This is a genomic window from Acidovorax sp. 56 (assembly GCF_002749705.1).
Lineage (GTDB): Bacteria > Pseudomonadota > Gammaproteobacteria > Burkholderiales > Burkholderiaceae_C > Acidovorax.
This window is the reverse complement of record NZ_PEEV01000001.1, coordinates 56,749-114,419: the sequence shown is the minus strand read 5'-3', so window position 1 is coordinate 114,419 and position 57,671 is coordinate 56,749. Positions and strand designations below refer to the sequence as shown.

The 57,671-nt window shown below is 64.6% G+C and carries 42 protein-coding genes and 1 pseudogene (2 of these 43 only partly in view); 17 read left to right on the top strand and 26 right to left on the bottom strand.

What is annotated here, in order from left to right; genetic code table 11:
- The 9 genes from guaD to CLU88_RS00425 all read right to left on the bottom strand — a co-directional run.
- On the bottom strand, positions 1-1,269 hold the 5' portion of the coding sequence (guaD, locus tag CLU88_RS00465) for a guanine deaminase (RefSeq protein ID WP_099654907.1). Its footprint begins 33 nt before the window's first position; 1,269 of the gene's 1,302 nt are visible here — the first part of the coding sequence; the start codon lies at positions 1,267-1,269; its stop codon lies off the left edge, out of view.
- Between the two features lie 69 nt (positions 1,270-1,338).
- Positions 1,339-2,466, bottom strand: coding sequence for a BMP family ABC transporter substrate-binding protein (locus CLU88_RS00460; protein ID WP_099654906.1), 1,128 nt, complete (start codon positions 2,464-2,466; stop codon positions 1,339-1,341).
- Positions 2,467-2,550: 84 nt separating this feature from the next.
- Positions 2,551-4,131 carry a methyl-accepting chemotaxis protein gene (locus tag CLU88_RS00455; protein ID WP_099654905.1) on the bottom strand — a complete coding sequence of 527 codons (1,581 nt, stop codon included), beginning with the start codon at positions 4,129-4,131 and terminating at the stop codon, positions 2,551-2,553.
- Between the two features lie 444 nt (positions 4,132-4,575).
- Positions 4,576-5,628, bottom strand: a complete 1,053-nt coding sequence (locus CLU88_RS00450) for an adenosine deaminase (protein WP_099654904.1) — start codon at positions 5,626-5,628, stop codon at positions 4,576-4,578.
- Between the two features lie 126 nt (positions 5,629-5,754).
- Entirely contained in the window at positions 5,755-6,921 is a 1,167-nt protein-coding gene (locus tag CLU88_RS00445; RefSeq protein WP_099654903.1) for a BMP family ABC transporter substrate-binding protein, read from the bottom strand.
- A 55-nt stretch (positions 6,922-6,976) separates the two neighbouring features.
- Complete coding sequence (locus CLU88_RS00440; RefSeq protein ID WP_099654902.1) at positions 6,977-7,897, bottom strand: ABC transporter permease; 921 nt, start codon at positions 7,895-7,897, stop codon at positions 6,977-6,979.
- Positions 7,897-8,967 (bottom strand): ABC transporter permease, encoded by a 1,071-nt coding sequence (locus tag CLU88_RS00435; protein ID WP_099654901.1) that lies wholly within the window; start codon positions 8,965-8,967, stop codon positions 7,897-7,899. Before CLU88_RS00435 ends, CLU88_RS00440 begins: the two co-directional genes overlap by 1 nt.
- Positions 8,960-10,555 carry an ABC transporter ATP-binding protein gene (locus CLU88_RS00430; RefSeq protein ID WP_099654900.1) on the bottom strand — a complete coding sequence of 532 codons (1,596 nt, stop codon included), beginning with the start codon at positions 10,553-10,555 and terminating at the stop codon, positions 8,960-8,962. Before CLU88_RS00430 ends, CLU88_RS00435 begins: the two co-directional genes overlap by 8 nt.
- Before the next feature lie 90 nt (positions 10,556-10,645).
- On the bottom strand, positions 10,646-11,578 hold the full coding sequence (locus tag CLU88_RS00425; protein WP_099654899.1) for a LysR family transcriptional regulator: 933 nt from the start codon (positions 11,576-11,578) through the stop codon (positions 10,646-10,648).
- A 99-nt stretch (positions 11,579-11,677) separates the two neighbouring features.
- Here CLU88_RS00425 and CLU88_RS00420 point away from each other — a divergent pair, with 99 nt between their 5' ends.
- Positions 11,678-13,285 carry a xanthine dehydrogenase small subunit gene (locus CLU88_RS00420; protein WP_099654898.1) on the top strand — a complete coding sequence of 536 codons (1,608 nt, stop codon included), beginning with the start codon at positions 11,678-11,680 and terminating at the stop codon, positions 13,283-13,285.
- Positions 13,286-13,344: 59 nt separating this feature from the next.
- On the top strand, positions 13,345-15,633 hold the full coding sequence (gene xdhB / locus CLU88_RS00415; protein WP_099658532.1) for a xanthine dehydrogenase molybdopterin binding subunit: 2,289 nt from the start codon (positions 13,345-13,347) through the stop codon (positions 15,631-15,633).
- Positions 15,634-15,778: 145 nt separating this feature from the next.
- Here the strand turns inward: xdhB and CLU88_RS00410 are convergent, their stop codons facing one another.
- Positions 15,779-17,875 carry a diguanylate cyclase domain-containing protein gene (locus tag CLU88_RS00410; protein WP_099654897.1) on the bottom strand — a complete coding sequence of 699 codons (2,097 nt, stop codon included), beginning with the start codon at positions 17,873-17,875 and terminating at the stop codon, positions 15,779-15,781.
- A 319-nt stretch (positions 17,876-18,194) separates the two neighbouring features.
- The gene (locus tag CLU88_RS00405; RefSeq protein ID WP_099654896.1) at positions 18,195-18,818 is read right to left on the bottom strand and encodes a Crp/Fnr family transcriptional regulator; all 624 of its coding nucleotides are present in this window, start codon (positions 18,816-18,818) and stop codon (positions 18,195-18,197) included.
- A 355-nt stretch (positions 18,819-19,173) separates the two neighbouring features.
- Between CLU88_RS00405 and CLU88_RS00400 the strand changes: the two genes are divergently transcribed.
- A complete protein-coding gene (locus tag CLU88_RS00400; protein ID WP_099654895.1) occupies positions 19,174-20,211 on the top strand; it encodes a porin in 1,038 nt (345 codons plus the stop codon).
- A gap of 198 nt (positions 20,212-20,409) precedes the next feature.
- On the opposite strand, the gene CLU88_RS00395 is transcribed toward CLU88_RS00400, so the two are convergent.
- Positions 20,410-20,964, bottom strand: a complete 555-nt coding sequence (locus tag CLU88_RS00395) for a hypothetical protein (protein ID WP_199173392.1) — start codon at positions 20,962-20,964, stop codon at positions 20,410-20,412.
- A 198-nt stretch (positions 20,965-21,162) separates the two neighbouring features.
- On the opposite strand from CLU88_RS00395, the gene CLU88_RS00390 reads away from it, so the two are divergent.
- Complete coding sequence (locus tag CLU88_RS00390; protein WP_233205329.1) at positions 21,163-23,010, top strand: phosphodiesterase; 1,848 nt, start codon at positions 21,163-21,165, stop codon at positions 23,008-23,010.
- Between the two features lie 21 nt (positions 23,011-23,031).
- Here CLU88_RS00390 and CLU88_RS00385 read toward each other — a convergent pair whose 3' ends face one another.
- Both CLU88_RS00385 and xdhC read right to left on the bottom strand, forming a co-directional pair.
- Positions 23,032-24,297: a urate hydroxylase PuuD gene (locus CLU88_RS00385; protein WP_099654893.1), complete on the bottom strand. Its 1,266-nt coding sequence runs from the start codon at positions 24,295-24,297 to the stop codon at positions 23,032-23,034.
- A 221-nt stretch (positions 24,298-24,518) separates the two neighbouring features.
- Positions 24,519-25,325, bottom strand: coding sequence for a xanthine dehydrogenase accessory protein XdhC (gene xdhC / locus CLU88_RS00380; RefSeq protein ID WP_233205558.1), 807 nt, complete (start codon positions 25,323-25,325; stop codon positions 24,519-24,521).
- A gap of 85 nt (positions 25,326-25,410) precedes the next feature.
- On the opposite strand from xdhC, the gene CLU88_RS00375 reads away from it, so the two are divergent.
- Positions 25,411-25,962, top strand: coding sequence for a hypothetical protein (locus CLU88_RS00375; RefSeq protein WP_099658531.1), 552 nt, complete (start codon positions 25,411-25,413; stop codon positions 25,960-25,962).
- Positions 25,963-26,110: 148 nt separating this feature from the next.
- Here the strand turns inward: CLU88_RS00375 and uraH are convergent, their stop codons facing one another.
- Positions 26,111-26,461, bottom strand: a complete 351-nt coding sequence (gene uraH, locus CLU88_RS00370; protein WP_099654891.1) for a hydroxyisourate hydrolase — start codon at positions 26,459-26,461, stop codon at positions 26,111-26,113.
- Positions 26,462-26,683: 222 nt separating this feature from the next.
- Here uraH and CLU88_RS00365 point away from each other — a divergent pair, with 222 nt between their 5' ends.
- Both CLU88_RS00365 and CLU88_RS00360 read left to right on the top strand, forming a co-directional pair.
- Positions 26,684-27,010, top strand: coding sequence for a hypothetical protein (locus tag CLU88_RS00365; protein ID WP_143225917.1), 327 nt, complete (start codon positions 26,684-26,686; stop codon positions 27,008-27,010).
- Positions 27,011-27,013: 3 nt separating this feature from the next.
- Complete coding sequence (locus CLU88_RS00360; protein WP_099654889.1) at positions 27,014-27,970, top strand: IS110 family transposase; 957 nt, start codon at positions 27,014-27,016, stop codon at positions 27,968-27,970.
- A gap of 65 nt (positions 27,971-28,035) precedes the next feature.
- Here the strand turns inward: CLU88_RS00360 and CLU88_RS00355 are convergent, their stop codons facing one another.
- On the bottom strand, positions 28,036-29,583 hold the full coding sequence (locus CLU88_RS00355; protein WP_099654888.1) for a PLP-dependent aminotransferase family protein: 1,548 nt from the start codon (positions 29,581-29,583) through the stop codon (positions 28,036-28,038).
- 166 nt (positions 29,584-29,749) lie between these two features.
- Here CLU88_RS00355 and CLU88_RS00350 point away from each other — a divergent pair.
- Positions 29,750-30,457, top strand: a pseudogene (locus CLU88_RS00350) (GNAT family N-acetyltransferase); the annotation flags it as partial.
- A gap of 101 nt (positions 30,458-30,558) precedes the next feature.
- The gene (gene ggt, locus CLU88_RS00345) at positions 30,559-32,352 is read left to right on the top strand and encodes a gamma-glutamyltransferase (protein WP_099654886.1); all 1,794 of its coding nucleotides are present in this window, start codon (positions 30,559-30,561) and stop codon (positions 32,350-32,352) included.
- Positions 32,353-32,713: 361 nt separating this feature from the next.
- On the opposite strand, the gene CLU88_RS00340 is transcribed toward ggt, so the two are convergent.
- The 6 genes from CLU88_RS00340 to CLU88_RS22630 all read right to left on the bottom strand — a co-directional run bounded on the left by CLU88_RS00340 (position 32,714) and on the right by CLU88_RS22630 (position 42,963).
- Positions 32,714-34,261 carry a response regulator gene (locus tag CLU88_RS00340; RefSeq protein ID WP_233205328.1) on the bottom strand — a complete coding sequence of 516 codons (1,548 nt, stop codon included), beginning with the start codon at positions 34,259-34,261 and terminating at the stop codon, positions 32,714-32,716.
- A complete protein-coding gene (locus CLU88_RS00335) occupies positions 34,258-35,793 on the bottom strand; it encodes a transporter substrate-binding domain-containing protein (protein ID WP_082522307.1) in 1,536 nt (511 codons plus the stop codon). The genes CLU88_RS00340 and CLU88_RS00335 overlap by 4 nt, the downstream gene beginning before the upstream one ends.
- Positions 35,794-35,802: 9 nt before the next feature.
- Positions 35,803-40,617, bottom strand: coding sequence for a PAS domain S-box protein (locus CLU88_RS00330; protein WP_082522306.1), 4,815 nt, complete (start codon positions 40,615-40,617; stop codon positions 35,803-35,805).
- An 88-nt stretch (positions 40,618-40,705) separates the two neighbouring features.
- Positions 40,706-41,875, bottom strand: a complete 1,170-nt coding sequence (locus CLU88_RS00325) for an HD-GYP domain-containing protein (RefSeq protein WP_056057405.1) — start codon at positions 41,873-41,875, stop codon at positions 40,706-40,708.
- Between the two features lie 179 nt (positions 41,876-42,054).
- Positions 42,055-42,678: a tyrosine-type recombinase/integrase gene (locus tag CLU88_RS00320; RefSeq protein WP_099654885.1), complete on the bottom strand. Its 624-nt coding sequence runs from the start codon at positions 42,676-42,678 to the stop codon at positions 42,055-42,057.
- Between the two features lie 81 nt (positions 42,679-42,759).
- Complete coding sequence (locus tag CLU88_RS22630; RefSeq protein WP_143225916.1) at positions 42,760-42,963, bottom strand: hypothetical protein; 204 nt, start codon at positions 42,961-42,963, stop codon at positions 42,760-42,762.
- A 106-nt stretch (positions 42,964-43,069) separates the two neighbouring features.
- Here CLU88_RS22630 and CLU88_RS00315 point away from each other — a divergent pair, with 106 nt between their 5' ends.
- Positions 43,070-43,303, top strand: coding sequence for a hypothetical protein (locus tag CLU88_RS00315; protein ID WP_099654884.1), 234 nt, complete (start codon positions 43,070-43,072; stop codon positions 43,301-43,303).
- 63 nt (positions 43,304-43,366) lie between these two features.
- On the opposite strand, the gene CLU88_RS00310 is transcribed toward CLU88_RS00315, so the two are convergent.
- The 3 genes from CLU88_RS00310 to CLU88_RS00300 form a co-directional block, all read right to left on the bottom strand.
- Positions 43,367-44,683 (bottom strand): glycerate kinase, encoded by a 1,317-nt coding sequence (locus CLU88_RS00310; protein ID WP_099654883.1) that lies wholly within the window; start codon positions 44,681-44,683, stop codon positions 43,367-43,369.
- A 170-nt stretch (positions 44,684-44,853) separates the two neighbouring features.
- Positions 44,854-45,849, bottom strand: coding sequence for a tripartite tricarboxylate transporter substrate binding protein (locus tag CLU88_RS00305; RefSeq protein WP_099654882.1), 996 nt, complete (start codon positions 45,847-45,849; stop codon positions 44,854-44,856).
- Between the two features lie 92 nt (positions 45,850-45,941).
- Positions 45,942-47,030 (bottom strand): tartrate dehydrogenase, encoded by a 1,089-nt coding sequence (locus tag CLU88_RS00300; protein ID WP_099654881.1) that lies wholly within the window; start codon positions 47,028-47,030, stop codon positions 45,942-45,944.
- A gap of 169 nt (positions 47,031-47,199) precedes the next feature.
- Here CLU88_RS00300 and CLU88_RS00295 point away from each other — a divergent pair, with 169 nt between their 5' ends.
- The 6 genes from CLU88_RS00295 (at position 47,200) to CLU88_RS00270 (ending at position 55,699) form a co-directional block, all read left to right on the top strand.
- Positions 47,200-48,123: a LysR family transcriptional regulator gene (locus CLU88_RS00295; RefSeq protein WP_099654880.1), complete on the top strand. Its 924-nt coding sequence runs from the start codon at positions 47,200-47,202 to the stop codon at positions 48,121-48,123.
- 68 nt (positions 48,124-48,191) lie between these two features.
- Positions 48,192-48,857, top strand: coding sequence for a GntR family transcriptional regulator (locus CLU88_RS00290; protein ID WP_099658530.1), 666 nt, complete (start codon positions 48,192-48,194; stop codon positions 48,855-48,857).
- 50 nt (positions 48,858-48,907) lie between these two features.
- On the top strand, positions 48,908-49,858 hold the full coding sequence (gene puuE / locus CLU88_RS00285; protein ID WP_099654879.1) for an allantoinase PuuE: 951 nt from the start codon (positions 48,908-48,910) through the stop codon (positions 49,856-49,858).
- 77 nt (positions 49,859-49,935) lie between these two features.
- A complete protein-coding gene (uraD, locus tag CLU88_RS00280; RefSeq protein WP_099654878.1) occupies positions 49,936-51,714 on the top strand; it encodes a 2-oxo-4-hydroxy-4-carboxy-5-ureidoimidazoline decarboxylase in 1,779 nt (592 codons plus the stop codon).
- The gene (locus CLU88_RS00275; RefSeq protein ID WP_099654877.1) at positions 51,711-52,955 is read left to right on the top strand and encodes an ArgE/DapE family deacylase; all 1,245 of its coding nucleotides are present in this window, start codon (positions 51,711-51,713) and stop codon (positions 52,953-52,955) included. Before uraD ends, CLU88_RS00275 begins: the two co-directional genes overlap by 4 nt.
- Positions 52,956-53,386: 431 nt before the next feature.
- Positions 53,387-55,699: an NADP-dependent malic enzyme gene (locus CLU88_RS00270; RefSeq protein WP_099654876.1), complete on the top strand. Its 2,313-nt coding sequence runs from the start codon at positions 53,387-53,389 to the stop codon at positions 55,697-55,699.
- An 85-nt stretch (positions 55,700-55,784) separates the two neighbouring features.
- Here the strand turns inward: CLU88_RS00270 and CLU88_RS00265 are convergent, their stop codons facing one another.
- A complete protein-coding gene (locus CLU88_RS00265) occupies positions 55,785-56,603 on the bottom strand; it encodes an HDOD domain-containing protein (RefSeq protein WP_099654875.1) in 819 nt (272 codons plus the stop codon).
- 395 nt (positions 56,604-56,998) lie between these two features.
- On the opposite strand from CLU88_RS00265, the gene CLU88_RS00260 reads away from it, so the two are divergent.
- On the top strand, positions 56,999-57,671 hold the 5' portion of the coding sequence (locus CLU88_RS00260) for an ABC transporter substrate-binding protein (RefSeq protein WP_099654874.1). It continues 356 nt past the right edge of the window; the window shows 673 of its 1,029 coding nt (coding positions 1-673); its start codon is at positions 56,999-57,001; its stop codon lies beyond the right edge, outside the window.

Below are 57,671 nucleotides of genomic sequence, written 5' to 3'. Positions count from 1 at the left end.
CACGGTTTGCTCGATGACCCGGTCGTCGCCCAGTACGATCAGCGCAAACAATAGCTCATCCAGGCTCTGTGCCTGCTGCGTCTTGCGCGCCAGCAGCGGCGTGGCCTGGGGGTTGAGCACCAGAAAGTCTGCCTCGCAGCCGGGCTGCAGGTTGCCCACCACCCCGGCCAGCCCCATAGCCTGCGCCGCGCCAGCGGTGTGCTGCCACCACAGCTGGGCTGGGCTCAAGCTCAAGCCGGTTTTGGTCTGCCCTTCGCGCGCCACGTAGTAGGCCGCCAGCATGGTGTGAAACGGGCTGAAGCTGGTGCCCCCGCCCACATCGCTGGCCAGCCCGTAGCGAAACCCGGCGCGGTCAGCGCCCGCGTAGTCAAAGAAGCCGCTGCCCAGAAACAGATTGCTGGTGGGGCTGATGGCCGCCGCCGTCTTGCGCTCGCGCATCAGGGCGCGGTCGGCATCGTCGAAGTGGATGCAGTGGGCGTACACGGCCCGCTCGCGCATCAGGCCAAAGTCGTCGTACACCGCCAGGTAGCTGCGCGAACGCGGGAACAGCTCACGCGCCCAGCGGATTTCATCCAGGTTCTCGGCCACATGCGACTGGATCCACACGTCGCCGTAGCGGGCCGCCAGTTCGCCCGCGCCGCGCAGTTGCTCGGGCGTGCTGGTGGGGGCAAAGCGCGGGGTGATGGCATAGCCCAGCCGGTCCACACCATGCCAGCGCTGGATCAGGGCTTCGGTGTCGAGCAGGCTTTGCTCAGTCTGGTCACGCACGCCGTCGGGCGAATGGCGGTCTTGCAGCACCTTGCCCGTGACGAGCCGCAGGCAGCGGCGCTGGGCCTCACCAAAGAGAGCGTTAACCGAGGCTGGGTGCGATGTGGCAAACGCCAGGGCCGTGGTCACGCCGTTGCGCAGCAGCTCGTCAACAAAGAACGCTGCCACATCGTCGGCATACTCCGGCGCGCAAAAACGCGATTCGTGGGGAAAGGTGTAGTTCTCCAGCCAGGGCAGCAGGCCATCGGCAGGCGAGCCAATCACGTCGGTCTGCGGAAAGTGCACATGCAAATCCACAAAACCCGGCGCCAAAATGCGGCCCGGCCAGTGCGTGACGGCGCCCTGCCCCGCCCACTGCGCGGCCAGCGCCTGCCAAGGGCCTGCGGCCACCACACGCTGGCGGCCCTGGGCATCGGGGGCCACGGCCAGCAGGCCGTCTTCGTCGTACAGGGCTTGGCCATCCTCGGCAAAGCGCAACAGGGCAGATCGAAATACTTGCATGGCTGGAGCTTAATAGGCCTGCGCACTGGGCCTATACCCGTGCGCGGATAGTCAATAGAAGCAGATGGGTCAGCGCGGCAGCGAGCCTTTGACGCCCTCGACCAGAAAGTTCATTTGCAGAATCTGGGCATCGCTCAACGTCTGCCCGGGCGCAATCACCTCACGGCCTTCGGTGTCGCGCACCGCCACCTTGCCTGCACGGAAGGGATGCAGCTTGCCAGCGCCCACGGCCTTCTGCGCGGCCAGCACTTCTTGCTGCACGGCCAGCGGCACCTTGGAGCCAAAGTCGCCCACGCGGATCATGCCCTCACGCACGCCACCCCACAGGTTGCCAGGCTTCCACTGGCCGTTTTGCAAGGCGCGCACCCGCTCGGTGTAGTACGCGCCCCACTGGTGCGTGACGGCAATGATCTGTGCGTCGGGCCCGGTCTTGCGCATGTCGGAGTGGTAGGCCACGGCCATCTTGCCGCGCTCTTGCGCGGCTGCCATCACGGCGGTAGAGCCCGTGTGGAAGGCGATCACGTCCACGTCCTGGTTGAACAACGCCATGGCGGCATCGCGCTCCTTGGGCGGGTCAAACCACACGTTGAGCCACACGACCTTCACGCTGGCCTGGGGGTTGACCGAACGCATGCCCAGCGTGAAGGCGTTGATGCCCTGCAGCACTTCGGGGATGGGGAAGCCCGCCACATAGCCCGCCACACCGGTCTTGCTCATGCGACCCGCCGCCATGCCGGCCAGGTAGCGGCCTTCGTAGTAGCGCGCATTGGCCGTGGCCACATTGGGTGCCTGCTTGTAGCCGGTGATGGACTCGAACTTCACATGGGGAAAGTCCTGCGCCACCTTGAGCGTGGGCTCCATGTAGCCAAAGCTGGGGGTGAAGATGATCTGGTGCCCGGTGGCGGCCAGGTCGCGAATCACGCGCTCGGCATCGGCCCCCTCGGCCACGTTCTCCACAAACGTGGTTTTTACCTGGCTGCCCAGAGCCGCCTCGACGGCCTTGCGGCCCTCTTCGTGCTGGCGCGTCCAGCCGGCTTCGGTGATGGGCGAGACGTAGACAAATCCAGCCTTGATGGGCTCGGACTTGGCGGGCGCTGCCACCGTGGCCGTCTGTGCAAAGGTGGGGGAAAGGGTTGCGGCGCCGAAAAGCGCACTCACGCAAGCCGCACGCAGTGCGGTGGCGAGGTTTTTGTACATGGTGTTCCTCTACATGGCCCGAAGTTCAGAAACAAGAAAACCGCCGGGCAGCGGTTTTCAAGAGCTGCGGATTCTACCGCTTGCTCAGGCCAGGCGCTTGAGTGTGGAATCCCCCTGGTAGCCCAGGCGGAACTGCCCAACCACTTCGCTCAGGCGCAAAGCCTGGTCGTTCAGACTCTGGGCCGCAGCGGTGGATTCTTCCACCAGCGCCGCGTTCTGTTGCGTCATCTGGTCCAGCTGGGTCACCGCAATGTTGACCTGGCCAATGCCATGGCTTTGCTCTTTGGTGGCGGCGCTGATCTCGCCCATCATGTCGGTCACGCGTTTGACGCTGGCCACGATCTCGTCCATGGTCGAGCCCGCATCGCTCACCAGGCGGGCACCGGCATCCACACTCTCCACGCTGGCGCCAATCAGGCCCTTGATCTCGCGAGCGGCATTGGCAGAGCGCTGTGCCAGGCTGCGCACTTCGCTGGCCACCACGGCAAAGCCACGGCCTTGCTCGCCTGCGCGGGCCGCTTCCACAGCGGCATTCAGCGCCAGGATGTTGGTCTGGAAGGCAATGCTGTCGATCACGCCGATGATGTCGGAGATCTTCTTGGAGCTGTTGTTGATCTGGTCCATGGTGCTGACCACCTGGGCCACCACATCGCCCCCACGCTGCGCGACTTGCGCAGCCGAGTTGGCCAGCACGCTGGCCTGGGTGGCCGCATCGGCGCTGTGCTGCACGGTGCTGGTCAGCTCTTCCATGGAGCTGGCCGTTTCTTGCAGGCTGCTGGCGGCGTTTTCGGTGCGGGCGCTCAAGTCCTGGTTACCCGAGGCGATCTGGTGGCTGGCGGTGGAGATGTTGTCCACCACACCCCGTACTTGTTGCAGCGATGTTTGCAACACCGTGCGCATCTGGTCAATGGCGCGCAGCAAGTGCCCGGTTTCATCGTTGGAGTACGACACCTGGGGTTGCCCGGTCAGGTCGAGGTTGGCAATGTCCTGGGCGCTGGCCTCGGCACGTTTGAGCGGGCGTGTGATGCTCAGCGACAGGTACCACGACAGCACCAGCCCCAGCAGCAGCGAAACCAGGCCACACACCACCAGCAGCACGCTGGTTTGCGAACGCAGCTCGTCGTTGCGCTTGGCGGCGGCATCCAGCTGGGCGCGCTGGCCTGTGGCCACTTCCTGCACGCCTGCCACATAGGTGCGGGCCATGGGCTCAAAGCGCTCGGCAAAGGCCTTGGCCGCACCCTCGGTGTCACCTGCTTTTTTCAGCTTGCTGACTTCTTCACGCGCCGCCAGGTACGCCTTGCGCATGTCCGAGATTTTGTCGTTCAGCGCCTTTTGTTCAGGCGTCACCATCTGCGATTCGACGTACTTCTGCAGCTCGTTGGTCTCAGAAATGGCCGCCGCCGTGGCGGGGGCAAAGTACTCGATCAGGCTGGCGTCGCTGCTCTTGGCAATGGCAGCTGCGCGTTGCACGCCTGCGGTGGTGTTGCGCAGCCAGTCTGCAGCAGCGCGCTCGGTCTTCAGGTTCACCGCCAGCATGGCATCGGTGACCTCGCCCATTTGCCGCAGCTTGAACACGGCAAACAGGCTGGTCAGCAGCGACAGCGAAAGAATGAGGCCGAGCACACAGGCCAGGCGCTTGGCAATGGATAGCTGATTGAGAAACATAGGTGATGAGGGTGTGGGTTACGGAACTGGCCGAACAGCGCCCGCGTGTGGGGGCCTGGCAGCAAGCAGCACGACCTCCGTCCGAAACCGCTCATGGGAGTCGTCGCGCCACAGTCCGAGCGTCGGGCGCACAGGGCCAAACGCAACAAAGTGCAACATGATACCCCGCACACCTGACAAAACACAAATGGTGAACGGATTGTCAAACTTATCCGCCATACCCAAAGCAAGAGGATGCAGCCAGGGCCGCGGGTTACGGCCCTGGTGTCCCGCTTTGGAAGCTCGTTGATGAAAAAGAAGTCGAAATCGTCGCCTGGCAAGGCGCCAACCGCAGCGAAAGCCGTAGATCCGTAGCTATCGCGAGGACTTGCAACCCAGCGTGGCAGCGACTCTCGGCGTCTTCGTGCAACGCATCGCCAACTCGGGGCACCAGACCCCGGCACCTCAATAGTCGTGCTCGACAAACGTCTCAAAGGTCTCTTTGAGCTTGTGCTCCCAAGCCCGCTTTTGGGGGTTGGACACAAAGCTGGCCTCGAAGCTGTTGAAAGCCAACTGGTAAGCATGCTTGGCCGTGAGACCCGTGGCCGCGAAGAGCTGGGTGAAGTTCTCGTTGATGTAGCCACCAAAGTAGGCCGGGTCGTCAGAGTTGACCGTCGCAGCAAGGCCTGCATCCAGCAGCTTGCCCAGGTTGTGGTCGGCCAGGTTGGGGAAGACGCACAGCTTCTGGTTCGACAACGGGCACACCGTGAGCGGGATGCGGTCTTGCGCCAGGCGCTGCATCAGCGCCGCGTCGTGCACCGCCTGCACGCCATGGTCAATGCGCTCGACCTTGAGCACATCGAGCGCGCTCCAGATGTAAGCAGGCGGCCCCTCTTCGCCCGCATGGGCCACCAGGTGCAGGCCCAACTCCTTGCAGCGGGCAAACACGCGCGCAAACTTCTCGGGCGGGTGGCCCACTTCGCTGCTGTCCAGCCCCACGCCAATGAATTGCTCGCGAAACGGCAGGGCTTGCTCCAGCGTTTCAAAGGCAGACTCTTCGCTCAGGTGGCGCAAGAAGCACAGGATCAGCGAGGCGTTCACGCCCAGCTTCTGGCCTGCGTCCACGCAGGCCCGGTGCAGGCCCTGCACCACCGTGGCCATCGGCACGCCGCGCTCGGTGTGCGTTTGCGGGTCAAAGAACAACTCGGCGTGCACCACGTTGTCGGCCGCAGCCCGCTCAAAGTAGGCCCAGGCCATGTCGTAAAAGTCCTGCTCGTGCAGCAGCACGCTGGCACCTGCGTAGTAGATATCGAGAAAGCTCTGCAGGTTGGTAAAGGCGTAGGCCTTGCGCAGGCTCTCCACATCGGCATACGGCAGCGTGACGCCATTGCGCTGGGCCAGTGCAAAGATCAATTCAGGCTCCAGCGAGCCTTCGATGTGAATGTGCAGCTCGGCCTTGGGCATCTGGCGCAGCAGATCGGGCAAGCGCTCGGCGGAAATGGGAGGGACTTTGAACATCGGCAAGCTCCGTGGGTAGGGTTGAAAACATCATGCCCTTTTGGTGCCCGGATGCAAACCGTTCAAACCAAGGACAGAATGAAAAAGGCCGCCCGAAGGCGGCCCGGTGAAGTAAAAAGCGGTGGCTTATTTCTTGTCAGCACCAGGGATCTTGCCTTCCACGCCCTTGACGTAGAAGTTGATACCGCCCAAGAACTTGTCGTCGGCCACGGCGTCTTTTTCCAGTACGGGCTTGCCGTCCTGGCCCACGATGGGGCCCTTCCAGATCACGAAGCTGCCGTCGGCCAAGCCCTTCTTCACTTCTTCGACCTTGGCCTTGGTTTCGGCAGGCACGTCTTCAGCGATGGAGACGATGTCAATCGCGCCTTCCTTCACGCCCCACCAGCTTTGGCCGGTGCTCCACTTGCCTTCCAGCGCATCACGCGTGGCCTTCACGTAGTAAGGGCCCCAGTTGATGACGGCCGATGCCAAGTGGGCCTTGGGGCCGTAGGCGGTCATGTCGCTGTCCCAGCCAAAGGCGCGCTTGCCCTTTTCTTGCGCGGTCTTGAGCACAGCGGGGGAGTCGGTGTTCTGGAACAGCACGTCAGCGCCGCCGTTGATCAGGCTGGTGGCGGCTTCGGTTTCCTTGGGCGGGCTGAACCATTCGTTTACCCACACCACCTTGGTCTTGACTTTGGGGTTGACCGATTGCGCACCCAGCGTGAAGCTGTTGATGTTGCGGATCACCTCAGGGATTGGCACCGAACCCACCACACCCAGCGTGTTGGACTTGGTCATGGCGCCAGCGATCACGCCAGCCATGTAAGCGCCTTCGTAGGTGCGGCTGTCGTAGGTGCGCACGTTCTCGGCCGTCTTGTAGCCGGTGGCGTGCTCAAACTTCACATCCTTGAGGTCGCCAGCGATCTTCTGGATGGACTCCATGTAGCCGAAGGTGGTGCCAAAGATCAGCTTGTTGCCTTGGCCAGCCAGATCACGCAGCACGCGCTCGGCGTCCGCAGATTCAGGAACGCTTTCCACAAAGCTGGTCACCACCTTGTCGCCAAACTCTTTTTCGATGGCTTTGCGGCCGTTGTCGTGCGCAAAAGACCAGCCGCCGTCACCCACAGGGCCGACGTAGGCAAAAGCGATCTTCAGTGGCTCAGGCTTGGGGGCTGGAGCAGAGGCAGCCGGCGCAGGTGCTGAGGCCGGTGCGGGCGCAGGGGCCTCGGTCTTGCCGCAGCCCACGACGGCAGCGGCAGCCAGGGCAGACAGCGCCGCCACTTTGAACAACGAACGCTTTTGCAAATCGGTCATGTCGATTCCTTGAGAGAAAACAGTGAAAACGGAGGGGAAAAACGGAAAACAACCATTATGAGCCGGGGTAAAACGGCTTGCCGAGGGACGCAGGCATGTTGACGCGAATCCATGCAGGGTTGCGCGAGATCAGGGCCAGCACCACGATGGTGGCGAGGTAGGGCAACATGCTCAGCAACTGGCTGGCCACCTGCACGCCCGTGGCCTGCAAATGAAACTGCAGCATCGTCACCCCGCCAAACAGGTAGGCACCAAGCAACACCCGTGCCGGGCGCCAGGTGGCAAAGGTGGTGAGCGCCAGCGCAATCCAGCCGCGCCCGGCCACCATGCCCTCCACCCACAGCGGGGTGTAGACGGTGGAGATGTAAGCCCCCGCCAACCCACACAGCGCCCCGCCCGCCACCACGGCCAGCAGCCGGATGCGACGCACGGGGTAGCCCAGGGCATGGGCAGATTCGGGCGACTCGCCCACCGAGCGGAGCACCAAACCGGCGCGCGACCGATACAGGAACCACACCAGCGCCACCACCAGCACCATGGTGATGTACACCAGCGGATGCTGCTGGAACAGCGCAGGCCCCACCAGCGGAATATCGCCGAGCACGGGAACAGCGTACTTGGGCGATTCGGGGAGCTTGGCCTGTACGTAACTGATGCCCGCAAATGCCGAAAAACCCACGCCAAACAGGCTCAGCGCCAACCCCGTGGCGTATTGGTTGGTGTTGAGCCAGATCACCAGCACACCAAAGATGGCGGCCAGCAACGCGCCTGCGGCCATGCCTGCGGCAAAGCCCAGCCAGGTGTTGCCGGTGTGCACCACGGTGGCAAAGCCCGCAATGGCGGCGCAAAGCATCATGCCCTCGGCCCCCAGGTTGACGATGCCTGCCTTTTCGTTGATGAGCAGGCCCAGGGCTGCAATGGCCAGCACGGTGCCCGCGCTGAGCGTGGCGCCGATAAGCAGTGCGTACGATTCCATCACTTGCCCCCCTTCGAGGCCGCCCAGCGGATGCGGTAGGCAATCAAGGTGTCACACGCCAGCAGCGTGAACAACAGCAGCCCCTGGAACACGCCCGTGAGCGATTTGGGCAGACCCATGCGCGATTGCGCCAGCTCGCCGCCGATGTAGAACATGCTCATCAAAATGGCCGAGAGGATCATGCCCACGGGGTGCAAGCGCCCCACAAAGGCCACGATGATGGCGGCAAAGCCGTAGCCTGCCGGCACATAGGGTGTGAGCTGGCCAATGGGCCCGGCCACTTCCAACGCACCCGCCAGGCCCGCTGCGCCGCCCGAAATTAGCAGTGCCGTCCACAGCGCGCGGCGCGATGAAAAGCCCGCATAGCGCGCTGCCGCAGGCGCCAGCCCACCCACCTGCTGGGCAAAGCCCGCCCGGGTGCGGAACAGAAACACCCACAGTGCCCCCGCCCCGGCCAGCGCCAGCAGAAGGCCAATGGACACGCGCGAGCCCTGCATCAGCCGCGGGATCTGCGTGACCTTCTCGAACGTCTTGGTCTGCGGAAAGTTGTAGCCCATGGGGTCCTTCCACGGACCATAGACCAGGTAACCCAGCACCAGCGTGGCCACATACACGAGCATCAGGCTCACCAGGATTTCGTTCGCATTGAACTTGTCGCGCAGCAGCGCCGTGAGCCCCGCCCACGCCATGCCGCCCAGCACCCCGGCCAGCAAGATGGCGGGCACGATCCACGGCCCGGTGGTCTTGTCGGCCAGCAGCGCCACGCCCCCCGCCACCACGGCGCCGATCACAAACTGCCCCTCGGCGCCAATGTTCCAGACATTGGAGCGAAAGCACACCGCCAGCCCCAGCGCAATGAGCAGCAGCGGCGTGGCCTTGACCATGAGTTCGCCCAGGGCGTACTGCGACTTGATCGGCTCCCAGAAGAACACTTGCAAGCCCCGCACCGGGTCTTTGCCCAGCGCCATGAACAGGGCCACACCAATCAGCACCGTCACGGCCAGCGCCAGCAGCGGCGAGCCGTAGGTCCACAGGCGCGAAGCCTGGGGGCGCGGTTCCAGCTTAAACATGCTGAGCCTCCCCGGCGGTGGCCTGCTGCGCAGCATGGGCCAGATGGGCCTGCACATCGGCGTGCCACAGGCCGCTCATCCACTCGCCAATGCGCTGCACCGTCGCTTCGGCACGCGGCACCGAGGGCGACAAATGCCCCTTGGCCACCACATGCAGCCGATCGCAAATTTCAAACAATTCGTCCAGCTCCTCACTCACCACCAGCACCGCGCAGCCCGCGTCACGCAGCGCCAGAATCGAGCCGCGAATCTGCGCGGCCGCGCCCACGTCCACGCCCCAGGTGGGTTGCGAGACGATAAGCAGCTTCGGCGCGGCATCGATCTCACGCCCCACGATGAACTTTTGCAGGTTGCCGCCCGACAGCGACTTGGCGGGCGCGTTGGGCCCACCGGCCTTGACGTTGAAGCGCTGGATCAGCGCCTCGGCATGCTTTTGCAAAGCCCCCACCTTGATCCAGCCACTGCCGCTGACCGAGTTGGTGCGCGTGAGCAGCAGGTTGTGCGCCAGGCCCATGGTGGGCACGGCGCCACGGCCCAGGCGCTCTTCGGGCACAAAGTGCAGACCCAGGGCACGGCGCTGGCTGGGGCCCATGCGGCCTGCGCTCTGGCCTGCCACCTGGATGCTAGCGGGCTCGGCGCGCTGGTCTTCGCCCGACAAGGCATACAGCAACTCTTTTTGGCCATTGCCCGACACGCCCGCAATACCCACCACCTCGCCCGCCTTGACCTCAAACTCCAGGTCGATCAAGTCCACGCCAAACTGGTCAGCGCGCGGCAGCGACAGGCCCTGCACGCGCAGCACCGTGGCGCCGGTCTGCACCGCACGGTGCTCCAGCGCAGGCGGCTCGGCGCCGATCATCAGGCGCGACAGGGAGGCGTTGGTCTCTTCGGCCGGGTTGCACACCCCGGTGACCTTACCGCCCCGCAGCACGGTGCACGCGGTGCACAGCGCGCGAATTTCGTGCAGCTTGTGGCTGATGTAGAGAATGCTGCAACCCTCAGACGCCAGCTTGCGCAACACCACAAAGAGCTTTTCGACCGCCTGGGGCGTGAGCACCGAGGTGGGCTCGTCCAGGATCAGCACCTTGGGGTTGGTGAGCAAGGCGCGGATGATCTCCACGCGCTGCATCTCGCCCACGCTCAGGGTGTGCACAGGGCGCAGGGGGTCAATATCGAGGCCGTATTCGGCGGCCTTGGCGGTGATGCGGCTGGTGACTAAGGCCAGCGTCAGGCTCTTGTCCAGGCCCAGCCACACGTTCTCGGCCACTGTGAGGGTGTCGAACAGGCTGAAGTGCTGGAACACCATGGCAATGCCCAAGGCCCGTGCCTCTTGCGGGTTGCGCACCTGCACGGCCTGGCCGTTGAAGTGCACGCTGCCTTCGTCGGGCTTGACCGAGCCGTAGATGATTTTCATCAGCGTGGACTTGCCTGCGCCGTTTTCACCCAGCACAGCGTGGATCTCGCCGGGCTGCACCGTCAGCGACACGCCGCTGTTGGCCACCACGGCCGGGTAGCGCTTGGTGATGCCCGCCAGCTGCAGCCGTGGCGGCGCCGCACCAGGCGCTGAAGGAATGGGGGGAGAACTCATGCGGGGATTGTCTCTCAGAATTACAACTTGTTATCTTTGGTCGTATAGGGGCAAATCATGCCTTGCGGCTTATTCAGCATACGCAAGCAGCTATTCTTTTCGTAGCGATGCAGCGACGGACTTGACGCTGTCGCGCAGCCACATGGCCGCTGCCGAATGGTGGGTGCGCGCATGCCACAGCTGGTAGTACAGCAGGCGCGGAAACGATACCGGGCTGGGCAAAATGGCCACCGGCAGCTGCGCCGTGAACCGCTCGCAAAACTGGCGCCCCGTGGTCAACACCAGCAGGCTGGAGGCCACGATGTGCGGAATGGCGCTGAAATGCGCACACCGCGCGGTGATGTTGCGCGAAAGGCCCAGGCTGTCCAGGTGCGCATCGATCACGCCACGCGCACCGGGGTGGGTGGGCGTGGGGGCAATGTGCTCAGCCGCCAGCCAGTCAGCCTCGGTCCAGCCCCGGCGCACGGCCGGGTGGTCTTGGCTCACCAGGCACACCACCTCGTCGCCAAACAGGCGGCCCATGTGCAGGTCTTCCGGGGGCTGGGGCCAGTTGCCGATCACCACGTCCACATCGCCCTGGGCCAGGTGGGCGTGGTAGTGCGCATCGGCCGACAGGGGCAGGATTTCAATGGGGCACAGCGGTGCCTGTGCCTTGATGCGGGCCACCAGTTGGGGCAAAAAAAGCGGGTCCAGGTAGTCGCTGGCCGCCACGCGAAAGGTGCGGGTGGCCGTGCGGGGGTCAAACCCCCTTGCGTCGGAGAACAGCGCCTCGGCCGAGCGCAGGATCAGCGCAGCGGGCTCCACCATGCGCAGCGCAGCATCGGTGGGCATCATGCTGGCGCCCGATCGCACCAGCAGCGGATCGCCCGCCAAGTCGCGCAGGCGCTTGAGCGCGGCCGATACCGCTGGCTGGTGCATGCCCAGGCGGACGGCGGCCCTCGATACGCTGCGTTCAGTGAGCACGGTGTGCAAGACCCTTATGAGATGGAGGTCTATCTTGTCGAAAAGGGCTTGGTCTCTCATAGCGGGGCTTGCATGGGTGTCATAAGCTTGTGCTTATGCTGGCAGCGGCGCGGCGCCCTACCCTCTGATGAACAAATAGAAATTGAAGCGGTATCTTTCATGACGACCCGACCCTTGCAATTCTTGCGCCGAGGCCAGCCCGTGGCGCTGGGCAATGTACCACCCGACCGCACCTTGCTGGAGGTGCTGCGCGAGGACATGGGCTGCACCGGCACCAAGGAAGGCTGCGGCGAAGGCGACTGCGGCGCCTGCACCGTGGTGCTGGGCGAGGCCGATGGCCACGGCAAGGTGCGTTACAGCGCCGTCAACAGCTGCATCCGCCTGGCCCATTCGATTGACGGGATGGCACTGTGGACGGCGGAGGACCTGGCCGAAGACCCGCTGATCCAGCCGGTGGCCACCTCAACGCAGCCGAGGGACAGCAGCGCACTGCATCCGGTGCAGGAAGCCATGGTGCAGTGCCACGGCTCCCAATGCGGCTTCTGCACCCCCGGCTTTGTGATGAGCCTGTTCGGCATGTACCAAAACCAGGTGTGCCAGGGCCGCAGCATCTCGCGCGCCCAGGCCGCGCAGGATTTGTCGGGCAACCTGTGCCGCTGCACGGGCTACCGCCCCATTCTGGACGCCGCGCAGCACATGGCCCAGCTGCCAGCCATGGCCGTGAACGAAGCCGATTTGCTACAAAAATTAGAGCTTCTTGCGCTTACCCCACAAGCGCCAGAGGCCAATTTGGCTTACATCACCCCCACCACCCAAGCCGAACTGCTGGCCGCCCGCGCTGCCCACCCCCAGGCACAGGTGGTGGCAGGCGCCACCGACGTGGGCCTGTGGGTGACCAAGCAACACCGCCAGTTTCCCCAGGTGCTGGATGTGACGCGCGCCGCCGAGCTGCGCCGCATCGACGAAACGCCAGAGCACATCGCCATCGGCGCCGCCGTGACGTTGACCGAAGCGTTTGCCCGGCTCACCGCCCAGTGGCCCAGCCTGGCCGAGTTTGCCCACCGCTTTGCGGGCCTGCCCGTGCGCAACTCGGGCACGCTGGGCGGCAATGTGGCCAACGGCTCGCCCATTGGCGACTCCATGCCGCTGCTGATCGCGCTGCGTGCCCAGGTGGTTCTGGCCAGCCAGGCGCGGGGCGAGCGCGCGCTGCCGCTGGAAGCCCTGTACACCGGCTACCGCCAGAACGTGATGGCGCCCGACGAGCTGCTGGTGCGCATCGTGGTGCCGAAGCCATCGGCCACCGAGTCCGAGCCGCCGCCGGGCCGCCCCAAGGCGGCGAGCGCCCCCACGGGGGGCAGCGACGACACGCCAGTGCAGAGCGTGGGGGTCAACATCTTGCAGGCCTACAAAATCTCCAAGCGCTTTGACGACGACATCTCCGCCGTCTGCCTGGTGTTGAACCTCGACATTGCAGGCGGCACGGTGCAGCGCGCCAGCATCGGCGCCGGTGGCGTGGCCGCTACTCCGGTGCGCGCACGGCAAACCGAGGCCGCACTGCAAGGCCAGCCGTGGACCGAGGCCACTGTGCAGCAAGCCATGCGCGTGCTGCAGGCCGAGTTCAGCCCCATCTCCGACATGCGCGCCAGTGGCGACTACCGCCGCACAGTGCTGGGCAACCTGCTGCAGCGGTTTTGGCTGGAAAGCCAGGGCGGCGCCCCGGCCAGCATTGCGCAACTGCATGCAACCCACCTGGAGGGCGTGCTGTGAAACCTTCCACCGACCACACCGTGCCCGACACCGCCCTGCCCGCCCCTGCACGCACCGCCATGGGGCAATCGCACTTCCACGAAAGCGCACGCGCCCAGGTCGCTGGCGCCGCACATTACATCGACGACCTGCCCGAGGTGAAGGGCACGCTGTATGCAGCGCCCATCCTTTCCACCGTGGCGCACGGCACGCTCAATGGCGTGGATGCCAGCGCCGCCTTGGCACTGCCCGGCGTGCGCGGCGTGGTGCTGGCGCAGGACGTGCCCGGCGACAAGCTGCTGGCCGCCTTTGCGCACGACGAGCCCGTGTTTGCCCACAGCACCGTGCAGCACATGGGCCAAGTCATTGGGCTGGTGGTGGCCGACTCGGTCATGCAGGCGCGCCGCGCCGTGCGCGCCGTCAAGCTGGACATCACGCCCCTGCCTGCCGTGCTGACGGTGCAGGACGCGCTGCAGGCCGAAAGCTATGTGCTGCCGCCGGTGTTTGTGCGCCGGGGCGACGCAGCGGCAGGCCTGGCCCAAGCCGCACACCGCCTCAGCGGCGCCTTTGAAGTGGGCGGGCAAGAGCACTTTTACCTGGAAGGCCAGATCGCCTACGCCCTGCCGCTGGAGCAAAAGCAATGGTGGATCTACTCCAGCACCCAACACCCTGGCGAAGTGCAGCACTGGGTGTCACACGCCTTGGGCATTGACAACCACGCCGTGCGCGTGGAGTGCCGCCGCATGGGCGGTGGCTTTGGCGGCAAAGAGACGCAAGCCGGCCACCTGGCCGTGTGGGCCGCCGTAGCCGCGAACAAGCTGGGCCGCCCCGTCAAGCTGCGGCTGGACCGGGACGAGGACTTCATGGTCACCGGCAAGCGCCACCCGTTTGCCTACGAGTACGACGTGGGCTTTGACGACACCGGCCGCATCACGGGCCTGAAGCTGCAGATGGCCGTCAACTGCGGCTTCAGCGCCGACCTGTCCGGCCCCGTGGCCGACCGCGCCGTGTTCCACGCCGACAACGCGTACTACCTGAGCGATGTGGAGATTGCTTCATACCGCTGCAAGACAAACACCCAGAGCCACACGGCGTTCCGAGGCTTTGGCGGCCCGCAGGGCGTCATCGTCATCGAAGCCATCCTGGGCGACATTGCCCGGGCGTTAGGCCACGACGCGCAGGATGTGCGTTTGGCCAACCTGTACGGGCGCGATGCCAGCGAGGGCCGCAATGTCACCCACTACCAAATGGCGGTGGAAGACAACATCCTGCATGCGCTGCTGCCGCAGCTGGAGCAGACCGCCAGCTACCGCCAGCGCCAGGCCGAGATTGCCGCATGGAACGCGCAAAGCCCGGTGCTCAAGCGCGGCCTCGCCATCACGCCGGTCAAGTTCGGCATCAGCTTCACGGCCACGCTGTTCAACCAGGCGGGGGCTCTGGTGCATGTGTACACCGATGGCAGCGTACAGGTGAACCACGGCGGCACCGAAATGGGCCAGGGCCTGCACACCAAAGTGGCGCAGATCGTGGCCGATGAGTTGGGTGTGCCGCTGCACCGCGTGCTGGTCACGGCCAGCGACACCAGCAAGGTGCCCAACGCCAGCGCCACGGCGGCCAGCAGCGGCACCGACCTGAACGGCCGCGCCGCCCAATACGCCGCGCGCCATGTGCGCGACAACTTGGCATCGTTCGTGTGCGGGCTCGACGGCTGTGGCGCCGGGGCCATCCGCTTTGCGGGGGGGCAGGTCATCTCGCCCCAGGCCACGCGCAGCTTTGAAGCCGTGGTCAAAGAAGCCTACGCCAACCGCATCCAGCTGTGGAGCGACGGCTTTTATCGCACGCCCAAAATCCACTACGACAAAGCCACCCTCACCGGCCGGCCGTTCTACTACTTCAGCTACGGCGCGGCCTGCTCTGAGGTGGTGATCGACACCCTGACGGGCGAGAGCCGCGTGCTGAAAGTGGACATCCTCCACGACGTGGGCCACAGCATCAACCCGGCCATCGACGTGGGGCAGATCGAGGGCGGCTTTGTGCAAGGCATGGGCTGGCTCACCACCGAGCAACTGGTGTGGAACGACAAGGGCCTGCTCACCACCCACGCGCCCAGCACCTACAAAATTCCGGCCACGGGCGACATCCCGGCCCACTTCAAAGTGGATTTGTGGCCCGAGGCGAACCGCGAAGACAACGTGGGCGGCAGCAAGGCCGTGGGCGAGCCGCCCTTCATGCTGGCCATCAGCGTGTACGAGGCGCTGCGCAACGCGGTGGCTGCGGGGCGTGGCGATAAAGCAGCCAGCACACCCGTGGTGCTGACTGCGCCAGCCACGGCAGAGAACGTGCTCCGGGCCTTGGGACGGCTGGGCTGAAGCCCGGTTATTGAGTCGGAATGGACCCCATTGAACCGTTCACGCTGAGCCTGTCGAAGCGCCGCGCAAGGCTCTAGCAGGCTCAGCCCGAACGGATTTTTCAAGTTCAAAGAGGCCGACCCACTCAACAATGCGCGGGCAGCCCTCAAGCAGAGCCCAGCGCCATGCGCCCAGACGCGGGCATCTCGCGCGCGCGGCCGGTTTCCACTCGGTTGCGGCCTGCGCGCTTGGCGTCATAGCAGGCCATGTCGGCGGCATACAGCACGGCAGCCACATCGGGCATGGAAGCGTCCAGCGCCACCAACCCGATGCTCATGCTCAAGGTAAAACTGCTGCCCTGGTAGGACGGCGCCCAAGCCTGCACCGCCTGGCGCAGTTGCTCGGCCACGGCTTGGCCCCGTGCCAGCGCACAGCCCGGCAGCACCACGGCAAACTGGTCGCCCCCCACGCGTGCGGCCCAGCCCATCTGGCGCACTTGCGACTCCAGCAGCCGCGCCACATGGCGCAGCGCATCGTCGCCTGCATCGTGCCCGGCCAGGTCGTTCACCACGGTGAAATGGTCCAGGTCCATGAACAGCACCACGCCCTCAGCCAGTGCACCGGCCTGCGTGAGTGCACCGTCATCGCGCACGCGGGTGCTGCGCTCGGCCAGCAAGGCGCCCAGGCGCTGGTCAAAGGCGGCGCGGTTGTAGAGCTGGGTCAGTGCGTCGTGCGATGCCTCCCAGGTCTGCTGCTGCTGCGCCTGGCGGACGGCGGTGATGTCTTCCAGAATCCACACCGTTCCGCCATCCATCGCATCGGCCCGCACGCCACGGCCCTGCACACGCGCCCACACCGGGCTACCGTCCTTGCGCATGAAGCACACGTCGCCATCAAACGCGCCGTGCACCGCAAACTCGGCCTGCACCCGGGCGCCGGTGCGCGCGTAGTCTTCGGCCGATGCGTAAATGGTGCGCGCGGGCTTGCCCTGCAGCTCTTTGGGGGTGTAGCCCAGCATCAGGCAGGTCTGGCGCCCCACCACCTCCAGCATGCCGTGGCGGGTGATGACAATGCCCACCGAGGCATGGTCCAGAATTGCCTGAAACTGCCCACCCAGCGTGGTTTGCAACGCTGCATGGTGGCTGCCCTGGCGGGCCAGACGCTCCAGCACCTGCACCACATCGCCCACCTCGCCACCCGCCTGGGGCCACAGCCTGGGCGCCTTGGTGTCATGGCGCAGCAGCTGCTGTGCAGCCAGCCGCAGGTGGGCCAGTGGCTGGGCCATCCAGCCCAGCAAGCCCAGCAGGGCCAACACGCCTGCACCAATGGCGCCCGCCAGCACCCACCACGCATCGCGCTGGGCACCGGCCAGGGGCGCCAGCAGCGCCCGTGAGTGGCTCACCCGCGCCACCATCCACTGCGGCAGCGGCATGCCCGCCATGCTCACAATGTGCTCAGGCAACACCTGTGTCGCACCACGGCCCACCAGCGGCTGCGCCTGTTGCAGCCACCGGGCATAGACATCCGACAGGCCCGCTTCGTCGCGCACATTGCCCAGCACCCGGGTGGGGTCTGAATGCGCAAGGATGGTGCCGTCGCGCGAGAAGACCACCAGGCGCGATTCATCGCGCTCGGGCAGCGCCATCGACGGTGGCAGCAAGCCTTGTGACTGCAGCTTGAGCGCCCCGGCCAAAGCCCCCAGCACCGCACCATCCTCTTGGTGCAGCGGCATGGTGAAGGCAATGCGCGCATCGCCCGTGCCCCCGGCAATCAGCTCTGACACCTGGGGTTTGCCATCCGCCAGCGTGCGGCGCAGCACATCGCGCTCGGCAGGCTCCAGCGAGGCCGGTGGCACTGCGTGCCCGCCGCGCAGGTTCAGCCGCAGCTCGCCATCGCTGCCTGCAATCTGCACGGCGTCAAAAAAACCCAGCGCAGGCAGGCTCTGGTACGGCAGGGCTTCAGGGGCATTGGCGGGCTCCAGCATGCGCGGGGCAATGCCTGCAGCCACGGTGCGCAGCACCTTCTGGCTTTGCTCTATCTTGCTGGCCAGCAGGCGGGCAATCACCTCCACCTCGTCGGTCTGCTGCGCCACCACCCGGCGCACGGCCTCTTGGCTGGACACCTGCGACACATGCCATGCCGCGCCCACACCGGCCAACAGCACGGCACACACCGCCACCGCCATCATCCGCAGCACCAGCGGCCCCGGCAGATGCCAGCTGGGCGCTTCGGGCGGATGCACGGCAGACGGCGGCGCGGTCATGGCGCACCCAAGCAGTGGCGCAACCCCGCCCCGGGGGCAACAGCGGCGTGGGCAGTGGAGATTGCAGGCATGGGGGCTGGATGAACCGTGGTGGGTTCCAGCAAATATACGCAGCCCCCCTGCCCCCCGGGTTGGGTGGAACCCTCATCAAATCACACGGAGAAACCCTAAGAACCTGTTCTAAGCCCCGTCGACGATCTCGCCAGATCGCCTTCACACGTAGCCCCCAACAAAAACGCCGTCCGTGCAACCCACTGCACGAACGCGCTCAGCCCCTGCGGGCGATTCGTCGAATGAACGGACGGCTAACCGCTGAAGATCAGCTGCCCGCCATGGTCTGCAAGGCCAGCGGCTGCGGCAGGTTCAACACATTGCCGGTGCCGTGGATGAGCCCCATCTCACGCAGGTGGCGCAGCACGCGCGAGAAGGTCTCAGGGGCGATGCCCAATTGCGCCGCAATCAGGCGCTTGCGTTGGTGCAGCGTGACGCGCATGGTGCCCGAGGGGTCTTGCTGCGCGTGGTTGAGCAGCCACTGCGCGCAGCGGGTTTCAGCATCATGCGCCAGGCGGCTCACGGCCAGCTCAGACTGCTGGCGATAGCCCATGGCCATGTCCAGCAGCAGGCCGCGCGCGCCCTCGGGCATGGCGGCCAGGCTGCTGCGAAAGTCGGCAATCGGGACGCGGCGCACCTGCACGCGGGTCTCGGCCACCATGTCCACCGGCAGCGGCAGGCCCAGCAGGGCCGAGGCGGCGTCCAGCCAGAAGGGGCCTTCTACCGCACCCAACTGGTGCCGCAGATAGCCTTCTTCATAAAAGCCCCGCAGCACCCTGCCGCTCTCCAGGTGCAACACCGAGGTCAACACCTCGTGGCGCCTGCGCAGCACTTCGCCGGCGGCAAATACTTCCGTCTGGACGGGCAAGGAAAATAAGTTGGATGGCAGCATGCGATTGAATGTGCCGCCCCCACGCGCTTCAGGCTTTGAGCAAGATCAAAAGCCGCGCTGAACCTACCCCGATTAGCTCAAAGCCCGCAGCCATGCCCCTTTGGCAGCCGTCGGCCTGTTGCCAATCCGGCGCATGCAGCGCCCTGCATCCGCGTACATCGCAGGTGCTTGGGGCCAAAAGTGACAACATGCAACCGCCGGGGCACAGAACTTGCTCAGCCTTCTGGCATGCAGGCGAAGTGCACCACTTGGCGGCAATCGGCAGCGCCACCGCAGCCGAATGCGCAGCGGTGCCACTGCAGCGGCATTCTTTGTTTTTGCCTTGTTTACAACCCTTCCAACCCCAGGAGAACCCATGAAAAAAAACCTGTTGGCACTGTCCCTTTCGGTGGGCGGCGTGCTGCTGTGCGCTGGCGGCGCCCATGCGCAAAGCTCGGTCGAAGTGTCCGGTCTGGCCGATGCGTTTGCCGGCTCCATCAAAAACTCAGGCGACGCGGGCCGCAAGTCGGTGGTCGATAGCGGTGGCCTGACCACCTCGTGGTTTGGTTTCAAGGGCACAGAAGACCTGGGCGGCGGGCTCAAGGCCAACTTCTTGCTGACCTCGTTCATCAAGGTGGACGCAGGCAGCCAAGGCCGCTTCACCAACGACACCTTCTTCTCGCGCGATGCCAACGTCAGCCTGTCGGGCGGCTTTGGCTCGGTGATGCTGGGCCGCTGGATGGCCCCCAACTTCCTGCCCTCCGTGGTGGGCAACCCGCTGGGCGACTCGTTCACCTTCTCGCCCCTGATCCTGCACATGAACGTGCCTCTGTTCAACGGCACAGGCTGGGGTTCCACCACCCCGTCTGACACGGGCTGGAGCAACCAGCTGGTGTACAGCACGCCCGACATCGGCGGCTTCAAGGCCAACTTGCAGTACCAGTTTGGCGAGCAGGCTGGCAACAACGGCAAGAAGAACGTGGGCGCCAATTTCTTCTACTTTGGCGGCCCGCTGACGCTGACCGGCTTCTATGAACGCGACCAGATCAGCAACCCCGGCGCAGGCACCTACCTGGGCACCACCAAGAAGGACTGGATGCTGCTGGGCGCCTACGACTTCGGCGTGGTGAAGCCCTTTGTGAGCTATGGCCAGGCCAAGGCCGACAACAGCCTGAACAAGGCCAAGACCGTGCAACTGGGCGCCTCGGTGCCCGTGGGCCCCTCGGGCAAGGTGCTGGTCGAATGGGTGAAGACCGACCTGTCGCAAACCAAGGTGGACCGCAAGACCTACACCGTGGGCTACGACCACTTCCTGTCCAAGCGCACCGACGTGTACGCCATGTTCATGGGCGACAAGATCACCAACCAAACCTCGGGCACCAGCTTTGGCGTGGGCATTCGCCACCGCTTCTAACGCGGCATGAGGTGGATGGGCAGGCCCGCAGCGCCGCGCTGCGGGTGCTTGCCCGGCACATCACGGTTTGCCAAGGGGCCTGTTTCAGGCCCCTTTTTCTTGGGCGGCTTTGCGCTGGGGCAAATCTGCACAATACAAGGCAAATTGGCACCTAGCGCTCAATCCATAAGCGCTAGCAGCTATAAAATAAATAGCAAATCAGGGACTACAGCGCACCGGTGCAACGCCCCCAGCGCCCTGCCCGCCTCCCTGGCACTGCAAGCTGGGGTTGGTGGCGCGGTATGCATCCTCCTGGGCGCTCACATCGGCGGCCTCGGCCTGCGTCAAGCCCCGGTAGCCCCGCCCATACGGCCAGCCATAGCCCCAGCGGAACGGGGTGCGCACCAGCGGCCCGCCGCCCGCCCGCACGCCCAGAAACATGGTCTGGGCCAGGCCCGGGTTGCCGGTCCTTTGCTCCACACAGGTCTTCAAGGCCAGGTCTGCCTGCAGGCGCGCCTCCTCAGGCCCGCCGCGCCAATAGGCCAGGTCATGGGCCAGGCAGCAGTCGCACCAATCCGCCGGCATGGCGGGTGATCGGTCTGGAAACAGGCTGCACCCATCGGTGCTGAAGGGCGCAATCGAGGTGGGGGCCGCCACCGAGGCACAGCCCGCCAAAACCAGCGGAGCCACCAGCGCCAGAAGCTGGCCGCGCAAACGGGCAGCGGTGCCTGGCCTTTGTGCGGCGTGGAGGGGGTGGTGTTTAGAAAGGCGCATGGCAGCGTGGTGGTGTGAGGTCTGGTGGGGTTTGTCAGAAGACACCGCCCCTGGGGACGGACTGGAAGTATCCGCTGCAGCAGCGGGCATATGAGCGCAGAGGGGCTGCGGCCATCTCCCCTTCTTTTCTCCATTTGTAACCACATTGTCACAAGTCGCCGCTATCGTCAGCCCCTGCTCAGGGATCCAACACACGCGATGCAAAACATTCAGTGCAGCCGACGAGAGGCGATGGTGGCGCAGCTGTCGCCCGCTGCACGCCATGGCACGGGCGCGCTGGCCCGGTTGATGCGCGAGGGCGGGCTGCACTGCGTCTACCAGCCCCTGGCAGACCTGCGCGAGGGCAGCATCTACGCACACGAAGCGCTGATCCGTGGCCCGCAGGGCACGCCCCTGCATACACCCGATGCCTTGCTGGCCCAGGCCAGCAGCGAGGGCATTCTCCAGGACTTTGAGCTGTTTTGCGCCTTCACGGCCCTGGCGCAGTGGAGCGAGCAGGCCGCGCCCGGGCGGCTGTTTGTGAACATCAGCGCCGACGCCCTGGTGCACGGCGTGGGCCTGATCGGTGCCCAGCGGCTGGGCGAGGCCGTGCGCAGCTTGGGCCTGAGCGCCCGCATGCTGGTGCTGGAAATCACCGAGCACGAGCGCGTGACCGACATGCCCTTGCTGCGCCAGGCGATTGACGCGGTGCACGCCTGCGGCGCGCGCATGGCGCTGGACGACTTTGGCGATGGCCGCTCCAGCCTGCGGCTGTGGTCCGAGGTCAAGCCCGACTTCGTGAAGATCGACAAGTACTTCATCCGCGAGATCAGCGACCGGCCCGACAACCTGCAGATGCTGCAGGCCATCAAAGGCATTGCCGATGTGTTTGGCACCACGCTGATTGCCGAAGGCATTGAAACCCGCGACGACCTGCGGGCGCTGCGCGACCTGGACATTCCTTTTGGCCAAGGCTGGCTGCTGGGCCGCCCCGCGCTGGCCCCGCGCGATGCCGTGGACGGCCCGGCGCTGGAAGTGCTGCACGACCGGCGCGTGGCCGTGCTGCCGCACCTGGGGCAGATGGCGCGGCCCAGCATTTTGCGCAGCCTGCTGGTGGTACAAGCGCCGCCCGTGGCCCCCACCACCAGCAACGATGCGGTGGCCGCCATGTTCCATGAGCGCACCGAGCTGCACGCGCTGGCGGTGGTGGACGGCACACGGCCCGTGGCCCTCATCAACCGCCAGCAGTTCATGAACCACTACGCCACGCTGTACTTTCGCGAGGTGCATGGCCGCAAGCCCTGCCTGGCGTTTGCCAACACCGCCCCCCGCGTGGTGGAGCTGGACTGCGATGTGGAGCAGCTGGTGGGCATCCTCACATCGCAAGACCAGCGCTACCTGAGCGACGGTTACATCGTCACCGACAACGGCCGCTACCTGGGCCTGGGCACGGGCGACCAGCTGGTGCGCGCAGTGACCGAAACACGCATCGAGGCCGCCCGCCATGCCAACCCGCTCACGTTCTTGCCGGGCAACATCCCCATCAGCCTGCACATGCAGCGGCTGCTGGACAACGGCACCGAGTTCGTCGCCTGCTACGCCGACCTGAACCACTTCAAGCCCTTCAACGACCACTACGGCTACTGGCGCGGCGACCAGATGATCCGGCTGGTGGCGCGCCTGGCCACCACGCACTGCGATGCGCGGCGCGACTTTGTGGGCCATGTGGGTGGAGACGATTTCATGCTGATCTTTCAGAGCAGCAACTGGCGCCAGCGCTGCAAGAACATCGTGCAGGACTTTGCCCGCGAAGCCCTGGCCCTGTTTGACGAGGCAGCGCAGCGGGCGGGCGGCATCCAGGCCGAAGACCGGCACGGCGTGCCCCGGTTCTTTCCGTGCACCACGCTGGCCATGGGCGCGGTGCACATCACGCCCGGGCGCTTTCGGCATGCCGAAGAGGTGGCCAACCTGGCCGCCGTGGCCAAGCACGAGGCCAAGCAAACCTCTGCCGGGGTGGTGCTGCACAGCGGGCTGGCGCCCTCAGACCTGAGCGCGCTGGCGGCCTGACATCCGCCTCGTTGGCGCCCGTCAGGGCACCTGCGCCCCTGCCTCAAACCAGCGGCCAATCAGCGCGCGCTCGGCGTCGGTGATCTGCGTAGCGTTGTTCATGGGCATGAGCTTTTGCACCACCGCCTGCTGGTACACCGCCTGGGCGTTTTGCTTGACCAGGGCGGGCGAGTCCAGCCGCAGATTCTTCATCTGCACCTGCGCGCCGTGGCACAGGTAGCAGCGCTGCTCCAGCACGGCTTGCACCGCTGCAAAGTCAGCCTTGGCATCATTTTGGCCTATAGCGCTTGCTGCACCTGCGCTGGCAGCTCCTAAAACAGGAGCGGACATAGGTGCAGATACGGGCACCGGCGCCACAGGCACCGGGCGCATCCACACGATGGCACCCAGGATGACGGCCACGCCCACCAGCGCGTACGGCAACGGGTTGCCATTGCGGCCCAGCTTGTAGCCGTGGCGCATCACGAAGAACTGGCGAATGGCCGCGCCCGCAAACATCATCAGGATGAGCACCAGCCAGTTTTGCGGGTGGTTCCAGGTGAAGCTGTAGTGGTTGCTGAGCATGGCAAACAGCACCGGCAGCGTGAAATAGGTGTTGTGCACGCTGCGCTGCTTGCCGCGCTTGCCGTGGATGGGATCGACCGGCTGCCCGGCCTTGATCTGCGCCACCACCGTGCGCTGGCCGGGGATGATCCAGAAGAACACGTTAGCGCTCATGGCCGTGGCGATCATCGCGCCCACCAGCAAAAAGGCCGCGCGGCCTGCAAACCAGTGGCAGGCCAGCCAGGCGGCAATGCACACCAGCCCAAACACCAGCGCGCCCACGATGGCGTCGCCGTTCTTCTTCTGGCCAAAGATGCGGCAAATCGCGTCGTACAGCAGCCAGAACACCACGAAGAACCCGAGTGCCACCGCAATCGCCGTGGCAGGCGCCCAGTCCATGCGCGACTTGTCGATGAGGTAGGTGCTGGCGCTGTAGAGGTAAGACACCGTGAACAGCGCAAAGCCGCTGAGCCAGGTGCTGTAGCTTTCCCAAAAGAACCAGTGCAGGTGCCCCGGCAGCTTGGGCGGCGACACGGCGAACTTGACCGGGTGGTAGAACCCGCCGCCATGCACCGCCCACAGCTCGCCGCTCACGCCCTGCTTTTTCAGGTCTTCGTCCTCGGGCGGCGTGAGGCTGCTGTCCAAAAAGACGAAGTAGAACGACGAGCCAATCCAGGCGATGGCGGTAATGACATGGACCCAGCGCAACAGCAGGTTGGCCCAGTCGAGAACGTAGCTTTCCATATCTCAACCTTGGCAGCGCAATGCGCTGCAAACCTGCTCACCACTGCGGGCGCTCTGAGCAGAAAACGAAGGTCGCGCACCTTGGCTGGCTGGCCTTTCCACACAAGAAAGACCGGCGGGCCGGGGCACCGCTGCGACCGAAAATCACCGACCGATAACACCCAAAAGTGTATGCACGAATTGTTCCAGATTCGGCCCCGTCAAGTAAGCCGCGTGGCCCGCTACGGCGTCAGGGTCTGCAGCAATTGCGCAGCCACCGCCACCGCAATCACTTCAGGCTGCTTGCCATGAATGCCGGGCACACCTATCGGGCTGGTCACCTGCGCCAGCTCGGCCGGGGTAAAGCCGCGCTCGGTCAGCCGGTGCGAGAAGGTGGCCCACTTGGTCTTGCTGCCGATCAGGCCGATGAAGGGCAGATCCTGCTGCTGCCGCTGGCGGCGCAGGCAGGCAGCCACCACGTCCAGATCCTCGGCGTGGCTGAAGCTCATGATGAGCACCCGCGAGCCCGCTGGCAGCGTGGGCACGGCCATGTGCACGGGCTCGGAATGCTCGCAGACCACGCCCTCGGGCGGTGCGGGCGGGAAGATGCCGTCGCGGCTGTCAATCCACGTCAGTGCAAAGGGCAGCGGCGCCAGCACCCGCGCCAGGGCGTGGCCCACATGGCCGCCGCCAAACAGGGCCACGGGCGTGCGCGGGCCTTGCAGCCGCTCAGGCAGGCCGGCGGCGTCCGCCGGGCCCAGCGCCTCAAACTGCAGGTGCACCACCCCGCCGCAGCACTGGCCCAGGGCCGGGCCCAGGGCGTAGCGCATCTGCGGCTCGCCGGGCTCTCCCGCCAGGCGGCGGCGCGCATCGGCCATGGCCTGGTGCTCCAGGTGGCCGCCGCCGATGGTGCCGATCACGCGGTCGGCCAGCACCGCCATCCAGGCCCCGGGTTCCCTTGGGGCCGAGCCTTCGGTAGACTCCACCCTCACCAGCCACGCGCTTGCGCCACCCTGTAGCGCCTCCGCCAGCAAACGTACATCCGTCACATCGGCCCTTTCACCTTTCAAAGGTTGCACGCGGCAGTACCGCATGCAACCCCTGTGTTTCGAGTTTTCAGACTCCACGCCCAGCATGCCATCCACCCCACCCTCAAGTGCCCAACGCGCACAACGTGCCCAGGGCGCCCGCCCCAGCTGGCTGCGTTGGCTGCTGGCCAGCGCCATGGCCGCACTGGCCGCCTGCAAGTCACCACCGCCTGAGGCGCCCGCGGTGCAAGACAGCAAGATGCCCGCCCGCGACTCTGCGGCGGCACCCCTGACTGCCACGGTGGTGGCGCCCAAAGCGTCTGCCGCCATCTCCGCGCGCGACTACCGCAAGGATGCAGCGGCCCACCTCTACAGCCAAAACCAGCAGCGCATCTACCAAGGCAAACTGCCCGCCATGCTGTACGCCATTGGCGTGCTGGAGGTAGACATTGACCGCCAGGGCCGCGTGGCCCGCCTGCACTGGGCCCGCGCCCCCCGCCACGCGCCCGAGGTGGTGGCAGAGATTGAGCGCACCGTGCGCGCCGCCGCCCCCTACCCCACACCCAGCCGCATGGGCAAGGTGACCTACATCGACACCTGGCTGTGGGACAAGAGCGGCAATTTCCAACTCGATACCCTCACCGAAGGCCAACACTGAGCGTCTGGCTGAACGTGTGGGTGGCCATGGAGGCGGGCGCTGCGGCCGCCTTCATGGGTTGATTGATGAAAACCCCCTCTAAGGCGCATTCAATAAGCGCAAACAGCTATCAATTAAGTAGCAAAAAGACCTGATAGCACCCCAAGACTCAAGACCCCCGGTAGGTCGAATAACTCCAGGGGCTTACCAGCAGGGGCACGTGGTAGTGCTGGTCGGCGTGGGCAATGCCAAAGTCCAGGCTCACCTGGTTCAGAAAATTCGGCTCGGGCAACGCAACGCCCCGGGCCTTGAAGTACCCCGCCACATCAAACGTCAGCCGGTAAGTGCCCGTGCGCAGGCTGGCGTTGTCAAACAAGGGCGCGTCGGTGCGCCCATCGTGGTTGAGCACCAGCGCCTTGATCAGCGTGGCCTGCTCGCTCTGGGTGGCATACAGGCGCACCCCCATGCCCGCAGCCGGGCAACCGTGCATGGTGTCTAAAACGTGGGTGCTGAGGCCCATGGTGTGTCTCCGGCAAGTGGGTCAAACAAAGAAAGCAAAAGCGGGCCGGGGCGGCAATGCCCCAGGCAAGCGGTAGGCGGCCACGCGACGGACCGCTGGGTCGGCGCCGCTGCCCCTGTGCGCGCATTGGTGTACGCCCAAAGTGTATGCAGTTTGTGTTCATCAAAACACGCCTTCGCACAAAACCGCTCCGCCCGCTGCGTTCAAGGTTCAGCAGGTTTCATGCCCATGCTATGGATTCAGAATGAACCCACTGGAACCGTTCGCGCTGAGCTTGTCGAAGCGATGCGCAAGGCTTCGACAAGCTTGTATGGTTTAGCTCCCATCAACCAACCTGTAAGAAAGGGCGAGGAGCCGGGATGCAGGGACATCGACAAGCATCGGCAGTTGCTTCAGATCCAACTGACCGACCTACTGAGTCATTACCCCATCCCTGCGCCGAGCGTCGATAAGGAACCTGACGAGGGCAAGCTGCGCTTGGCAGCACCGATCGTCAATTCTTGCAAGCTCACGCCGACAGCAGGACACATCCCGGCGCTCGTATTTTGAGCGATGAACCCTCAACAAGCTACTGAGTTTGTCGGCGTGGATGTCGCCAGCGCCCATCTGGACGTGGCCGCGCAGGGCCAGGCCAGCGTGCGCCGGTTTGCCAATACACCCCAGGGCATTGCCCTGCTGCTGCGCACGTTGCGCCCCGCAAGCGTACTGGCGCTGGAGTCCACCGGCCGCTACCACGTGCCGCTTGCGCTGGCAGCGCACGCCGCAGGCCTGCGTGTCTATGTCCTCAATCCGCTGGATGCACGCCGCTACGCCCAGTCGGTGGGTCAGCGCGGCAAGACCGATCGGATGGATGCGCTCGTGCTGGCACGCTATATCTGCCACGAACATGCGCATTTGCAGCAGTGGCAGCCACCCACCGCTTGCCAAGCCGTGTTGCGCGAGCTCCTCGCACACCGGGCAACTCTGGTGCGTCAGCGCAGCGCACTGGCTCAAGCCGGCTGCCACAGCAAGACGCTTGCACGCCTGGACGAGCCAGTGCTGGCGGCCTTGCAACAAGCCATCAAACATGTCGATGGGCAAATAGAAACTACCCTGCGGGCTGATCTCAGCAGCCACCAAGCGTTTGAACACATCACCTCCGTGCCCGGCCTGGGGCTGGTTTGTGGCGCTTTGCTGGTGATGCTGTTTGGGCGGATGCAAGGCGGCAGTGCTGATGCGGTCATCGCATTTACCGGGCTGGACCCTCGCCCCAACGACTCTGGCAAGAAAACGGGGCAAAGGCGCTTGTCCAAGAGGGGCTGGCCAGAGATCAGGCGCTTGATGTACGCAGCAGCCATGTCGGCGGCGCGCACGAAGACGTGGAACGGCTATTACTGTGCTCAGCGTGACAAAGGCTTGAGCACGACCGCTGCACTTGTCGTGCTTGCCCGTAAGCTCTTGCGTGTGGCTTTCTCACTGTTCAAGCAGCAAGCTCTGTTCGATCCCGCGCTGGTCGCTGGCAGAGCTTGACGGGAACCATAGAACCTCAGCCTGAACGGATATTTCAAGTTCAAAGATGCCGACTCAATGATGGGCTACGGGCCACCCTGCAGCACCTGCAATGCCAGGGCCGACAGGCGCTGCACCAGCGCTGGGTACTGCGATTCGGATGTGTTGCCATAACCCAGCACCAGCCCATTGCAGCCCGGCCGGGGCACCAGCGCAAAGCGTGACAGCGGCGCGGGCGCCATGTCGTAGGCGCGGGCGGCTTCGGCCAGGACCGTGTCGGGGCAATCGGGTGGCAGTTGCACCGTCAGGTGCATGCCACTGTCGCCTCCCATCACCTGGTGTGGCACGGCCATGTGCTGGGCCAGGGCCTCGCGCAGGGCCTGCTGGCGGCGGCGGTAAAGGCGGCGCATGCGCCCCAGGTGGCGGGTGAACTGGCCTGTGTCGATGAAGTCGGCCAGCGCCAGTTGCTCAAAACGGTGGCCGCCGCGCAGCGTCTCGTGCAGCAGCGTGTGGGCCTGTGCCGCCAGCGCTGCGGGCAGCACCACAAACCCCAGCCGCAGCGCCGGGAACAGCGTCTTGCTGAACGTGCCCACATACAGCACGGGCGCACCGGGCTGCAAGCCCTGCATGGCCCCAATCAGCTCGCCCGCGTGGCGAAACTCGCTGTCGTAGTCGTCCTCAATCAACCACGCGCCATGGCGCTGTGCCTGCTGGATCAGCGCCAGGCGGCGCGCCGCCGACAGCACGGCCCCGGTGGGGTACTGGTGCGAGGGCGACGTGTACACCAGCCGGGGCGGCTGCGCGGCCCAGGCGCCCTCGGGCACGGCCAGCCCGGAGCCATCCACGGGCATGGGCACCAAGTTCATGTCGCCGCAGGCAAAGGCGGTTTGGGCGCCCCGGTAGCCGGGGTCTTCCAGCCAGGCGGTGTCGCCAGGGTTGGCCACCAGCCGCACGCACAGGGCCAGGGCCTCTTGCGCGCCTTCGGTGATGACGACTTGCTCGGGCGTACACAGCACACCCCGCGCCACCGCCAGGTGGTGCGACAAAGCCTGGCGCAAAGCGGGCTCACCCGCCGGATCACCATAGCCCAGGGCGCTGACCCCGCCGCGCTGGTAGGCCCGGTCTACCGATCGCTTCCAGGCGCTTATCGGGAACCGCGCCAGCGCTGGCACGCCAGGGCGAAACGCCTGCGCACCGTCAGGGGCGGTCGCAGGGGTCATCGTTGCGGCTGGTCCAGGGCGCACCCGGGCCACCCGTTCGGCCATCTGCCCCACGGCCTGCCCGGCCACGCTCGGTGACGGCACCGCAGGGCCAGCCTCCACCGCCTGCCCAGCCTGGGCCGGTGCGTTGCCCCGCCCCAGCGCCGCCACCCGCGTGCCCTGGCGGCTCGGTTCGATGTAGCCCTCAGCCCCCAGTTGCTCGTAGACGGCCGTCACGCTGTTGCGCGACACAGCCAAATCCACCGCCAGCGCACGCGAGCCCGGCAGACGGCACCCCGCAGGCAGGCGCCCCGCCCATATCGCTGAGCGCAGCCGCTGCAGCAACTGGCGCTGCAAGGGCTCGGCGCCCGGCCCGCGCATCAGGGGGGTTTGCAGCAGCACATCGGCCACAGGTGACACATGAAGTTCTGACATGGAGTGGGGCCCGGATGGAGCGAACGATGGCGCCATCGTGGCACCATCAAATGAATCTAATATGGCTCTTTTTGCAGAGCCACTGGCATTCTAAAGTGGCACTCCGGCGCACCACCTTGCGTGCATCCTTTGGCCATCTCCCTCACATCACTTGCCATCAGCCACCATGACCCAACGCACCAACGAATACGGCCAACCCATCGGCGAGCCCATGCCCCACTGGAGCCCCCGGCCCGCGCCTACCGGCGTCACGCTGAAGGGCCGGTTTTGCCAGCTGGAGCCACTGAACGCGGCCCGCCACGCCGCAGACCTGTTTGCCGCCTACCAAACCGCACCCGACGGCCGCAACTGGACCTACCTGTTCATCGGCCCCTTCGCCAGCGAAGACGAGTACCGCCGCCATGCCGAAGCGGCCGCGCCAAGCACCGACCCGCGCCACTTTGCAGTGATCGACACCGCCACCGGCAAGCCCGTGGGCACCCTGTCGCTGATGCGCATTGACCCCACCCATGGCTGCATTGAGGTGGGCCATGTCACCTTCTCGCCGCTGCTGCAGCAAACCCCCGCCTCCACCGAAGCACAGTTATTGCTCATGGCCTACGCCTTCGACACCTTGGGCTACCGCCGCTACGAGTGGAAGTGCGACAGCCTGAACGAGCCCTCGCGCCGCGCCGCGCTGCGGCTGGGTTTTCAGTTGGAAGGCATCTTTCGCCAAGCCCTGGTCTACAAAGGCCGCACCCGCGATACGGCCTGGTTCTCCATCACCGATGGCGAATGGCCTGCCGTGCGCGCAGCGCTGCAGACCTGGCTGGGCGAGAGCAACCTGAACGCGCAGGGCCAGCAGCGCCAGTCGCTCGCCGCCATCCGCGCGGCGCTGCCGGGCACTGATTGAGGCGGGTACGCCAGCAACATTGCACAGGGCCCCAACCGCCCTACACTGGCACACCCAACCCTCAGCAACCAGGAGATGACTGAATGAACATCCGGCAAACCCTGCTGTCCGCCAGCCTTGCGCTGGCCTTGGCCAGCCTTGCAGCCTGCGGCTCGACCCCACCGCAAGCCACTGCAACCCCTGCTGCTGCGCCCGCCGTGCAGCAAACGGCTGCCGCTGCAGCCGCCAGCGCCGCCTATGACTTCGACATGGACGTATTCCACCCCGTGGTGGCCAACAACGGCATGGTGGCGACCGAGCAAGAGCTGGCCTCGCGCATCGGGCTGGACATTCTGAAAGCCGGTGGCAACGCAGTCGACGCCGCTGTGGGCATTGGCTTTGCGCTGGCCGTGGCACTGCCCAATGCGGGCAACATCGGCGGCGGCGGTTTCATGATGGTGCACGACGCCAAGACCGGCAAATCCGTCGCGCTGGACTTCCGCGAAGTGGCCCCCCTCAAGGCCAGCCGCAACATGTACCTGGACGACAAGGGCAACGTCATCAACGGCAAGTCGCTCTACACCCACTACGCCGTGGGCGTGCCCGGCACGGTGGCCGGCATGGAGCATGCGCTGAAAAAATGGGGCACCCTGCCGCTCGACAAGGTGATTGCGCCATCGATTGCGCTGGCAGAAAAGGGCTTCCCCGTCAGCGAAACGCTGGCCAAAATCCTGCAGCAAGAAAAGAAGAACATGGGCCAGTGGCCCGCCACCACCGAGATCTTCTGGAAGAACGGCGAGCCCCTGAAGCGCGGCGACCTGCTGGTGCAAAAAGACTTGGGCCAATCCATGCGCCTGATCGCGCAGCAAGGTGCCAAGGCCTTCTATGAAGGTGCCATCGCCCAGAAGATTGCCGCAGAAACCGCGCCGCACGCAGGCGCTGTGACGCTGCAAGACCTGCGCGAATACAAGGTGGCCGAGCGCGAACCCGTGCGCGGCACCTACCGTGGCTACGAAGTGGTGACCATGCCCCCACCCTCCTCCGGCGGCACGCACCTGGTGCAGATATTGAACATGCTGGAGCAGTGGCCCCTGGCCCAATGGGGCCAGAACAGCGCCCAGACGCTGCACTACATGGCTGAGAGCAGCAAGCTGGCCTATGCCGACCGCTCCGAGTACCTGGGCGACCCCGACTTTGTGAAGATTCCCCTGAAGGGCCTGACCTCCAAGCGCTACGCCGAATCGCTGGCCAAGACCATCGACGGCAACCGCGCCCGCCCCGCCAAGGAAATCAAGCCCGGCCAGCCCCAGCCGTATGAAAGCGACCAGACCACCCACTACTCGGTGGTGGACAAGGCGGGCAACGCCGTGGCCGTGACCTATACGCTGAACACCAACTTTGGCAGCGGCATCGTCGCCAAGGGCACCGGCATCTTGCTGAACAACGAGATGGACGACTTCTCGGCCAAGCCCGGCGTGGCCAACGCCTACGGCCTGGTCGGCGGCGACGCCAACGCCGTGGCCGCCAAGAAGCGCCCCTTGTCTTCCATGACGCCCACCCTGGTGCTCAAGGACGGCAAGCCCACGCTGGTGACCGGCAGCCCTGGCGGCGCCCGCATCATCACCACCGTGCTGCAAACCGTGGTGAACACCATCGACTTTGCCAACAACCCCGCCGAAGCCGCCGCTGCGCCGCGCATCCACCACCAGTGGACGCCCGACGAACTGCGCGTGGAAAAGGGCCTCTCGCCCGACACCCTGGCCCTGCTCAAGCAACGCGGCCACAACATCGCCGTGAAGGCATCGATGGGCCGCACGCAAACCATCCAGATCCGCAACGGGCTGCTGTATGGGTACTCTGATCCGCGCAACCCGGATGGGCAGACGTTGGGGTATTGAAGACTGATGAAGGCGCGCCTGCTGGAAGGTAGGTGCGCTGGGAAAAGCAAAAGGGCCGCACCATGTGCGGCCCTTTTTTGTGATGGGCAATCGCGTTTCCGTCCACACGCGGGGGGCAGATCTGAGTCCAAAGCTGGCCTTGCGTCAGTTACCGTGAATGACCGCATTGCAGCGGTTGCAGCCGTTCGCATCTCAGTCGCGAATGGGTACTATCGGCCAGAAGTGGACCTCAGTGAAGGGCTGCTTTCGGCTGGGCTATCCTGATCAGGCGGTTTGCTGATTGCCGTGAACTGACTTCATCACCGTCGCGGAAGCTCCACGACGACCCGGGTCGTATTGGTGTCATCGAATACCTCTAGCCCTACGCTGCCATGCTGGGCCTCGGTGAGCAATTTGGCGGAATATGTGCCCAGGCCTGTCCCCCCTGTTTGCCCGCAGTCACGAACTTGTCGAAAAACCGGTCGCGGATCGCGATTGGCACAGCTCCAGTGTTGCTGATGATGATGCGCAAGGGGTTCTGATCCTGGAGCTGCACCGACACCCGCGACCCGTGCGGCGCTGCTTCGCACGCGTTCCTTAGTAGGTTCTGGAAGATCGAGTAGCACAGGGTTGAATCCGCAAGCGCTACAGGTGGCTCCGCTCCGACCGCCACGTCCGTGTCCACCGCGATAGACAGGTCCTTCTCCGCGAAGGTCACCCGATTCATCTCGGCTATGCGGCGCAGCAGTTCGCCGATAAGCACGGGCTGCGCTCGTAGCACGAAGCGACCCGATTCAATTTTGTACAGTTCGGATGACAGGTTGATCATGTTGAGCACCTGCATCACGCTCTCTTCCATCAAGCGCAACTGCTCCACTTGTCGGCGACCGACCGAGTCATCCTCAATCAGCGCCTGCACAAGACCCAGTGCCCCGGCCAGCGGCGCCTTGATGTCGTGCCGCGTGATGCGCTCAACGTCTTCGCGCAACTGGGCTGCCTCGACCATGCTGTCGAACTCGGCCTGCAGGTCCTTGCGCAGCTGCACGTAGCGCATGAAATTGCGCACGCGCGGCTTGAGCGTTTCGGGGTCGATGGGCTTGGTAATGAAATCGACCGCGCCGAGATCGAGCCCCCTGATGCGTGCGTCCGCCGACGCCATGGCAGTGACGAAGATGATGGGAATGCTCTGGGATGTGGGATGCTCGCGCATCATCCGCGCTACTTCGAAACCATCCATGCCGGGCATCATGATGTCCAGCAGTACCAAGTCCGGAGGGTCGTCGGAGGTCACCACCTCCATCGCCTTGGCGCCTGTCTGAGCCAGCCTGATCCGATACTCGCCTTTGAACAGCTGGGACAGTAGCAGCAGGTTGTCGGGCGTATCGTCGACGATCAGTATCGTCGGTCGAGGAGCTTCCTGCTCTTCGGCTGATGGCGTGCTCGCGGTGTCCTGCGTCGCCGGAGCATGCGCATTTTGCGCTGGCAACCCCTCCCCAGCAAAATCGCCAGGAGCGCGCGGCTTCCATTGCAAGGCCTTCTCCAGCCTTTGAGCCAATTGCTTGGGGGAGTAGGGCTTGAGCAGCAGGGAGGTCACCCCCATCGAAATGGCCTCCTGAACACGGCTGCGCTCCGCCTCGGCGGTGATAAGAACAAACGGTATTGCGAATAATCGTTCGTCTGCACGCATGGCCTGAAGCAACTCCACGCCTGTCATCACGGGCATGTTCCAGTCCGAGAGCACCACATCGAAACGCTGATTCTTCAGAAGGCGCAGGGCTTCGGCACCGTTGCGCGCGGATTCAATGCGTTCCACTCCCATCTGCCGGAGCTGGTTGATGGTGACCTTGCGCATCGCCTCAAAGTCATCAACGACCAGACAGCGTGCGCCTCGCCCAATGGCAGATGGGCTCGAAGCAGCAAAAACACTCATGCAGATACCTTCTTGTCTTGCTGGGTGAGGTCAAGAGCCACATCGGCCTCTTCACGAACGAAGCGCAGGATACCCACAGCGATGATGGGTTCCATGTCCACTAGCAACTGGCGGCGCTCTGGCCTGATCGACTCAGTCGCGGCTAACTCAATGACGGCCACGACACATCCAGCGTGCTTGATCGGCATCAAATAGATGGCGCAGGGAGCGCAATGCCCAAGACCTGACTGGACACGCAGGTAGTCAGTCCCAGGCGCTTCGATGAGCACGGACTCGCCCGTTGCGATGCATCGCTCGATCATGCTGGCTGTTGTGGGCAGCTCAGAGAGCGTTTGTTCCGCACTAGCACCCGAACCCGCATAGTGCGCAACTGCCTGCATCGCGCGCGCTTCGTTTACTCGCACCAGCAGGGCTTGCCCCATCGGCAAGTGCCTCGCCAGTTCGTGCAGGACTGTGCGGGCAAAAGCTGCAAGAGTGTTGGCGTGTTGCAACTCGAGCAATAGGTCGGACACTGCCTTGCGCCGGTAGGCCTCGCCGGTCAACTGGTCGTGGCTTTGCTGCAGCGCTTTTAGGGTCAGTTTGTGCCGGGCCGCTTCGCGCCTGAGCTGCGTTGCCCAAAATAGCATGGCCAGCAGCACTCCCGCAATGGCGGCCCCGCCAGGGATTCCCCAGGCCATCCAAACCCGGTGCCATTTCCCGCTATTGTCGAAAGAGGCGGAGAAGAGCTGGTACTCCATCAGCGACACGCCATATTTGCGTCGCCAGGACAGATCGAGATCTGACCCCATCCGACGACTGTCGGTGAAATAGCGCTGTATGGCGTGCTCGAGGTCCGATGCTTCAAAGGAAATACCCCAGCCTACCGAGATCGCCTCGCCCACCGGAAACAGCATGTCCAGGTTCTCCAGGTCGTTACGCACCCAGTGGAAGGCAGATTCGGCCGCGATCACGGTGAAATCTGCGCGACGCTGCGCGACGGCCTGCATGGATTTGGCGGTAGGTACGTTCTCAATGACGATCGGTGAGTGCTCTCCCGCTCCAGCGTTGAATCCCTGGATCCATCCTTCGTAAGCGGTTCCCGCCTGGACCGATGCAGTGCGCCCTGCAAGATCTACCTCGGCGCGCAAAACGGATCGCATCTCCGGTCGCGAGACGACGACATTGCGCGTGGTGAAGTACGGCACCAGTATCATCTTTTGCTTGCGCCATTCGGTGATGTGCAGGTCATTCGGGTACAGATCGCATTTTCCAGTGGCCAGAGGAGCGGCTTCGTAGCGATCTCCCTGAACTGTCACGCCCTGCGCGTTGTGAAACTGCTGATCCCACTGCGAAAGCGTCACGGTTTTCGCTTGAACACCAAGGTATCGGGCGAAATCCTCCCCATTGGTCCGATAGTAGTCGGCGCTGGAGCCAGCGACGCAGATGCGCAACTCTTGGCTGTCCTTGATTTGCACCAGCGAGCGCCCCAAGGCGCTGCCCGCGGCCATCGCAAGGCCCACAAAGCAGGCAAAAAATCGCATTTGGCGCTTCATGGACCAGATTCAGCCGGGCTGAGCAGGAGCCTGAACTTCGAGCGCTGAGAGCGCAGCATCGAAATCGATGCGATCAATGGCTCGGCTCACGGCAGACAGGGACTCAGCAAGCGGGTCGCCATCCGCCGCCAACCGAGCGACCAAGTTCTCCAGCGCGTCGCCCGCATCCGCGTCGCTGTCTCTGAGCAACTTGCGCAATCGGCTCAGCAGAGCCTCGGTTTCGGCGGAGCGCGCCTTGGAAACAACAGGTTCCGATCGGGCTTGCACAGTGCCAGCCCCGCTGCTCGCCGTGGACTCCTGCAGAGCCTTGATAAGCGGGCGTAACAAAACTCCAATCTGGGACAACATTTCCAGCGCTGCCGGCACGCGGGACTCGTGGGCGCCCTCTGCCTCCAGCGCCCCTGCTGCCGATGCGACGTTGGTGGCGCCGATCGTGCCCGCAGCGCCTTTGAGGGTATGAGCCAGCCGCGTGGCCAGAGGCCAGTCGCCCTGATGCAGCGCCTCAGCGACGGCTGTTTCAAAGCCCGTGTACTCCTGCAGAAACATGCCCAGTAGTCGGCGGTAGAGCCGCCGGTCGTTTTGAACTATGCGAAGTCCAATCGCCTGATCCACGCCGGGCAATTGCGGCAGATCTGGATCGGCCACGCTGCCTCCTTGATTGAAAGCCTGTTCAGGCGTCGTCTGGGCGGTTGTGGCAGCAGGGTTGATCCATCGAGCCATGCACGCAAACATTTCCTCTACCCGCAGCGGTTTGGGGATGTGGTCCACCATGCCGGCATCCATTACCTTCTCCCTGTCACCGGCCATGGCGTTGGCTGTCATGGCGATGATGGGCAGGTTGGCAAACTGCGGCAGCGAGCGCAGGTGGCGTGTGGCCGTATAGCCGTCCATCACGGGCATCTGGCAATCCATGAGGACGCCATCGAATCGAGGGTCCGCGGCCAGCAGGTCCAGCGCCTCCTGGCCGTTGTTGGCCAGCACCACCTCCATGCCGGCCTGGCGCAGCAGCTCCATAGCCAGTTCCTGGTTCAGTGCATTGTCTTCAACCAGCAGCACCCGCGCGCCCTTGAGCTGCTGCAAATGCTCGGTTCGCCCGTCGGCCTTGGCTACCACGCGATCAGATACCAGGCGACCTTTGCCCAGCGCCTCAGCCACCGCTTCTAGCAATGTCGATGCCGTGACCGGCTTGGTGAGCACCGCATTCACCCGGGCGCCATGGCTCTGCACCGCAGTCATGGCTTCTTCCCGGCCGAAAGCAGTCACCATGATCACCGCCGGTGCAGCCCCACCCTTGAGCGCCTGCATGCGGCGCACGGTCTCGGCGCCGTCCATGCGTGGCATCTTCCAGTCCATCAGCACTAGGTCGTAGGCGAGCGAGCGGCTGTCGGCGCCCTCCACCATGCGCAGCCCTTCCTCGCCATCGCGGGCCATGTCCACCTCCAGGCCGAAACGGCGCGCCATGGTCGACAGGATCTCCCGGGCCGCAGCATTGTCATCCACCACGAGAACTCTCAGGCCCAGCAGTTCGTTGGCATCAAACATGCGCCGGGGCATGGGCTGCGCCTGCAGGCCAAAGTGCACATGGAAGTGGAAGGTCGAGCCCTGCCCCTCGGTGCTCTCCACCCAGATGCGGCCTTTCATCAACTCCACCAGGGTCTTGGAGATCGCCAGGCCCAGGCCCGTGCCGCCATAACGCCGCGTGGTGGAGCTGTCGGCCTGACTGAACGACTGAAACAGCCGTTGGCATTGCTCTGGCGTCATGCCGATGCCCGAGTCCTTGACCCAGAAGTGCAGCTCGACGTCACCACCTGGCTTGCCTTGCTGGCCGGCCAGCTCGATCCCCAGCACGATCTCCCCCTGCTCCGCGAACTTCACGGCATTGCTGCCCAGGTTGGCCAAGATTTGGCCCAGTCGCAGCGGGTCTCCTACCAGCGCCGTCGGAACGTCGTCCGCTGTGCTGAACAGCAACTCCAGACCCTTGTCCTCGGCCTTCATACCGATCAGATTGGCTACGTGGTCGAGAACATCCTCCAGCCGGAAGTCGACTTGCTCCATGGACATCTTGCCGGCTTCGATTTTGGAGAAGTCGAGGATGTCGTTGATGATGCCCAGAAGGCTCTCGGCAGCGCGGTTGACTTTCTCGATGTAGTTGCGCTGCTTGTTGTCCAGCGCGGTCTGCAGAGCCAGGTGCGACATGCCGATGATGGCGTTCATCGGCGTGCGGATCTCGTGGCTCATGTTGGCCAAGAACTCGCTTTTGGCCCGCGTCGCTTCCTCGGCCATTTCCTTGGCCCGCCGTATATCTTCTTCTGACGTCTTTCGGATCGTCACGTCAAGCAGCATCCACACCGTCCCCTTGCTCAGGTCGTCCGGATCAATGGCTGCACCGCTGAGTTGACACCAGAAGCGCGTGCCATCGGCGCGCACCAGCTCTTCCTCGCGTTGGTGTTTTTCACCGCTTGATAGCTGTCCGTATATCTCATTGAGGGCATGGGCAAACGCGTCATCAGATGCGTACCAGGCACGGGGGGACTGGCCAAGTTGCCCGGTGCCGAACAGCGTGTCAAGCTGTGTGTTGCCGCGCACAACCACGCGGTCCTTGATGAACGCGATGCCCAGCGTGGTGGCCTCGAACATGGCGGTCTGCTCGGCATGGGCCAGCTGCATGGCCTCCTGCGACTTCTTGTGCTCGGTGATGTCGGTGGCGATGCCGCAGATGCCGTAGATTTCACCTGCTTCGTTGATCAGCGGTGTTTTCGTGGTCATGAACGAGCGCTGCTCTGATCCATCGGCAGTGGGGATGATCTCCTCGTAGGTGATGGCTTCGCCCCTTTCGAGCACGCGGTTCTCCACCTCCCAGATCTTGTCTGCCATCTCTTTGGGCCACAGGTCGTGTGCGTTTTTACCGAGAACCTCATGCTCGCTGGTGCCTGCGTACTTCGCATAGGTGGCATTCAATAGCTGGTAGCGGCCTTCCCTGTCCTTGAGCGTAATGATGGAGCCGATGCCATCCACCAGGGTGCGGATCTGACGTTGGCTGTTGCGCACTTCCTGCTCTACCCGGTTGCGCTCGGTCACGTCGCGCACCGAGGCGCATACACAGACGCCATGGCCGCCAATGGCAGGCAGGCGTGACAGGCCGACCTCCACCGGAAACTCGCTGCCATCCTTGCGCACGCCTTTGAGGTTGGCATTCGTACCCCCCATGTTTCGCGGCAGTCCGACTGCCAGGAAGCCCTGGCGCAAGCCCGGGTGCCGGTCGCGGATGGCGGATGGCACCAGTATTTCCATAGGCTGGCCCACCAGTTCATGTTCCGCATAGCCAAACAGATCGAGCATGCGCGGGTTGACCATGATCACCGTGCCGTGCTCGTCCGTGACCATCAAGCCGTCGGGTGCAGATTCGATGATGCCGTGATACCAAGCCTCGGTGGCGGCGATGGAATCTTTTTGCGTGGCGAGCTCGTGCGCCTGCTGTTCCAGCGTCTTCGCCTGGGCCTGCGTTTCCTCAAGCAGCCGATGGGTGGCCACGTTGCGCTCCAGAATCTCCAGATTGGCAGCCAGCGCAGGCATCAGCGCGTCCAACAGGGCCTGCTGTGCAGGCGAGAAGATCTGAAAGCTGGCAATCTCCAGCACACCCAGCAACTCGTCACCACGTTGGATCGGCAGCACGCAGATACACCGGGGTGCGGCATCGCCCAACGCCGATCCGATGCGTACGTAGTCTGGGGGAGGCTGAGTGAGCGTGATGGCGCTGCGCTCCAGTGCGCACTGTCCCACCAAGCCCTGGCCCAGCTGAATGTATTGATCCATCGTCTTGCGTTCGCGATGGGCAAAACCGGTTAGCAGACGCAGGTGGCGCTGGCTTTTTTCGTAGATGTAAAGGACGCCGTGCCCTATGTCCAGCAAAGGCGCCGAGAGCGTGAAGAAGCGTTGCGCCAGCTCGACGAAGGACTGGGTCGACTGCAGTTCGGCAGAGACGCTGGCCGTATGTGTCTTGACCCAGCGCTGCACCTCCAGTTCGCGGGCTCCCCGCTGTAGCACCGCCACTGCACGCGCCAGCGCGCCCAGGTCGTTGAGGTACGAGGTATGAGGCACCTCCTGCAGCAGATCTCCTTCTGCAATCCGCTCCACAGCCGTGCGCAGTTCGAACGCTGGTACACGAATGGACCGCGCGATAAGCCACGCAAAAAGCACACTGAACAAGCCGCCCATGACCAGCAGGGTGCTGCCGCGGATCCTGGTCTGCTGCGCAAGGTCCTGCACGGAGCGCAGCGTAGCCCGGGCGCTGTCCTCTTTCGTGGCTGCCACAGCTTCCATAGACTGGGCCACGGTATCCCCAACGACAGCGAACTCCCGACTTGAGACCTGTCTGCGCGCTTCTTGAAGTTGCCCCTGCCTGGCGAGCTCAAGCAGACCTTCAACTCTCTTGCGGTACTCCGCATAGTTCTGGTCGAACGTCAGAAGGTTGCGTCTGTTGTCGTCGCGAACAATGCGCCCGCGAAGCTCACCGACCTCGCGCAAGATATCTTGGTGCGACTGATCAAGCCTCTCCAGCGCCTGGGCCCTGTCGTCTGTCTCTACGGTGAGCAGCGCATTGCGCAAATGGCGCCCCATGCTGGCATAGTGGAACTGGATCGCCCGGGCGTTGGAAACGCCCTGCAGGTCCCTTTCATACATGTCCTGAATCTCGTCGTTCACGCGGCTGACCGCCTGCATGCCCAGCACGCTGAGCACGATTGCCATGAGGAGGATGACGAAAAAGGCGAACGCGAGCTTCGCCGTCAGGGAGGAGCGGTGGTAGTGCTGAACAATAGCGTTCATGAAACGCGTTCCTCTCTATTCCGGGGCGAAGTGATGCAGGCCAGACGGTCCCGGCAATGGAGGCTGGCTGCCTGGGAACCTATTGAGCTCAGGAAGAAGGCTGAATGACCGCAGTCGCCAATTCCAGGTGCTTGGCCTTGTCGGCCATTTCCGCGTCGCTGTCGGCAAATTTTTGAGCAATGCGCTGAAACTCTTCGAGCATGCCGAGAAAGGCATCCAGGATGTCGGGGTCGAAATGCGAGCCTCGGCCTTCGCGCATGATGTCCACCGCTTTCTCGTGTGGCATCCCGTCCTTGTAGACACGACGACTGATCAGTGCATCGTAGACATCGGCCACGGCCATGATGCGCGCAGACAGGGGAATTGCCTCGCCCGCCAGGCCCTGTGGGTAGCCGCTGCCGTCCCATTTCTCTTGGTGGCCATAGGCGATCTCCTTGGCGTATTGCAAGAACTCAACCGGCATGCCCAACTGGTCCTCGGCATGCTGTATCGCGTCTCGGCCCAGGGTCGTATGCGTCTTCATGATCTCGAACTCATGCGGCTCAAACCGCCCGGGTTTGAGAAGAATCCGGTCCGGGATGCCAACCTTGCCGATGTCGTGCAACGGCGCCGACTTGTACAGCATGTCGATCACGTGATCGCTCAGTGCAGTGCTGAAGCGCGGATGCGTCTTTAGCGCTGTGGCTAGCGCCTTCACATAGTGCTGCGTGCGGCGGATGTGGTTGCCGGTCTCGTTGTCGCGGGTCTCTGCCAGGGACGCCATGGCCAGGATGGTGACATCCTGGATAGCGGCGAGTTCGCGCGTGCGCTTGTGGACTTCCGTCTGCAAAAACTGATTTTGGTCGCGCAGGAAATCGGCACCCGCCTTGGCCTGAAGCTGGGTCGCCACACGGGCAAGCACGATTGGAGGGTTGATTGGTTTAGTGATGAAATCGGCAGCGCCTAATGCCAGCCCGACCTTCTCATCCTCCGTCCCCGTCATGGCCGTCAGGAAGATGATGGGAATATCCCGCGTGGCCGGAGCCGCCTTGAGCTGGCGGCATACCTCATAGCCGGAGAGGTCCGGCATCATCACATCCAGCAGAATCAAGTCTGGTGCTGGGATGCTGCGCGCGATCTGCAGCGCTTTTTCGCCAGACCCTGCCAATTTCACCCGGTACTGATCTTTGAGGAGGCCGGAAAGTACCCAAAGATTGTCTGAAGAGTCATCGACAGCAAGTACCAGTGGACGCGGAGAATCCTCGGACTGTTTGAGCATCTTTAATCATCCCTCCAAGGCGTAGGCCCCTCATCAGCCTAACTATTCCTTACACGGGACAGTTTGACAAGTGCTCAATTGACCTAAGTTGGATCGAAGGGCAGCACTCCGAGTTCAGGGGTGATTTAAGGCCTGCCCCCAAGGGCTGTCTCGCTATGGAAATACGGTGCTCTCTCAACTCAGATTTCGGTCTGTTCGGATAGCTCAAGAGCATCGTCAACCTCAATGCCAAGGTAGCGGACAGTTGATTCGATTTTTGAGTGGCCCAGTAGTAGCTGGACCGCACGTAGGTTTTTGGTTCTCCGGTAGATGAGCGTAGCCTTGGTGCGCCGTATGGAGTGCGTTCCATACTCTGCTGGATCGAGCCCAAGCTGCACCACCCAGTGCTCGAGAATCCGGGCGTACTGGCGCGTCCCGAGGTGCGGAGACTTGTGAAGTCGGCTCGGAAAAAGAAAGTCTTCTGATTTCAGTCCGGCTGCCTTGATCCATTGCTGAAGTGCTTCACGGGTGGTCGCCGTTATCTCGAATTGGACGGGGCGCTGGGTTTTGTGCTGCAAGACCATTGCTCGCGAGGCGACTTGGTCGCCATGGCAAACATCGCGAACCTTGAGGGCGACCAGGTCGCATCCGCGCAGCTTGCTGTCTATTCCCAGATTGAAGAGTGCAAGATCGCGCACCCGGCTCTCCATCTGGAGGCGCACGCGTAGCGCCCAGATGTCTTTAGGCTTGAAGGGAGCCTTCTGACCAACGATTTTCCCTTTGTTCCAAGGCTCGCGATGAACGACGACTGGAGCGGATTCCATGATGGTCTCCCATCGAGTAGAGGGGACAAATACGATGCGCCTTTTAGATGCCGTTGTCCACGAGTGACCACGGTAGCTATGTCAGTTCTTGCGGTTCAGAAAACGCCCAGTGATGTTCTTCACTGTCTGCTCTCGATCGCAGCAGTCGTTCAACGACTTCGGGTCGAGCGACAGCAACCAGCCTGTAGCAGTCGGCCAATCGCGTGCTGCGACCGATTGCGCCTGACCAAATGCAGCGCTTACTCCAGAAAGAAAAAGCCTGCCCGGTTCCAAACGCAGCAACACGCGGTCCCTCACCTGTTGCACGCACCCCACCCCTCAGGGTTCTCCAGAGTGCCCGCCCTCCCGCCACCCTCCCTACACTGGGCCCAATCCACCACGCAAAGGCGCTATGGCACACGTCAGCTGGACTCAACAGCCACCCACCAGCTGGGTCGCAATGGTCGATGGGCAAGCCATCTGTACCCTCAAAGGCAAAGACATTGGCGGCTGGAATGCCACCTGGGCGGGGGAACGGCTGTGGCCGCCGCCAGCGCATTTGCCCAAGGCCACGCCGCAGCCCATGCGGTTTTTCGGCAGCCTGGACGAAGCCAAGGCGGCCGTGGAGCAGGCGCTTTCCGTGTGAGGCCTCCTCCTTCAAGCCTCAAGCCTTTCAGGCCTCTAGCGCTTGATACACAAGCGCGAGCAGCTACAAAACCAATAGCACCCTGAAGTCATTCACATTGGTGTGCGTGGGGCCGGTCACTACCAGATCGCCCAGTGCGCTGAAGTAGCCATAGGCGTCGTTGCGGTCCAGGTGGTCGTCCAGGCGCAGGCCTTGGGCGCGGCCACGGGCCAGGGTGTCGGGGGTGACGATGGCGCCTGCGTTGTCTTCCACGCCGTCGATGCCGTCGGTGTCGGCCGCCAGGGCCCACACGCCGCTTTGGCCTTGCAGGGCCTGGGCCAGGCCCATGCAGAACTCGCCCGCACGGCCGCCCCGGCCTTTGGGGGCGCCTTCGGGGCGGGGGCGCACCGTCACCGTGGTTTCTCCGCCCGACAGCAGCACGCAGGGGCGCGCAAACGGGGCGCCGCGCTGGGCCACGGCGCGGGCCAGGGCCGCGTGCACTTTGCCCACTTCGCGCGATTCGCCTTCGATTTCATCCGACAGGATGTGCGCGGCCCAGCCTGCGGCACGGGCGGCTTGGGCAGCGGCTTCGAGCGACTGCTGGGGGGTAGCGATGAGGTGCACGGCGTGCCCTGCAAACACGGCGTCGCCGGGCTTGGGGGTTTCGAGCAAGCCCGCCTCCAGCGCGGCGCGCACGGCGGGGGGCACGGTGATGCGGTAGCGGGCAAGGATGGCCAGCGCATCGGCGCAGGTGCTGGCGTCAGGCACCGTGGGGCCGCTGGCGATGATGGAGGGGTCGTCGCCCGGCACATCGCTGATGGTGAGGGTGACCACACGCGCCGGGGCGCAGGCTGCGGCCAGCCGCCCGCCTTTAATGCGCGAGAGGTGCTTGCGCACGCAGTTCATCTCGCCAATGGCGGCACCGCTGGCCAGCAGTTCTTTGTTGATGCGTTGCTTCTCGGCCAGCGTGAGGCCGTCGGCTGGCAGCGTGAGCAGGGCCGAGCCGCCGCCAGAGATGAGGCAGATGACCAGGTCATCGGCCGTGAGGCCCTGGGTGAGCGCCAGCATGCGCTCGGCCGCCTGCAGGCCTGCGGCGTCGGGCACGGGGTGCGCGGCTTCAACCACTTCAATGCGCTGCGCCAACCCGATCGGCCGGGGCGGGATGTGGTCGTAGCGGGTAACGACCAGGCCGCTGAGCGGCGCGTCGGCGGGCCACAACGCCTCCAGCGCCTGCGCCATGGAGCCCCCGGCCTTGCCTGCGCCCAACACCAGGGTGCGGCCTTTGGGCGGGGCGGGCAGATGTTCTTTGAGGCCCTGCAGGGGCTGGGCGCGTTGAACGGCCACGTCGTACAGGTGGCGCAAGAAGGCGGCGGGGTGCTGGTGGGGGTCAGGCAAGGTCATGGCTTGGGATTGTGGTGCAGGCTGGGTGATTGATCCGGCACGAACCTGCTTGAGCCGTTCACGCGGAGCTTATCGAATCGGCGTGTGAGGCATCGACCAGCGCAGCCAGATCGGGTGTTGGAAGCATCGGGATGCCCCATTGAAAGCCGTCCGCAGACCGGTTCCCCGCCCTACTCCAGCACCACCTTGGCCTCTTTCACCAGGCGCGCAAAGCGCTCGGTGTCGTCCTTGATCTGGCGGGCCATTTGCTCGGGCGTGTTGCCAATGGGGTCGGCGCCAATGTCGTCCATCTTCTTGCGGAAGTCGGCCGACTGGATGATCTTGACCATCTCGGTGTTCAGCCGCGTGACCACGTCTTTGGGGGTGCCTGCGGGGGCCAGCACGCCAAACCAGGTGCCCAGGTCAAAGCCTTTGAGCCCGGCTTCGTCCAGCGTGGGCACATCGGGCAGCGCGGCAGAACGCTTGGCCGTGGTCACCGCCAACGCACGCAGTTTGCCCCCCTTGATGTGTTGCAGCACGGGCGTGATGGTGTCGAACGACATGGTGATCTGCCCGCCCAGCAGGTCGGTCGTCATGGGGCCGCTGCCCTTGTAGGGCACATGCAGCAGTTGCACCCCGGCCATGGATTCAAACTGCGCGCCAATCAGGTGCTGGCCCGTGCCGTTGCCGTTGGAGCCGAAGGTGAGCTTGCCCGGGGCGCGCTTGGCCTGGGCGATCAGCTCGGGCACGGTGCGGATGGGCGTGGCCGCATCGGCCTGCACCACCAGCACATTGGGCACCATGGCCACGGTGGTGACAGGGGCGAGGTCTTTTTGAAAGTCGTACGCCAGCTTGCGGTACACGCTGGTGGCAATGGTGTGGTGCACCGCGCCCATCAGCAGGGTGTAGCCATCGGGCTTGGCTTTCGCCACAAAGTCGACGCCCAGCGTGGCGCCTGCACCGGGTTTGTTCTCCACGATGACGGGCTGGCCCAGGCTTTTGGCCAGCTCTTGCCCCAGCGCGCGGGCCAGCACATCCGTCGTGCCCCCGGCGGGGAAGGGCACGACCAGACTGACGGCTTTGGTGGGCCAGGCCTGGGCTGCGGCCGTGGTAGCCAAAGCGCACAGCAGGGCAGCGCCTGCCAAGTGGCGCAAAGTATGGCGCTTGGGGGATTGAAACGTGGTCATGGCTTGTCTCCAATATCGTTCTGCGAAGGGGTGCCCCACCCTCACGCCTCTTGTCGGGAGCGTATTGGCGGGGGAAATGGATTCAGAGGGATTCAGGCAGCGGTGGCCAGTCGCTCGCACACAGCACGTGTCACCTGCCCTGTGGTGGCTTTGCCGCCCAGGTCGCCGGTGTGCAAGGTGGCATCGGCGGTGACTTGCTCTATGGCTGCCATCAGGCGCTTTGCAGCGGCGTACTCACCCAGGTGTTCGAGCAGCATCACGCAGCTCCAGAACGTGCCCACGGGGTTGGCCAGGCCCTTGCCCATGATGTCGAAGGCCGAGCCGTGGATGGGCTCGAACATGCTGGGGTAGCGGCGCTCGGGGTCGATGTTGCCGGTGGGCGCAATGCCCAGGCTGCCCGCCAGCGCGGCGGCCAGGTCCGAGAGGATGTCGGCGTGCAGGTTGGTAGCGACGATGGTGTCGAGCGTGGCCGGGCGGTTGACCATGCGAGCGGTGGCAGCGTCTACCAGTTCCTTGTCCCACTTCACATCAGGAAACTCCTGGCTGATTTGCAGCGCAATCTCGTCCCACATCACCATGGCGTGGCGCTGGGCGTTGCTCTTGGTGATGACGGTGAGCAGCTTGCGGGGCCGCGACTGGGCCAGGCGGAAGGCAAAGCGCATGATGCGCTCGACCCCGGCGCGGGTCATCACGCTCAGGTCGGTGGCCACCTCGATGGGGTGGCCCTGGTGGGCGCGACCGCCCACACCGGCGTATTCGCCCTCGGAGTTTTCGCGCACGATGACCCAGTCCAGGTCTTGCGGCGCACAGCGCTTGAGCGGCGCATCAATGCCCGGCAGGATGCGCGTGGGCCGCACGTTGGCGTACTGATCGAACCCCTGGCAAATCTTCAGCCGCAGGCCCCACAGCGTGATGTGGTCGGGGATGTGTGGGTCGCCCGCCGAGCCGAACAGGATGGCGTCCTGGCCGCGCAGTTGCGCCAGGCCATCGGCGGGCATCATCTCGCCGTGGGCGCGGTACCAGTCGCCGCCCCAGCCATAGCTGGTGAACTCAAACGCCAGGCCGGGCTGGGATGCGGCCAGGGCCTGCAGCACTTCTTGCCCAGCGGGAATCACTTCCTTGCCAATGCCGTCGCCAGGGATGCAGGCGATGCGGTGGGTTTTGGGGGTGGCTTGTGTCATGTCATGGTCTCCTGATCTGAAGGGGGGTCTGCGGTGGCGGGGTGTTCTCGGCATCCATGGGGTCTTGGCCTGAGAACCGGTTCACAAAGCCGCCATGGGGCAAATCTAACGAGCAACGGATTCAAAAAGACACCCTTCAAGTTATCCTGTTGTTAACTTGAAAGAAACAATGAGCACACCGCTTTCTGCCCCTTCCGAGATGGCGTTCTTCAGCCTGCTGGCGCGCTGCGGCAGCTTTTCGGCCACGGCGCGCGAGTTGAACGTGAGCACGCCCGCCGTCAGCAAGCGCCTGGCGCAGATGGAGGCGCGGCTGGGCGTGCAGCTGCTCAACCGCACCACGCGGCGCGTCAGCCTCACGCCCGAGGGCGAGACCTATCTGGCGCACGCGCGGCGCATCCTGGCCGACATTGCCGACATGGAGCAGCTGGTCTCGCGCACGCAATCCACCCCGCAGGGGCTGCTGCGGGTGAATGCCACGCTGGGCTTTGGGCGCAGCCACATTGCGCCGCTGATCTCGGACTTTGTGCGCAGCCACCCGCAAGTGCAGGTGCAGCTGCAGTTGTCGGTAGACCCGCCGCCGCTGGCGTCGGACGCGTTTGACGTGTGCATCCGCTTTGGCGAGCCGCCCGACGCGCGCGTGATTGCACGGCGCATTGCCCCCAACCGGCGCCTGCTGTGCGCATCGCCCGCCTACCTGGCGCAGCGCGGCACCCCCAAAATACCGAGCGACCTGGCCCGCCACGATTGCATAGGCATACGCCAGGGCGACGACGCCTACGGCCAGTGGCGGCTGAGCCCTGCCCGCAAGAGCAGCGCGGTGGAGGTGGTGAAGGTGCGCGGCGGCCTGAGCACCAACGACGGCGAGATCGCCGTGAACTGGGCGCTGGAGGGCCACGGCATCGTGATGCGCGCCGAGTGGGACGTGGCCCGCTACCTGCGCAGCGGCCGCCTGGTGCAGGTGCTGGCAGACCACCACACGCCCCCGGCCGATATCTACGCCATCTACCCCCAGCGCCACCAGGCGGCGGCGCGGGTGCGGGCGTTTGTGGACTTTTTGGTGGGGCGGTTTGCCAGCAGCACGCCGGGGGATTGAGCCCTTTTCACCTTAAACAGTCCACCAAAAGTGTATACAAAACACCGCTTGCGGCTATCATGCAGCGCATGGACAACTCGACCACCAGCCTCATCGTTTCGCGCCTGACCCGCGCCATCGTCGAGCACCGCCTGCAGCCGGGCACCAAGCTGGCCGAACAAAAGCTGGCCGACCACTTTGGGGTGTCGCGCACGCTGGTGCGGCAGGCGCTGTTTCAGCTGGCGCAAAACCGCCTGGTGCGGCTGGAGCCCGCGCGGGGCGCCTTTGTGGCCGCCCCCTCCGCCGACGAGGCGCGCCAGGTGTTTGCCGTGCGCCGCATGCTCGAAGCCGAGATGGTGCGCGCCTTCATGCGCCAGGTCACCCCCGCCAAGCTGCGCGCCCTGCGCGAGCATGTGGCCCGCGAGAAGCAGGCCGTGGCCCAGGGCGACGCGCCCGAGCGCACCGAGCTGCTGGGCGACTTCCATGTGCGCATGGCCGAGCTGATGGGCAACCAGGTGCTGGCGCAGATGCTGGGCGATTTGATCTCGCGCTGCTCGCTCATCACGCTGATGTACCAAAGCGCCAGCGCTGCCGAACACTCGCACGAAGAGCACGCCGACATCGTCAAAGCCCTGGGGGCCAAGGACGAAGAGCACGCCGTGCAGCTCATGCAGGCACATTTGCTGCATGTGGAAGAAAGCCTGATCTTTGACCGCCCAGCGCCCATCAACGACCTGTCTCTGGCGCTGTCTTGAACCCTGTCTTGGCAGTGCAGCCTGACCCGCCCCTTTCAAGCCCACCCACCATGATCTACGACGCCACCGCCCCCTACCCCCGTGACCTGATCGGCTACGGCAAAAACCCGCCCCACGCCCAGTGGCCCGGCGGCGCCCGCATTGCGGTGCAGTTTGTGCTGAACTACGAAGAAGGCGGCGAGAACGCCACGCTGCATGGCGATGCGGGCAGCGAGCAGTTCCTGTCGGAAATGTTCAACCCCGCCAGCTACCCCGAGCGGCACATGAGCATGGAAGGCATCTACGAATACGGCTCGCGCGCCGGCGTGTGGCGCATCCTGCGCGAGTTTGAAAAGCGCAAGCTTCCGCTCACGGTGTTTGGCGTCTCGACCGCGCTGCAGCGCCACCCCGAGCTGACGGCGGCCTTTGTGGAACTGGGCCACGAGATTGCCTGCCACGGCCTCAAGTGGATCCATTACCAGCACATCCCCGAAGCGGTGGAGCGCGCCCACATGCAGGAGGCGATGGACATCATTGAGCGCATGACCGGCGAAAGAGCGCTGGGCTGGTACACCGGGCGCGACAGCCCCAACACCCACCGCCTGGTGGCCGACTTTGGCGGCTTTGCCTACGACAGCGACTACTACGGCGACGACCTGCCCTTTTGGATGAAGGTGCAGCGCACCAACGGCACGGCGGTGCACCAGCTCATCGTGCCCTACACGCTGGACTGCAACGACATGCGCTTTGCCCTGCCCCAGGGCTATTCACACGCCGACCCGTTCTTCCAGTACCTGAAGGACACGTTCGACGCGCTGTACGCCGAGGGTGACCCCGCCGGTGACAACGCCCCCAAGATGATGAGCATCGGCATGCACTGCCGCCTGCTGGGCCGCCCGGGCCGCATCACGGCGCTGCAGCGCTTTCTGGACCACATTGCGCAGCACGACAAGGTATGGGTGGCAAGGCGCATCGACATTGCCCGCCACTGGGCGCAGCACCACCCGGCGCCCGCCGTGTGAGCCCCATTGATGAATCAAATTGGCCTCCAGCGCTTATCAATCAAGCGCGAGCAGCTCACTTTTTTGAAGCACCCACCATGCCACTGACCCTGGAACAACTCAACGCCGCCAGCCCCACCGAAGCGCTGGCGCTGCTGGACGGGCTGTACGAACACTCGCCCTGGATTGCCGAGCAAGCCCTGGCACAGCGGCCCTTTCGCAGCATGGCGCACCTGCAGCATGCGCTGGCCCAAGTGGTGCGCACGGCGGGCACCGAGGCGCAGCTCGGCCTGATCCGCGCCCACCCCGAGCTGGCGGGCAAAGCCATGGTGGCCAAGAGCCTCACCGCCGAATCCACCCACGAGCAAAGCAAGGCGGGCTTGACGCAGTGCACGCCCGAGGAGTTTGAGCGCATTCAGCAGCTCAACGCTGCGTACAACGAGCGTTTTGGCTTCCCGTTCATCCTGGCGGTGCGTGGGCCGCGCGGCACGGGCCTGCCCAAGCAGGAGATCATCGAGACTTTCGCCCGGCGGCTGGACAACCACCCCGAGTTTGAATTGGCCGAGGCACTGCGCAACATCCACCGAATTGCCGAGATTCGCCTGGGCGACAAGTTCGCCGCCGAGCCCGTGCTGGGCAACGACGTGTGGGACTGGCAGGAAAAACTGGCCGAACACTCCGACCCCGGCTTTGCCGAAAAGGGCCAGCTCACCGTCACGTATCTGACCGACGCACACTGCGCCTGCGCCCAGCGCATCAGCCACTGGATGCGCGACTGCGGCTTTGACGAGGTGGAGGTGGACGCCGTCGGCAACGTGGTGGGCCGCTACCACCCGGCCACGGAAGGCGCGCGCTACCTCATGACCGGCAGCCACTACGACACGGTGCGCAACGGCGGCAAGTACGACGGGCGCCTGGGTATCTTCGTGCCCATGGCCTGCGTGCGCGAGTTGCACCGCGCGGGCAAACGCCTGCCCTTCGGCCTTGAGGTCATCGGGTTTGCCGAAGAAGAAGGCCAGCGCTACAAGGCCACCTTCCTGGGCTCGGGCGCGCTCATTGGCCACTTCAACCCCGCCTGGCTGGACCAGAAGGACGCCGACGGCGTGACCATGCGCGAAGCCATGCAGCATGCAGGCCTGTGCATTGACGACATTGCCAAGCTGCAGCGCGACCCGGCGCAGTACCTGGGCTTTATCGAAGTGCATATTGAACAGGGCCCGGTGCTCAACGAACTGGACCTGCCCCTGGGCGTGGTCACCTCCATCAACGGCGGCGTGCGCTTTGTGGCCGAGATGATTGGCACCGCCAGCCACGCGGGCACCACCCCCATGGACCGCCGCCGCGATGCCGCCGTCGCCGTGGCCGAGCTGGCGCTTTTCATAGAACAACGCGCCGCGCGGGACGGAGACTCGGTGGGCACCATTGGTCTGCTCAACGTGCCCGGCGGCTCCATCAATGTGGTGCCGGGGCGCTGCCAATTCAGCCTGGACCTGCGCGCCCCCACCGACGCGCAGCGAGATGCACTAGTGCGCGATGTGCTGGACGAACTCGCCCGCATTGCCCAGCGGCGCGGCCTGCGCTACACCCTGGAAGAATCCATGCGCGCCGCCGCGGCACCCAGCGCGCCCGCGCTGCAGCACCACTGGGAGCGTGCTGTGGATGCCCTGGGTGTACCGGTGTTCCGCATGCCCAGCGGCGCGGGGCACGACGCCATGAAACTGCACGAAATCATGCCGCAGGCGATGCTGTTCGTGCGCGGCCAAAACTCGGGCATCAGCCACAACCCGCTCGAATCCACCACCAACAACGATATGCAGCTGGCCGTGGACGCCTTCACCCAGGTGCTGCGCCAACTTGCCGAGGAACCACAACCATGACTACGAACAACAACTACGCCGCGCTGGACGCCTGGATTGACCAGCACTTTGACGAGGAAGTGCGCTTTTTGCAGGCCCTGGTACGCGTGCCCACCGACACACCGCCCGGCAACAATGCGCCCCATGCCGAACGCACGGCAGAGCTACTCAAAGACTTTGGCTACGAGGCCGAGAAGCACGCTGTGCCCGCTGCCGATGTGCAGGCATACGGCATGGAGTCCATCACCAACCTGATCGTGCGCCGCCCCTACGGAGCGCCGGGCGATGGCGGCAAGACCATTGCCCTGAACGCCCACGGAGACGTGGTGCCACCCGGTGAGGGCTGGACCCACGACCCCTACGGCGCCGAAATCGCAGACGGCAAGATGTATGGCCGCGCCACCGCCGTGAGCAAGAGCGACTTTGCCAGCTTCACCTTTGCCGTGCGGGCGCTGGAAGCCGTGGCCAAGCCAACAAAGGGCGCTGTGGAGTTGCACTTCACCTACGACGAAGAATTTGGTGGCGAACTGGGCCCTGGCTGGTTGCTGAAGAACGGCCTCACAAAGCCCGACCTGATGATTGCCGCTGGCTTCAGCTACGAGGTGGTGACCGCCCACAACGGCTGCCTGCAAATGGAAGTGACTGTGCACGGCAAGATGGCCCACGCCGCCGTGCCCCACACCGGCGTGGATGCGCTGCAGGGCGCGGTGCACATCCTGAACGCGCTGTACGCGCAGAACGACGAGTACAAGAAGGTCACGTCCAACGTCGCGGGCATCAAGCACCCCTACCTGAACGTGGGCCGCATCGAAGGCGGCACCAACACCAACGTGGTACCGGGCAAGGTCACCTTCAAACTCGACCGCCGCATGATCCCCGAGGAAAACCCGGTGGAAGTGGAGGCCGCCATCCGCCACACCATCACGCAGGCCACGGCCGAGCGCGCCGGGCTCAGCGTCGAGATCAAACGCCTGCTGCTGGCCAACGCCATGACGCCACTGGCGGGCAACCAGCCGCTGGTCGATGCGATCCAGAAACACGCACAGGCGGTGCTGGGCGAGCCCGTGCCCGCCGTGGGCACCCCGCTGTACACCGACGTGCGCCTGTATGTAGAGCGCGGCATTCCCGGCGTGATCTATGGCGCAGGGCCGCGCACCGTGCTCGAATCGCACGCCAAACGCGCTGACGAGCGCCTTCAGCTCGAAGACCTGCGCCGCGCCACCAAGGTGATCGCACGGGCGCTGAGCGATCTGCTTAGCTGAGCGGTGCGGTGGGCATGCACACATGCCGGCCAGCACACCTGGCTGGCATGCCGCACAGCCCCAAAAGCCCCCGCGAAGCCTTTGAAAACCCCGGCATCTGATACCAATGGGTTAGTCAGACTTCATTCAGGTTGCCCAACAATCGGGTTATCCTGTGGCCAATCTCAGTCCTCAGCCCTGCCCTGCAGCCAACCGCAGGGCAACTGCCCGCCGCCCTACCTGTGCGTTGCGGGGCACCTTGCCAGCCTTGCCGCACATCGGCGGCCCCGTCTGGCCGGGGGCGACTGATGAGAACGCTGCGGCCCCTGCGGCGCGAGCCTTGCGCGCAATGAGGGGGCGCCATGCAGCATACGCATAAACCGATACCGCCCGCTGGCACAGCGTCAGGTACGCTTGCCGCCAATCTCCGTCCTGGACTCTCTGAAATCCGTATGACACAGAACATTTCTGCCGCCGAACAGGCCTTGCGCGACGCAGCGCGCGAATACCACCGCAACCCCAGCCGGGGCAAGATCTCCGTCACGCCCACCAAGCCCCTGTCCAACCAGCGCGATCTGTCGCTGGCGTATTCGCCCGGCGTGGCCTATCCCTGTCTGGACATCGCCGCCGACCCATCGAAGGCGTTTGACTACACATCCCGCGGCAACCTGGTGGCCGTCATCACCAACGGCACGGCCGTGCTGGGCCTGGGCGACATTGGCCCACTGGCCAGCAAACCGGTGATGGAAGGCAAGGGTTGCCTGTTCAAGAAGTTTGCGGGCGTCGATGTGTTCGACATCGAACTGGCCGAGCGCGACCCAGACAAGCTCATCGAGATCATCGCCAGCCTGGAGCCCACACTGGGCGGCATCAACCTCGAAGACATCAAGGCCCCCGAGTGCTTCTACATCGAGCAAGAGCTGTCCAAGCGCATGAACATCCCGGTGTTCCATGACGACCAGCACGGCACCGCCATCATCAGCAGCGCCGCCCTGCTCAACGGGCTGGAGCTGGTGGGCAAGGACATTGGCAGCGTGAAGCTGGCTGTGTCGGGCGCCGGTGCCGCCGCCATTGCCTGCCTGAACGTGATGGTGGGCCTGGGCGTCAAGCGCGAAAACATCTTCGTGTGCGACTCCAAGGGCGTGATCTACGAAGGCCGCCCTGGTGGCTACGATGAATCCAAAGCGCAATACGCGCAAAAGACCGACGCGCGCACCCTGGCCGATGCTGTGAACGGCGCCGACGTGTTCCTGGGCTGCTCGGCCCCCGGCGTGCTGACGGCCGAGATGGTCAAGACGATGGCGGCCAAGCCCATCATCCTGGCGCTGGCCAACCCCGAGCCCGAAATCCGCCCCGAGCTGGCCAAGGCCGTGCGCCCCGATTGCATCATTGCCACCGGCCGCTCGGACTACCCCAACCAGGTCAACAACGTCCTGTGCTTCCCGTACATCTTCCGGGGCGCGCTGGACTGCGGTGCCACCAAGATCACCGAGGCCATGAAGCTGGCCTGCGTGCGCCAGATTGCCGACCTGGCCAAGGCCGACATCAGCGAGGAAGTGGCCAACGCCTACGCAGGCAAGGAGCTGACCTTTGGCCCCGACTACCTGATCCCCACGCCATTCGACTCGCGCCTGATCCTCAAGATCGCGCCCGCCGTGGCCAAGGCCGCCGCCGAATCCGGTGTGGCCACGCGCCCCATCGAAGACATGGAGGCTTACAAGGAGAGCCTGTCGCGCTTTGTCTACCAAACCGGCATGCTCATGCGCCCCGTGGTCACAGCCGCCAAGGCCCTGCCTGACGCCCAAAAGCGCGTGGCCTACGCCGATGGCGAAGACGAGCGCGCCCTGCGTGCCGCGCAGATGGCCATCGACGACAAGATTGCCCACCCCATCCTGATCGGCCGCCCCGCTGTGATTGCCGCCCGCATTGAAAAGGCCGGCCTGCGCATGCAGATTGGCAAGGACGTGGAGGTGTGCAACCCTGAAGACGACCCACGTTTCCGCCAATACTGGGAGCACTACCACGCACTGATGAAGCGCAACGGTGCCACCCCCGAAGTGGCCAAGGCCGCCGTGCGCCGCTCCAACACCATCATCGCCTCGCTGATGGTCAAGCTCGGCGACGCCGATGCCATGATCTGCGGCCTGGTAGGCTTGTACGAAACGCACCTGGAGCGCATCCACAGCATCATCGGCCGCCAGGCGGGTGCCAACGACTACGCCGCACTGAATGCGCTGATGACCAACCAGGGCTCACTGTTCATCGCCGACACCTATGTGAACGAGAACCCCACGGCCGAGCAACTGGCCGACATCGCCTGGATGTCGGTGCAGGAAGTGCAGCGCTTTGGCATTCCGGCCAAGGTGGCGTTTTTGTCGCACTCGAGCTACGGCTCGTCCAAGCGCCCCTCAGCCCGCAAGATGCGCGAAGCACGCGACATCTTCGTGGCGCGCCACCCCGAAATCGAGTGCGATGGCGAACTGCACGGCGATGCCGCGCTGGAACCCGGCATCCGCAAGACCTACATGGCCGAAGGCGATTCGACCCTGAGCGGCTCGGCCAACCTGCTGGTCTGCCCGAACATCGACGCTGCCAATATCCTGTACAACGTGCTCAAGACCACCACCAGCGGTGGCGTGACGGTGGGCCCGATTCTGATGGGCTCGGCCGCCACGGCATACATCCTGACGCCTGCCGCCACCGTGCGCCGCGTGTTCAACATGACAGCACTGGCCGTGGCCAGCGCCGCAGCGCGCGTGGCCTGATCGATCCGCGCCCCCCAAAAAGAAAGGCCCTTCGGGGCCTTTCTTTTTGGGGAGGGATTGAACCGCAGACTTGAACGCGGTCGCGTCAGTGCACGGCCACATCCACAAAGTCCGCCACCGGCGGCAGGTGCTCAGCCAGCCATTCCGAGTCCAGCTGCAGCGCCTGCTTGATCTCCTCAGGCAGGCTGGCAATCGTATCGGCGGGGGACTTGGGCTCTTCCAGCCCGATCTCGGCCAGCAGCATGGCCACATGCACGATACCGCCCAGGCGGCAAAACGGGGTCGCGGCCACGGGGTCTTCGGCGGTTTCCAGGGCCCGCACGATCGAATCGGGGAAACGCCAGCGTTTGGCCAGCTCGGCCGTCACCTGCGCCTCGGTAAAGCCTAGCAGGCGCTTTTCGCGCTCCCAGCGGCCGCCCGCCTGGTGGGGCAGTTGCTCAATGGCGGCCATTTGCTCGGGCGCCTTTTGCGCAATGATCAACTCGCCAATGCGCACCAGGAACCCGGCCAGCCAGGACTGCTGCACATCCGAGCCCAGCGTGCGCGCCAGCCACTGCGCATACCCTGCGGTGGCCATGCTCTCCTTCCAGAAGGCATCGGCCTCCACACCCGGCGTGTCTTTGAACATGCCACTCATGCAGGCGGCCAAGGCCAGGGTGCGCACCTGGTTCAGCCCCACCAGGGTCAGCGCATCGTCCAGCGTGGCCACCTGCCGCGCCAACCCAAAGCGGGCGCTGTTGGCCAGGCGGATGAGCTTAGCCGTCAGGGCCGGGTCACGCGCGATGGCGTTGCGCACCTTCTCAAACGGGATGTCATCGTCCTGCATCGTCGCCACCAGGTCCCGCGCCACGTCGGGCATGGTGGGCAACTGCACGTTGTCAAAAAACTCGGTCAGGTGTGGCATGGGTGAGCCCTCTCGTGGGTCTTTAAAGAACCCGAAGACGCAAGCCTTCGCGCTGCAGTGCAACGGGCTGCGCACCCATCCCCAGGAACCCTGTCCAACAGCGCCTGTGGTCTGCGAGGCCATGCCCTGATTTTTGGATGCTGCGACTTCGTTGTACCACCGCGGCCGCGCCCCCGTCTGCGTGTTTGTCCCAATCCGTTGCAACGGTGCACGCACCATTTCGGGAAACCCTCCATGCCCAACCGCACCACTTCGGTGAAGAATGGTTTGACGCGCTGAGCCACCCCTGTCAGAACCCGGTAATGTGTTTGAAAGCGGGCATCGTTTTTGCTGACTAGCCTGTACAGCCACCTTCTTCCTTCTCTTCTTATTTGGCAACCGCCAGGAGCTATCCCATGAAAAAAAGAACGTTCATGCACACCGCAGCGGCACTGGCGCTGGCCAGCGCATTGCCTGTGGCGCATGCGCAAAGCACGCCCATCAAGTTCCAGCTGGACTGGCGCTTTGAAGGCCCGGCTGCGCTGTTTTTGCAGCCCGCCGCCAAGGGCTACTTCAAGGCCGCAGGGCTGGACGTGACGGTGGACGCTGGCAACGGATCGGGCGGCGCAGTGCAGCGCGTGGCCTCAGGCACCTACGACATGGGCTTTGCCGACCTGGCCGCCGTGATGGAGTTCCACGCCAATAACCCCGACGCGCAGAACAAGCCGGTGGCGGTGATGATGGTCTACAACAACACGCCCGCATCGGTGATGGCGCTCAAGAAAAGCGGCATCGCCACGCCCGCCGACCTGGCTGGCAAAAAGCTGGGCGCCCCGGTGTTCGATGCAGGCCGCCGTGCCTTCCCCATCTTCCAAAAAGCCAACAAGGTCGGCAACGTGCAATGGACGGCCATGGACCCCCCACTGCGCGAGACCATGCTGGTGCGCGGCGACCTGGACGCCATCACCGGCTTCACCTTCACCTCGCTGCTGAACCTGGAAGCCCGGGGCGTAAAGACTGCCGACGTTGTCGTGCTGCCTTATGCCGACTTTGGCGTGAAGCTGTACGGCAACGTGATCATTGCGTCGC

Coding starts and splice junctions, on each gene's coding strand:
- CLU88_RS00375 (WP_099658531.1), top strand. CDS start 25,411: ATGCCATCCACCCCACCCTCAAGTGCCCAACGCGCACAACGTGCCCAG.
- CLU88_RS00435 (WP_099654901.1), bottom strand. CDS start 8,967: ATGTTTAAGCTGGAACCGCGCCCCCAGGCTTCGCGCCTGTGGACCTAC.
- CLU88_RS00325 (WP_056057405.1), bottom strand. CDS start 41,875: ATGCTCAAACAGTCCGAGGATTCTCCGCGTCCACTGGTACTTGCTGTC.
- CLU88_RS00275 (WP_099654877.1), top strand. CDS start 51,711: ATGACTACGAACAACAACTACGCCGCGCTGGACGCCTGGATTGACCAG.
- CLU88_RS00460 (WP_099654906.1), bottom strand. CDS start 2,466: ATGTACAAAAACCTCGCCACCGCACTGCGTGCGGCTTGCGTGAGTGCG.
- CLU88_RS00410 (WP_099654897.1), bottom strand. CDS start 17,875: ATGACCGCGCCGCCGTCTGCCGTGCATCCGCCCGAAGCGCCCAGCTGG.
- CLU88_RS00305 (WP_099654882.1), bottom strand. CDS start 45,849: ATGACCACGTTTCAATCCCCCAAGCGCCATACTTTGCGCCACTTGGCA.
- CLU88_RS00330 (WP_082522306.1), bottom strand. CDS start 40,617: ATGAACGCTATTGTTCAGCACTACCACCGCTCCTCCCTGACGGCGAAG.
- puuE (WP_099654879.1), top strand. CDS start 48,908: ATGATCTACGACGCCACCGCCCCCTACCCCCGTGACCTGATCGGCTAC.
- CLU88_RS00265 (WP_099654875.1), bottom strand. CDS start 56,603: ATGCCACACCTGACCGAGTTTTTTGACAACGTGCAGTTGCCCACCATG.
- CLU88_RS00440 (WP_099654902.1), bottom strand. CDS start 7,897: ATGGAATCGTACGCACTGCTTATCGGCGCCACGCTCAGCGCGGGCACC.
- CLU88_RS00290 (WP_099658530.1), top strand. CDS start 48,192: ATGGACAACTCGACCACCAGCCTCATCGTTTCGCGCCTGACCCGCGCC.
- CLU88_RS00445 (WP_099654903.1), bottom strand. CDS start 6,921: ATGACCGATTTGCAAAAGCGTTCGTTGTTCAAAGTGGCGGCGCTGTCT.
- CLU88_RS00420 (WP_099654898.1), top strand. CDS start 11,678: ATGACGACCCGACCCTTGCAATTCTTGCGCCGAGGCCAGCCCGTGGCG.
- CLU88_RS00360 (WP_099654889.1), top strand. CDS start 27,014: ATGAACCCTCAACAAGCTACTGAGTTTGTCGGCGTGGATGTCGCCAGC.
- CLU88_RS00430 (WP_099654900.1), bottom strand. CDS start 10,555: ATGAGTTCTCCCCCCATTCCTTCAGCGCCTGGTGCGGCGCCGCCACGG.
- xdhB (WP_099658532.1), top strand. CDS start 13,345: ATGGGGCAATCGCACTTCCACGAAAGCGCACGCGCCCAGGTCGCTGGC.
- CLU88_RS00315 (WP_099654884.1), top strand. CDS start 43,070: ATGGCACACGTCAGCTGGACTCAACAGCCACCCACCAGCTGGGTCGCA.
- CLU88_RS00400 (WP_099654895.1), top strand. CDS start 19,174: ATGAAAAAAAACCTGTTGGCACTGTCCCTTTCGGTGGGCGGCGTGCTG.
- CLU88_RS00405 (WP_099654896.1), bottom strand. CDS start 18,818: ATGCTGCCATCCAACTTATTTTCCTTGCCCGTCCAGACGGAAGTATTT.
- CLU88_RS00270 (WP_099654876.1), top strand. CDS start 53,387: ATGACACAGAACATTTCTGCCGCCGAACAGGCCTTGCGCGACGCAGCG.
- uraH (WP_099654891.1), bottom strand. CDS start 26,461: ATGGGCCTCAGCACCCACGTTTTAGACACCATGCACGGTTGCCCGGCT.
- CLU88_RS00365 (WP_143225917.1), top strand. CDS start 26,684: ATGCCCATGCTATGGATTCAGAATGAACCCACTGGAACCGTTCGCGCT.
- CLU88_RS00310 (WP_099654883.1), bottom strand. CDS start 44,683: ATGACCTTGCCTGACCCCCACCAGCACCCCGCCGCCTTCTTGCGCCAC.
- CLU88_RS00300 (WP_099654881.1), bottom strand. CDS start 47,030: ATGACACAAGCCACCCCCAAAACCCACCGCATCGCCTGCATCCCTGGC.
- CLU88_RS00335 (WP_082522307.1), bottom strand. CDS start 35,793: ATGAAGCGCCAAATGCGATTTTTTGCCTGCTTTGTGGGCCTTGCGATG.
- CLU88_RS00340 (WP_233205328.1), bottom strand. CDS start 34,261: ATGAGTGTTTTTGCTGCTTCGAGCCCATCTGCCATTGGGCGAGGCGCA.
- CLU88_RS00385 (WP_099654893.1), bottom strand. CDS start 24,297: ATGGAAAGCTACGTTCTCGACTGGGCCAACCTGCTGTTGCGCTGGGTC.
- CLU88_RS00395 (WP_199173392.1), bottom strand. CDS start 20,964: ATGCGCCTTTCTAAACACCACCCCCTCCACGCCGCACAAAGGCCAGGC.
- CLU88_RS00295 (WP_099654880.1), top strand. CDS start 47,200: ATGAGCACACCGCTTTCTGCCCCTTCCGAGATGGCGTTCTTCAGCCTG.
- CLU88_RS00390 (WP_233205329.1), top strand. CDS start 21,163: ATGCAAAACATTCAGTGCAGCCGACGAGAGGCGATGGTGGCGCAGCTG.
- CLU88_RS00320 (WP_099654885.1), bottom strand. CDS start 42,678: ATGGAATCCGCTCCAGTCGTCGTTCATCGCGAGCCTTGGAACAAAGGG.
- CLU88_RS00355 (WP_099654888.1), bottom strand. CDS start 29,583: ATGTCAGAACTTCATGTGTCACCTGTGGCCGATGTGCTGCTGCAAACC.
- uraD (WP_099654878.1), top strand. CDS start 49,936: ATGCCACTGACCCTGGAACAACTCAACGCCGCCAGCCCCACCGAAGCG.
- CLU88_RS00450 (WP_099654904.1), bottom strand. CDS start 5,628: ATGTTCAAAGTCCCTCCCATTTCCGCCGAGCGCTTGCCCGATCTGCTG.
- CLU88_RS00425 (WP_099654899.1), bottom strand. CDS start 11,578: ATGAGAGACCAAGCCCTTTTCGACAAGATAGACCTCCATCTCATAAGG.
- CLU88_RS00455 (WP_099654905.1), bottom strand. CDS start 4,131: ATGTTTCTCAATCAGCTATCCATTGCCAAGCGCCTGGCCTGTGTGCTC.
- ggt (WP_099654886.1), top strand. CDS start 30,559: ATGAACATCCGGCAAACCCTGCTGTCCGCCAGCCTTGCGCTGGCCTTG.